This is a genomic window from Umezawaea sp. (assembly GCF_057122925.1).
Genome location: NZ_DBNGPQ010000099.1, coordinates 1 through 51,796 on the forward strand (window position 1 = coordinate 1; position 51,796 = coordinate 51,796).

A 51,796-nucleotide genomic window follows, 5' to 3' on the forward strand; every position below is an offset into this window, starting at 1 on the left:
TGGTGATGAGTGAGTGCTAGTCGGCGGATCAACCCCTAGACCCGAAACCCCAAAACCCCGAAACCCCGTGCGTCGTGGCAGGAGTGCCCTGATTCCTAGCGGTTTCGTGCGGCTCGGTTTCGGGTCAAGGCTCTTACCCGAAACCGGGTTTCGGGTCGCCATGCCTATCAACGCAAGCGGAAACGCCGGGTCGGTCGCCCGCCCTTCTCACCGGCCGGCACCTCTTCCCACGCGCCCAGCCCGGCCGCGGCTACGGCGTCCAGTGGCGTCCCCGGACCCCGGACCGGCCCGGTGCCCCCGTTCCCCGCGCGGCTCCCGCTCCCGGCAGGAGCGGCGCGGGGAGCGCGGTGCGCGACTAGACGACCGGGGTGGACGTGGTGGCGATGAAGTGCGGCTCCATGACGGCACCTCCTTTCCCGCTTTCGGAGAACCGCACGGACCAACGGTGTTCCCAGCGGAAGAGGGCATGCCGAATAAACGTGGGTAAACGATTGTTTCCCCGTTGTCCGTTCATCGCGTCGTCCGCCGGCTGAAACCCGATTTCGGGATCCGCGGGCCCGGCTCTCGTTCTCGCCGATGGGACAACGATGAACCGGCCTGACGGACGTGAGAATGGGTTTCCTGTTTCCGGAGGCGAGCGGAGACAGGAAACGGGCGCCGACCAGGCGGTCAGCCCGGTGCGACGCCCGTGGGATCAGGCACCCGTGCGGCGCAGCGCCTCCGCGAGCACGGCGTGGGCGCTGCCCGCGTGCGGGAGCCGTCCCAGGCGCACGAGGTCGACCGCGTCGGTGAAGGGCACGCGGCGCATCCGCTGGGTGCGGCGGCGGAGCCGGTCGCCCAGCGCCACGCCGTCCGCGCGGAACAGGTGCTCGACGTGGTCGCACACCAGGTCCGCCCCGTGGACGCGGCCGATCCTCGTCCACGCCGCCGCGCACAACCCGGTGCTGTCGGCGAGTTCCCGCTTGGCCGCCGCGGCCGGGTCGACGTCGGCGGTGCGGACCCGGCCGCCGGGCAGGCGCCACTCGGTGCCGCCGTGGGTGTAGACCCACTGGCGGGTGAGGACCACGCGGTCCTGGTCGTCGACGGCCAGGACGGTGACCGACGCGGGCACCACGACGCGCGTGCGCGCCTCGTGCCCCCCGTCCGGTCCGACGACCTCGTCCCGCCGGACCTGGAACGCGGGCGAGGAATGCACCACCACCGACGACAACCGCTGCCACACCGCCACGGCGTCGACGGGACCACTCGGGAGTTCCGCTGTCATGCGATCAATCGAACCACCGCGGAGTTCTCGAAAAGTTCGCGGAAAGCGGCCAATTGATAGACACCGCGCCGCGGGGGCGAAGGCGTTCCGACCGCCCGGTCGGGCGGTCCGCCGCGCCATTCGCACCGCGCTCACGCCCTCTCGGGCGCGTTCTGGTCGGCCTGGCCGACCAACGGGCGTCCACCCGGCCGAACCGCTCCTGCGCCGACCACCCGCACCTCGGGTCCGCGGTGCCGAACCCCCGATCTCAGGCCAAAAACACGCCAAAGTGCGGACATCCGGCCGCGCCGGCGGCGGGCCGTGGAATTCTGGCCGCACTCGTCCGGCACACCGGACGCGCAGCTCGACGGGAGGCGGCGAGCCGGCTTCCCCGCGTCGTGAGGGGTACGCGAGGAGGTCGGCCCGAACCGCTCCCGGATCCGCACCGCGCGGCCCGGCACCAACCACCACGGGAGCCGATCACGGTGAACACCTGCCACGCCGCCGCGGTCGTCGACCGCCTGCGCGCCCGCCTCGGCCTGGCCGAGACCGGATCCTGGACGGACGAGCACCTGACCGCGTTCGTGCGCTACGAGGACAACCCCGCCGTCCACCGCGGACTCCGCGAAGCCGTGTACCGCAGGCGGTTGGCGCTGCTCGCCGACCTGCTCACGCTCCACCTCGACGCCGCCGACCCCGCCGTGCGCCGGGACTGCCTCGACCAGCTCGACCTCCTCGCGCACGCGCCGCGGCACCTGCTCCAGGACGTGCTCTCCGTGCCCGCCTTCGAGGAGTGGCTCGGCGGGCCGCCGGACCCGACCTCGGCCGCGGGCCTCGGCGGGCTGCTCGCCGCCGCCCAGTGCGGTCGGACGGAGCCGGTGGTCCCGTGGTCGGGCCTGGTGGCTCCGCTGCACCTGGGCAGGCTCGTGGTGAGCGGCGCGGGCGGACGGGTCTCGGTGGCCGAGGACGGCACCACGCGGGTCACGACCAGCGGCGGCACGGTGGAGTTCGACCCGCTGCTGGTGCGGCGGCCGCTGCCGGCGGGCACGACGCCCACCTACGTCCTGCCCCAGACCCGGCACAGCGGCTTCGTGCTGGACGGGTTCGACCCCCGCCTCACCGACGGCGTCCTGCCCGCCGAACGCCTCGACGCCGGTCTGCCCAGGGCCCGCGCGTGGATCGACGTGGTCGACTCCGGGTCCTGCCTGCTGTCGTTCCTCGACCCGGCGGCCGGGAACCAGGTGGACCGCACCCTGCGGGTCATGGTCCCCCACCACCAGCCGGACGGCCGGAGGTTCGGCCTGCCCGCCCGCGAGATGATCAGCACCTCGTCCGACTCGACGTCGGGCGCGTTCGGCATCAGCCTCGGCGAGGAGGACCCGCTGAGGATCGCCGAGGCGCTGGTCCACGAGCACGCCCGCACCCGGCTGCGCGTCCTGCGGTGGGAGGTGCCCCTGCACCGGCCGGACCGCCGCCGCTACCCCACGTCGTGGCGCCGCGACGCCGCGCCCATCAGCGACCTGGTGCCGAGGATCGCGGCGACCACCCTGGTCGTCGCACTGCACCACGCCGCGCTGACCGCCGTCGCGGACCACCGGTGGCCCGTCGGGCGCCTCGGTGTCGAGGCGCCCGACGAGGCCGTCCTCGCCCGCACCGCGGCCCGCCGGAGCGACGAGCTGCTGCGCGAGATCAGCCGGGCGCTCATGGCCGACGAGGTGCTGCCGTTCGGCAGGCGGTTCCTGGTGGCGGCCTACGACACGGTCTCGGCGCTGCGCGCTGACCACGCCTGAGCGGGGCGGGACCGGTCAGCGCCGGGTCCACTTCTGGTTGGTCTGGCCGTTGCAGGGCCACGGGGCGGTGCGGGTGCCGTTGGCGGTGCCCTGGCCCACGGCGTCCAGGCAGAGGCCGGACTGGGCGTTGGTGAGCGAGCCGTCCGCGTTGGCGGTCCACCGCTGGTTCGCGGCGCCGGTGCACGGGCGGGCCAGGGTGGTGGTGCCAGGGGTCGTGCCCTCCAGGCAGGTCGACGCCGCCGTGCGCAGTTCCCGCACCGCGGTGGCGGTCCACCGCTGGCTCGCGGCGCCGGTGCAGTCCCACAGCCGGGTCGTGCCCTCGGCGCCGACGTCGAGGCAGCGGCCGGACTGCGTGCCCACCAGCGCGGTGCCCGTGGTGGGGGCGCCGGACAGGACGGCGGCCAGCGGCGGGTACCAGCGGCTCTCGATCTTGCGGATCCCGGTGCCGTCGTTGGGGTGCACGCCGTCGTAGGTGTCGGTCGCCGTGCTGAAGCCGGTCCACTGGTCGACCACGGTGATCGGCGAGCGGGCCGTGGTGTTGGCGGCGGCCCAGCCGGGGATGGCGCTGTTGAGGTCCACCACCCGCTGCGCGCAGGCGGAGCAGCCGGTCGGGTTCATCGGGATGATCTGGGCGACCAGGAGCTTCGTGTCCGGGTTGCTCGCGCGCATCTGGCCGAGGAGCTTGGTGTAGGCGGTGAGGATCGTGGTGGCGGGGATGCCGTTCCACACGTCGTTGGTGCCCAGGTGCATGAGGACGACGTCGGGCAGCGTGGCCGACAGCCAGCCGGGCAGCTGGTTCTCGTCGGCGATCCTGCTGGCCAGGAAACCGCCGTGGCCCTCGTTCTCGCCGTCGTGGGGGAATCCGCAGCCCTGCGCTGGCAGGGTGCCGACGAAGTCGGTGCCGGTCAGCCCGGTGTCCTGGAGGTGCTGCCACAGCAGGGCGCGCCAGCAGCCGGGTGAGCCGGTGATCGAGTCGCCGAGGGCCATGATCCGGACGGGGGCGGCGGCCGAGGCGGGGAGCGACGGGGTCAGGCACGCCGCGAGTGCCAGCAGGACGGCGAAGAGCGCTTTCATGGAAGAGCCTTCCATCGCAGGGACGCGATTCCTCGCCACTGGGGAGTGGTGAGCCGGCAGGCAGTTCCAGGTTAAGCGGTTAACGACGGGGCGACAAGGCCTGGTCGGAAACGGGGCCGGTGCTGGACCTCGGGACCAGCTCGGGGTCGGAGGTCTTGACGTGGCGGGGCTCGCCGCCGCCGATCACGTCGAGCAGCAGGCGCACGGCGGTCGCCCCGCGTTCGGCTATCGGCCTGCGCACGGCGGTCAGCGCGGGCCGCACCAGCCTGCACAGGGCGGAGTCGTCCCAGGCGACGATCGACAGCCGGTCGGGCACGGGGATGCCGAGCTCGTGGGCCACGGCGAGCGCCGACACGGCCATCACGTCGTTGTCGAACACCATCGCGGTCGGCGGTTCCGCACCGGTCAGCACCCGGCGCGTGACGCGGGCCGCGGCCTCGTCGGAGTAGTCGGCGTGCACGGCGCGCGCGTCCCGCAGGCCGAGCCGGGCGGCGGCCTCGGTGAAGGCCTTCGACCTGATCCTGGTGTGCACGAACGTGTCCGGGCCCGCCACGCGGACGATCCGGCGGTGGCCGAGCGCCACCAGGTACTCGACGACCTCGGCCACGGCGGACTCGTCGTCGGTCCACACGCACGGCAGGTCGGGCAGCACGGGTTCGGCGAGGACCACGGTCGGCAGGCCGAGTTCGCGCACGAGGTCGACGCGCGGGTCGTCGGCGCGCAGGTCGGCCAGCAGCACCCCGTCGACGCGCCTGCCCGCCCACCAGCGGCGGTAGGCCTCCAGCTCGGCGGTGGCGTCGTCGGTGACCTGGAGCAGCAGCGCGGTCGGACCGTCGGCGAGCGCGTCCTGGATCCCGGCGATCAGCTGCACGAAGAAGGGTTCGACGCCGAGTTCGCGGGCGGGCCGGTCGACCACGAGCCCGATCGCGTTGGCGCGGCCGTCCGACAGCGAGCGGGCGGCGCTGCTGGGCACCCAGCCGAGCCGGTCGGCGATGTCCATGACCCGTCTTCGGGTCGTCTCCGAGACGCCCGGCCTGCCGTTGAGCGCGTACGACACCGCGCCGGTCGACACACCGGCCGCCTTCGCGATGTCCGAGATGGTCGGACGCTTGTCCCGCACCGACGCCCCCTACCGCTTGTTGATCACGGAAGTCTAGCCCCGGACGACCGGTCCGCACGCCACCCGCGCGAGAGTAGTCTTCGGACGGTCAATCGGTTAAGCACCCTGGGGGTCTCCCGTGCCGTGGTTCGACATGCCCGCCGACCAGCTGGTCTCCTACCGCACGCCCACCGTCGAGCCGGACGGCCTGGACGAGTGGTGGAAGGCCCGGCTGGACGAGGCGCGGGCGGCGGCCAGGCCACCGGTCGTGACACCGCACGAGCCCGAGGCGTACGGCGCGCTGCCGGTCGCGGACGTGGAGTTCTCCGGCGCGGACGGCGACCCGATCCGCGCCTGGTACATCCGCCCGCCCGGCAGCGGCGACGCCCCCCTGCCGACCGTGGTCACGTTCATCGGCTACGGCGGCGGGCGCGGCCTGCCGGTCGAGCACACCCTGCTGCCCAGCACGGGTTTCGCGGTGTTCGTGATGGACACCAGGGGCCAGGGCGGGCGCTGGTCGGTCGGCGCGACCGGCGACCCCGGCGCGGCGCTGGCGGGCCCGGCGCACCCCGGCGTGATGACCAGGGGCATCGAGAGGCCGGAGTCCTACTACTACACGCGGCTGATGGTGGACGCGGCCAGGGCCGTGGAGGTCGTGGCCGGGCTGGACGGCGTCGACCGCGACCGGATCGCGGTCAGCGGCGTGAGCCAGGGCGGCGGGCTGGCGCTCGCCGCCGCCGCGCTCAGCGGCGACCTGGTGAAGCTGTGCCACGCGGACGTGCCGTTCCTGTGCGACTTCCAGCGCGCGATCACGCTCACCGGCAAGGCGCCGTACAGCGAGGTGGCCGACTTCCTGGCCCAGAACGTGCAGCTGGTGACCGCGGCGCTGGACACCCTGCGGTACGTCGACTGCGCGCTGCTGGCCCGCCGGATCACCGCGGAGTGCCTGCTCACGGCCGGGCTGATGGACGACGTCTGCCCGCCGTCGACGGTGTACGCGGCCTACAACGAGATCACGGCCCCCAAGGACATCGCGGTGTTCCCGTTCACCGGGCACTCCCTGCCGCGGGCTCACGTGGAGCGCCAGCTTCGCCACCTGCGGACGGTGCTGGCTCCCTGACGAGCGCGGCGGCCCCGACCAGCCCGGCGTCCACGCCGAGCTGGGCCGGGTGCACGTCGACGTGCCGGATGAAGTCCAGGCCGGGCCACCCCGCGAGCGATCCGGTGACGGCCGGGCCGAGCAGGTCCCACGCCTGCGCCACCCCGCCGCCGATCACCACCCGGTCGACCTCGCACAGCGCGGTGGCGACGGTGATCACCCGCGCCACGGCCTCCCCGGACCGGCGGAACGCGGCCCGCGCGATCGGGTCGCCCGCCCGCGCGGACGCGGCCAGCGACCGGCCGTCCGCGACGCCCGCGGCGAGCCAGCCCCGGTCGGAGGCCCAGCGCACGATGGACGGCCCGCTCGCGATGGCCTCCGAGCAGCCGCGGGCACCGCACGCGCAGAGCGGGCCGCCGGGTTCGAGCACGAAGTGGCCGACGTGCCCGGCGTTGCCGAGCGCGCCGAGGTGGGCCCGGCCGTCGAACACGAACCCGCCGCCGACACCGGTCGACACGACCATGCCCAGCAGCGCGCGGCTCCCCCGGCCCGCGCCGTGGTGGTACTCGGCCAGCGCCATGCAGACCGCGTCCCCGGCCAGCCGCACCGGCACGCCGGGCACCAGCGCGGAGACCCGGTCGACGAGCGGGAACCCGCGCCAGCCGCGGATGTTGACCGGGCTGACGGTGCCCGCGCGGACGTCCATCGGCGCCGCGCTGGCGATGCCCACGCCGACCACGTCGTGACCGGCGGTCAACCCGACCAGCACGACCTCCAGCGCCCGCCACACCTCGTCGCCGTCACCGGGCGGGGTGGCGGCGGACCTGCGGTCCACCACCGTCCCGTCCGGCGCGACGAGCGCGGCGGCCAGCTTCGTGCCGCCCACGTCCACGGCGAGTGCGAGATCGAACGTCAGCGCCATGCGGCTCACCTCGTCGGGTGGAGGGCTCCGGCGAAGTCACCCGGTGAGCACCACCGGATCAACGCCGCGTTTCGGGGGACGTCAGAGCAGGCGCTCGACCTCGGCCAGCTCGTCGGGGTCGAACTCCAGGTTCGCGGTCGCCGCGACCGTGTCCTCCAGCTGCGCCACGCTGCTCGCGCCCACGAGGGCCGAGGTGACCCGGCCGCCCCTCAGCACCCACGCGATGGCCATCTGGGCCAGCGTCTGCCCGCGCCGCTTCGCGATGTCGTTCAGCGCCCTGACCTTGCCGAGGGTCTCCTCGGTGAGCCGGTCGGAGGTGAGGAACGGGCTGTCGGACGCCGCGCGGGAGTCGGCCGGGACGCCGTTGAGGTACCGGTCGGTCAGCAGGCCCTGCGCCAGCGGCGAGAACACGACCGACCCGGCGCCGACGGTGTCCAGCACGTCCTGGAGGCCGTCCTCGATCCACCGGTTCACCATGGAGTACGACGGCTGGTGGACCAGCAGGGGCGTGCCCAGCTCGCGCAGCACCCGCGCCGCCTCGGCGGTCTGCTCCGGTGAGTAGTTGGAGATGCCGACGTAGAGCGCCTTCCCCTGCCGCACGGCCGAGTCGAGCGCGCCCATCGTCTCCTCGATCGGCGTCTCCGGGTCGGGCCGGTGGCTGTAGAAGATGTCCACGTGCTCCAGGCCGAGGCGGCCGAGCGACTGGTCCAGCGAGGACAGCAGCGACTTGCGCGAGCCCCACTCGCCGTACGGACCGGCCCACATCCCGTAGCCCGCCTTGGTGGAGATCACCAGTTCGTCGCGGTAGGGCCGCAGGTCGCGGCGGAAGTGCCTGCCGAAGTTCTCCTCGGCCGAACCGGGCGGCGGGCCGTAGTTGTTCGCCAGGTCGAAGTGCGTCACACCGAGGTCGAACGCCCGGCGCAGCACGGCCCGCTGGACGTCGGTGGTCCGGTCTCCGTCGCCGAAGTTGTGCCACAGACCGAGCGACACCGCGGGCAGCTTGAGCCCGCTGCGGCCGACTCGGCGGTAGGGCATGTCGTCGTAGCGCGTGTCCGCGGCGGCGTGGGTCACGGTTCTCCTCAGGGGGTGGGCGCGGGAGCACTGCTGCCCCGCTGGACGAGCACGGCGGCCGGTGACCACCGCTGCGCGACGGGCGCGCCGTCGATCAGCTCCAGCACCGACTCGGCGACCGAGGTGCCGAACTGGTGCACGTCGACGCTCATCGTGGTCAGCGCGGGCGAGGCCAGCCTGCACAGCGTCGAGTCGTCCCAGGCGAGCAGGCTCAGCTCGGTGGGGACGGCGACGCCGAACTCCTTGGCCGCGTTCAGCCCGGCCACGGCCATCACGTCGTTGTCGTAGAGGATCGCCGTCGGCCGCCGCTCGCGGGTGAGCAGCGCGGCCGTGAGCTTCGCGCCGGACTCCTCCGAGTAGTCGCCCTCCAGCACCACCGGCTCGACGCCCGCCGCGTGGCAGCCCGCGAGCAGCGCCGCCGAGCGGGCACGGGTGTGCAGCAGCTCCCCCGGTCCGCTGATCCGCGCGATGTGCCGGTGCCCCAGCTCCAGCAGGTGCGCCAGCGCCTCCTCCATCGCCCCGGCGTCGTCGGAGCGCACAGCGGGCACCGGGAGGTCCGGCGACGGCTCGCCGACGACGATCGTGGGCAGCCCGACCTCGCGCAGCACCGCCAGCCGGGGGTCGTCGACCGTCCGGTTGACCAGCAGGACGGCGTCCACCAGGTGCTGCGCGGCCCACCGGCGGTACGCGGCGGTCTCGGCGTCGTGCGCCGCCACCACGTGCAGCAGCACGGACAGCCCGCGCTCGGACAGGCGCTCCTCGATGCCCGCGATGAACTCCATGAAGAAGGGTTCGGCGCCGAGCAGCCGGGCCGGGCGGGCGAGCACCAGCCCGACCGCGCCGACCGACTCCGTCGGGGTGGCTCCCATTCAGGACCTGACCGCGGGGGTCACGAGGCCGTTGGCGCAGCGCAGGACGTGCGGCGCGGCGAGCACGGCCGGGTCGGCCAGCACGGCGGCCGTGCGCACCAGGAACGAGCGGGTCTCCCCCGCGAGCATCGGCACCAGCATCTCCTCGACGACGGCGTCCGGGGCCACCCGGTCGGCCAGCAGGGCGACGTCCCGCGCGAACGACGTGGCGCGCACGTCGACGCGGTAGCCGCCGGTCACGGCCTCGACCCGCGCGCTGAGCGGGGCCGGGGCGTAGGACAGGTCGCGGTCCTCGGCGAAGAGGTGGACGGCGCGCACGTCGGCCGTGGTGGCCACCAGCACCTCTCCTTCCGGGTCGTTCGGGGTGACCAGTGGCTCGGTCGGCTCGATCAGGGCCGCGGTCCGGGCCCGCACCGCGAACGCGAGCCTAGTCGCCTCCAGCACGTCGCCGCCGAAGGTCAGCCGTTCCAGCGCCACCTCGCCGGACCACTCCTCGTCGTGGTCGTTCACCGCGACCAGCACCAGCCGCCCGTCCCTCGGCTGGAACGTCAGCAGCCGGGGCGCGAAGGCGTGCCGCAGCGAGTACCAGAGCGGCTTGGGCCGCTCGTCGCCGTCGACCGCCGCCCACGACGTCGCGGGCCAGCAGTCGTTGAGCTGCCACACGACCGCGCCCGCCGTGCGCGGCCACCAGGACCGGAAGTGCTCGACGCCGAACGCGACCGCGCGGGCCTGGTTGAGCTGGGTCGCCCAGTGCCAGTCGGAGAAGTCCTCGGGCACGGGCAGGTGGGCGGCCAGGCCGCGGTCGAGCTTGCCGTTGCCGTCCTCGGCCTTCTGGTGCAGCAGGAACGTCGGTGAGGTCGACGTCAGCGGCTCGTCGTGCACCCAGTTCGTGAGCGTGGCCCACGTCGGCGGCCCCTGGAAGCCGAACTCGGAGCAGAAGCGCGGTACGTGGTCGAGGTAGTGGGTGTAGTCGAGCCGGTTCCACACCTCCCACTCGTGCCGCGTGCCGTGGTCGGGGTCGTTGGGGTGCACGTCGCCGGGGCTGTACGGGCTGCCCGGCGAGTAGTGCCGGGTCGGGTCCAGCTCGGCCACGATCGCGGGCAGCAGCTCGGTGTAGTACCCCAGCCCCCAGGTGCGGCCCGCGAGCTGCTCGGCCCAGCCCCAGTCGGCGAAGCCCCACAGGTTCTCGTTGTTGCCGTTCCACAGCGCCAGCGACGGGCGGCCGACGAGCCGGGCGACGTTCTCGCGCGCCTCGGCCTCGACCTCGCCGCGCAGCGGCTCCTCCTCGGGGTAGGAGGCGCAGGCGAACGGGAAGTCCTGCCACACCAGCACACCGCGCTCGTCGCACACGTCGTAGAAGTCGTCGGTCTCGTAGATCCCGCCGCCCCAGATCCGCAGCAGGTTCAGGTTCGCGCCCACGGCCTGGTCGACCCGGCGGGCCAGCCGGTCGCGGGTGATCCGGGTGAGGAAGTGGTCGTCCGGGATCCAGTTGGCGCCCTTGGCGAACACGCGCTTCCCGTTGACCACGAAGGTGAACGGGGTGCCGATCTCGTCGGGCTCGGTGTCGACGGTGATGGTGCGGAAGCCGATCCGCTGCTCGGCGGAGTCGACGACCTCGCCGTCCGCGAGCAGCTCGACCTCCAGGTCGTAGAGGGGCTGCGGGCCGTACCCGACCGGCCACCACAGCTCCGGGTCCGGCACGACGACGGTGACCGCGGCGGCACCGCCGTCCACCCGCACGCGCTCCGAACGACCGGCCACGGTGGCCACCAGCACGAGGTCTTCCCCGCCCTCGACGTCCACCCGCACCTCGACGCGGCCCTCGCCGTCGACCGTCACCAGCGGGCGCACGGACGCGAGCCTGGCCGTCGACCACCGCTCCAGCCGGACGGGCTTCCAGATGCCCGCCGTCTGGAGGTCGGGCCCCCAGTCCCAGCCGAACGAGCAGGCCATCTTGCGGACCATGTTGAACGGGTGCGGGTACGCGTGGTCGCGCCAGCCCAGCTCCGCCTCGACCTCCTCGGCGTGGGCCAGCGCGGACCGGAAGGTGACCACCAGGTCGTTCGAGCCCGCCCGCAGCACGTCCCGCACGTCGAACCGGTAGCCGCGGTGCATGTTCCGCACCGATCCGAGCGGCACGCCGTTCAGCTCGACCTCCGCCACCGTGTCGAGACCGTCGAAGACCAGGTCGACCCGCTCGCCGTCGGCGGGGGCGTCCGCGTCGAACGCCAGCGCGTAGCGCCAGTCGGCGCGGTGCACCCAGGCCAGCTCCTCCTCGGCGCGGTCGAGGTAGGGATCGGGGATCAACCCGGCGGCCAGCAGGTCGAGGTGGGTGCTGCCGGGCACCTCGGCGGGCACGCTCACACCCCGGACGGCCTCGGGCACGTCGCCCGACACCGCGCTCAGGTGCCACCCGTCGTGCAAGGTCTGGTGGATCATGGGGTCCCCGCTCCACGAAGTGACTCGAAACCAGGTCGATTCTTACGTCGGCAACTAAAGTAAGTCAATGATGGTGCTCCGACGACCGACAGGGATGTAGCTCACCGTGCCTTCCGCACCCTTCGCCTCGAACCCCGACCACGCACACCTGCGCGCGGCGGGGGTGAGCCTCGCCCTGGACCTGTCCGGCGACACCCTGCCCAGGGTGCTGCACTGGGGTGCCGACCTCGGCGAGAACGCCTCGTTCGCCGCGCTGCGCACCACGACGCAACGGCAGCCGATCGGCAACTCGATCGGCGGCCCCGTCGACGTCGCCGTGCTGCCCGAGCAGTCCGCAGGCTGGCTCGGCACGCCCGGCCTGGTCGGCAACCGCGCGGGCCGCGACTTCTCCACCGCCTTCCGCGTCACCGCCACGTCGGTGTCCGACGGCGGCGTGGTCGTGCGCGCCGAGGACACCGCCGCGGCGCTCGCACTGGAGCTGACCGTCGAGCTGACCGCCGCGGGCCTGGTCCGCCAGCGGGCGGTGCTGACCAACACCGGCGGCTCGCCGTTCGCGGTGGACGCGGTGAACCTGACCCTCCCGGTGCCGCCGGAGGCCGTGGAACTGCTCGACTTCACCGGTCGCCACCTGCGGGAGCGCGCACCGCTGCGCACCGCGTTCACGCAGGGCCTGCGGATGAGGGAGAACCGCACGGGCCGCACCGGCTACGACTCGGCGTACCTGCTCGCCGCGGGCACGGAGGCGTTCGGCCACCGCACCGGCGAGGTCTGGGCCGTCCACACGGCGTGGTCCGGCAACCACCGCACGTTCGCCGAGCGGACCTTCCACGCCGTCTCCCTGCTCGGCTCCGGCGAACTGCTGCTGTCCGGCGAGGTCGAACTGGCGCCCGGCGAGTCCTACACGTCGCCGTGGCAGTACGGCTCCTACGGGGCGGGCCTGGACGAGGTCTCCGCCCGCTTCCACGACGACCTCCGCGCCCGCCCCCAGCACCCGTCCAGCCCCCGCCCGGTGGTCGTGAACACCTGGGAGGCCGTCTACTTCGACCACGACCTGACCCGGCTGAAGGACCTGGCCGACGCCGCGGCGGCCGTCGGCGGCGAGCGCTTCGTCCTCGACGACGGCTGGTTCGGCTCCCGCCGCGACGACCGGCGCGGTCTCGGCGACTGGTACGTCTCCGACGAGGTGTGGCCGGACGGCCTGGGCCCGATCATCGACCACGTCACCGGCCTCGGCCTCCAGTTCGGCCTCTGGGTCGAACCGGAGATGATCAACGAGGACTCGGACCTCGCCAGGGCCCACCCGGACTGGATCATGGCCCCCGGCGACCGCCTCCCCGGCGCGGCCCGCAACCAGCAGGTGCTGGACCTCGCCCGCCCGGAGGCGTTCCGGTACGTCTTCGACCGCCTCGACGACCTGCTGTCCACCTACGACATCTCCTACCTCAAGTGGGACCACAACAGGGACCTGGTGGAGGCGGGCCACCGCCCGACGGGCCGCGCGGGCGTCCACGGCCAGACCCTCGCGACCTACCGCCTGCTGGACGAACTGCGCGCCCAGCACCCCACCGTGGAGATCGAGTCGTGCTCCTCCGGCGGCGGTCGCGTGGACCTCGCCATCCTCCAGCGCACCGACCGGGTCTGGGTCTCCGACTGCATCGACGCCCTGGAACGGCAGAGCATCCAGCGCTGGACCAACACCCTCGTCCCGCTGGAGCTGATGGGCACCCACGTGGGCTCGGGCACCTCCCACACCACCCACCGCAGGCACCCGCTCGACTTCCGCGCGGGCACCGCCCTCTTCGGCCACTTCGGCATCGAGTGGGACCTCACCAAGGCATCGGAGGAGGACCGCACCCGCCTGGCGGAATGGGTGGCCCTGTACAAGGAGGTGCGCGGCCTCCTGCACACCGGCACGGCCGTGCACGCGGACCACCCGGACCCGGCGTACCACGTCCACGGCGTGGTCGCGAAGGACGGCACGGACGCCCTCTACGCCATCGTCGCCACGGACACCTCCGCCTACTACCCCACCGGCCCGGTGCGCCTCCCCGGCCTGGACCCGGAGAGGACCTACCACGTGCGCCCGCAGGCACCGGGCGACGTCCCGGACGGCAACGCCGTCCGGTGGGGCGTGCGGCTCCCGTGGTGGACCGACGAGGGCATCACCACGACCGGCCGCGCGCTGGCGGTGGCGGGGGTCCAGGCTCCGGTCCTGTTCCCGGAGCGGTTGGTGCTCGTCCGAGCCACGGCTCGTTAGGGAGCCGCGGCTCGTCAGGGAGAGGTGCGAGTTCCAGCGTGGTGTGGCCGAGGTGACGTGGGGCCCCTCGATTCGACCCTTTGCCGGGCCAAGAAGGGCAGGTGGGAAGCCCTCAGCCCGACAAAGGGTCGAATCCCCCGAGTAAAACCGGCCACGCTTCCAGGCACCACGTGCCGGTTCGCAGGTCGCAAGGCCTACCACCCGCCTTGCCTGCCCTTCCTCACCCAGAGGACCACGTCCCGGCGAAGTGATCGTACGAAGCAGCGGCCCCCGCGGCCTCCACCACCTCCCGCCCAACGGAGAACTCCCTCCCCCTGGCAGAGGGATCGGGGGAGGCAGCGGCCAGCAGCTTCGTGTACGGGTGCCGGGGCTCCAGGATCACCTGGTCGGCAGGCCCCCGCTCCACCACCCGCCCCCGGTACAGCACCAGGATCTCATCGGAGAAGTGCCGAGCCGTGGCGAGATCGTGGGTGATGTACAGGACCGCCAGGTCCTCCTCCCGCTGCAACCGCGCCAGCAGCGTCAACACCCCCAACCGGATCGACACGTCCAACATGGACACCGGCTCGTCCGCCACCACGATCTCCGCCCCTGGAGCCAACGCCCGTGCGATGGCCACCCGCTGCCGCTGCCCACCGGACAGCTCGTGGGGCCGCCGCGACGCGAACTCCGGCGGCAGCGCCACCCGCTCCAGCAGCTCCCGCACGAGAGCCGCCGTCTCCGCACCCCCTCGGGCCCTCCCGTGCAGGGCCAGCGGCCGGGCCAGGTGGTGCTCCACGGTGTGGAACGGGTTCAACGAGGCGAACGGGTCCTGGAACACCATCTGCACGCGGTGCCGGTACTCGCGGTCCGCCAGCACGGCCCCGTCCCCGACCACGATCTCCCCGGACGACGGCTTCTCCAACCGGGCGATCATGCGGGCGATGGTCGACTTCCCCGACCCGGACTCGCCCACCAGCGCGACCGTCCGCCCTGCCGACAGCGTGAACGACACCCGGTCCACCGCCCGCAGGACCGAGCGCCGCAACCCGTTCCGGACCGAGAAGTCCTTCACCAGCTCCCGAGCTTCCAGCGCGCTCATCGCACCCCTCCGTCCAGCGCGGGCGTCCCGCGCACGAACGACCCGCGGTCCCCGGTGAGGCTCGGGAACGAGTCGAGCAGCTCGCGCGTGTACGGGTGCCGGGGCCGGAGGTTCAGCTCCTCGGCCGTGTCCAGCTCCACGACCTCCCCGTCCCGCATCACCGCGATCCGGTCCGCGATCTCCAGCAGCAGCGGCAGGTCGTGCGTGATGAACACGACCGCGAACCCCAGCGAGTCGCGGAACTTCAGGATCTCCAGCAGGATCCCCCGCTGCACCACCACGTCCAACGCCGTCGTCGGCTCATCCATGATCATCACCTGCGGGTCGAGCAGCAGCGCCATCGCGATCATCACGCGCTGCCGCATCCCGCCGGACAGCTCGTGCGGGTAGGCCCCCAGCCGGGCCGGGTCGACCCCGACCAGCCTGAACACCTCGACGCACCGCGCCCGCCGCTCCTCCCGCGACATCTCCGGCCGGTGCGTCAGCAGCACGTCGTCGAGCTGGGCCGCCACCGACGTGACCGGGTTCAGCGCGTTCATCGCCCCCTGGAACACCATCGACAGCTTCGACCACCGGAACGCCCGCAGCTCCTCCACGCCGAGCCCGAGCACGTCCACGTCGGTCCCGTCGCGGTCGTGGAACGTCACCGCCCCGGACGTCACCTCCGCGGGCGGCTCGTGCAGCCGGCTGACCGCGTACGCCAGGGTCGTCTTCCCGCACCCGGACTCGCCCGCCAACCCCAGGACCTCCCCGCGCCGCAACGTCAACGACACGTCCCGCACGGCGTGCACGGGCTTCTCCCCCTGGTACACCACGGACAACCCCGACACCGTCAGCACCGCGTCGTCCTCCCCGCGCGAAGCGGGGGCGGCGGCCACCGTCGAGGCCACCTTCCCCGGCTTCCGCGGCACGTCCCGCAGCTTCGGGTTGATGATCTCGTCGATCGAGAAGTTCACCAGCGACAGCCCGCACCCGAACAGCGCGATCACCAGGCCCGGCGGCACGAACCACCACCAGGCCTCGCGCTGGAGCGCGAACCCGTTCTGCGCGTAGTACAGCATCGTCCCGAGCGTCGACGAGTTCGAGGCGCCGAGCCCGAGGAACGACAGCCCCGCCTCGCTCAGGATCGCCAGCACCACCGCGAACACGAACTGCGACGCCAGCACCGGCAGCAGGTTCGGCAGGATCTCGACGGTGATCACCCGCCAGGCCCTCTCCCCCGCCACCCGCGCCGCGGCCACGTAGTCACGGTTCCGCAGCGACAGCGTCTGCGCCCGCAGCACACGGGCCGACGCCGCCCACCCGGTGATGGCCAGCACGATCGCGATCGTCCACGACCCGCGCTGCGCGGCGGGGACGAACCCGGCGATCACGATCACCAGCGGCAGGCCGGGGATCACCAGCATCACGTTGGAGAACAGCGAGAACGCCTCGTCGACGATCCCGCCCGCGTAGCTGCCGACGATCCCGAAGATCGCGGACAGCACCGTGGCCAGCACCCCGACGACCAGGCCGATCTGCAACGACCCCCTGGTGGCGTAGGCGATCTGCGCCACCACGTCCTGCCCGGTCTGGGTGGTGCCGAGCCAGTGCTCGGCACCGGGCGGGGTGAGGCCGGCGTCCCGCACGGTGTTCGGGTCGCCGACCACGAGCGGCCCGACGAGCCCGAGGAGCACGACGCCCCCGATGAGTCCCAACCCGACCGCCAGCTTGGGCGACCAGCGCGGCAGCACCCGCCGCTTCACGTCCGCCGTGGACATAGTCAGCCGCTCCTCATCCACCGCTGACGCGGGTTCGGGGGTCGATCAGGGTGTAGAGCAGGTCCACCACGAGGTTCGCGCCGAGCACGGCGACGGTGATGACCAGGAAGATCCCCTGCATCAGGGCGTAGTCGTTGTTCTGCACGGCCTGGAGCAGCTTCGAGCCGATGCCGGGGTAGGAGAAGACCTGCTCGGTGATGATCGAGCCGGACACCACGAACCCGAGGGAGGTGGCGAACCCGGCCACCGACGGGAGCACGGCGTTGCGGGTGGCGTACCGGATCATGATCCTGCTGTCCCGCAGCCCCTTGGCCCGCGCGGTGAGCACGTAGTCCTCGGACATCGCCGACACCATCATGTTGCGCATCCCGAGCAGCCAGCCGCCGACCGACGACACGACGATCGTCAGCGCGGGCAGCGTCCCGTGGTAGACCGCCGACGACAGGAACTCCGCGTCCCACGAGGGCGTGAGCACCACGTCGTAGCCGCCGGTGAGCGGGAACCAGCCGAGCGCGGACGCGAACACCGCCACCAGGATCAGCGCGAGCCAGAAGTACGGCACCGCCGACAGCACGGTCGTCGCGGGCACGAGCGAGTCGAGCCACGTGCCGCGCTTCCAGCCGACCAGCGCGCCGAGCGCGATGCCGACCAGGAACGACAGCAGCGTCGCGATCCCGACCAGCACCACCGTCCACGGCAGCGAGGACGCGATGACCTCGGACACCGGCGCCGGGAACGCGCTCACCGAGACGCCGAGGTCACCGCGGACGATGTTGCCCAGGTAGGCGAGGTACTGGCTCACGACCGACTCGTCACCGCCGGTGCCGAGCAGCAGCTCGAACGACCTCCGCGCCGCCGGGTCGATCGACCCGCCGCGCTGCTGGAGCTTCGCCAGCAGGATGTCGACCGGGTTGCCCGGCATCAGCCTGGGGATGACGAAGTTCAGCGTGAGCGCCGCCCACAGGGCGACCAGGTAGAACGCGAACTTCCGCGCGTAGTACCTCATCGGTGCGCTTCCCCCGGTCCCGCGCGCCTCACCTGCCCGCGGGCTTGAGCTTGAGGAAGACCTCGGAGTTCTCCGGCCGCGACCACACGGCGGGGAAGGCGTAGAGGTCGTCCTCGGTGGGCCAGCCGGTGAACTTCTCGGCGTTGTACTCGCTGGCCGTGCCGCCGGTGAGGATCGGGATGTAGGGCATGACCTCCTCGATGCGCGTCTGGATCACGTCGAAGTGCGGCTGCCGGGCGGCGGCGTCCTTCGGGTCGATCCTCTTCAACGACGCCAGCGCGGCGTCGAGCGCGGCGTCCTTCATCCGGCCGAAGTTCGGGTTCGCGATCTCGCCCGCGGGCGCGGTGGTCGCGCTGCTGAAGAAGTAGCTGTAGGTGTAGAACGGGTCGGGCGCGGGGCCCTGCTGGACGGCGTCGATCAGCAGCTCGTACTGGCCTCGACCGCGGGCGTCGGACCACTCGTTCCAGGACAGCTGCTGCGGGGTGATCTTGATCCCGACCTGCTGGAGCTGCTGGCCCATCGTGTCCACGGCGGTGATGTAGTCGGTCCACCCCGCGACGACCTTGACCGTCAGCTCCAGCGGCTCGCCGTCCTTCGCGTAGATCCCGTCGCCGCCCCTGGTGTACCCGGCGCCCTCCAGCAGCCCGGTCGCCCTGGCCACGTCCGGGCTCATCGGCGCGGTCCTCTCCTTCAGCTTGGCCGAGACGACGCCCTCGTCCCGCCGCACCAGCGCGAAACCGGGCGAGACCTCGCTGGCGGTGCCCTCGAACGCCAGCGCGTTCACCTGGGAGCGGTTGACGCCGTAGTAGATCGCCTTGCGCACGGCGGGGTCGGTCTGCGCGCCCGTGCAGCCCAGCTCGGCGTTGGAGCAGGTGAACAGCGCGGCCTGGTTCATCGGCGTGATGATCGCCTTGTAGCCGGGGTAGTTCTTCTCCACGTTCTCGATGTCCGGCACCGGCCCGGTCTGCCAGTCGACCTGCCCGGCCTTCAGCGCGTCGGCACCGGCCTGGTTGCCCGACAGCGACAGGTAGCGGATCTTCTTCACGGCCGGCTCGCCCGCGTAGTAGCCGGGGTTGGCCTTGAGCGTGAACGCCTGCGGCTTGAACTCGTCGAGCAGGAACGGCCCGGTGCCGACGGGCGACTTCACCGGGTCGGTCGCGGGTGTCGCGATGTCCTTCCACAGGTGCTCGGGGACGATGAAGATCTTGCCGAGCACCTGCGGGCCCTCCATGAAGGCGGGCTCGTCGAACGCCACCACCACGTGGGTGTCGTCGACCGCGGTCGCCCGGCCCTGGTAGCCGGTGGAGTTCATCGTCTTGTTCTTGGTGATCATGTCGAGCGTGAACACCACGTCCTTCGCGGTGAACCTCTGCCCGTCGGACCACGTGGCGTCGTCGCGGAGCTCGATCGACAGCTCGGTGCCCTCGGCGTTCCAGGAGAAGGACTTGCCGAGCCTGGGCCGGGGCTCGACGTCCTTGATGACGTTGAAGAAGAACAGCGGTTCGAAGATCGTGCCCGGTCCGTCGATGAGCGTCGGCGAGAACGGGTTGAAGTTGACCTGGTAGTCACCCGACTGGCCGGTGTAGACGACGAGGGTGTCCGCGTCGGCCGAGCGACCGCTGCCGGAGGACCCGCACCCGGCGGCGATCAGGGCGACCACGGCCAATCCCGCCGCCGCGACGCGGGAGCGCTGTGCCTTCAGGAACATCGTTGATCCTCTCCTGGCTGGGTGGCAGCGACCGGCCGTCGACGCGCGAGTCGCTGCGGTGGGAAGATTGTTAAGTCAGTGAAGAAACGAAGTCAATACCTCTGGCCCGCTCCGGTGCTACCGCCGATCGGTCCTGTCGCCGCCGGCCGCTTGCTACCCTTCGACCGTTGAACGAAGTAAGTGCTGGCCACACCACGGAGGACCAGTGACCGGTCAGGCCCGGACGACGCTGCACGCGAGCAGCAAGGCGGCGGTGCTCGACGTCATCCGCGCGGCGGGCACGATCAGCCGGGTGGGCCTGATCAACGCCACCGGCTTCACCGGCGCCACGATCTCCACGGTCGTCCGCAGGCTCATCGACGAGGGCCTGGTCCTGGAGACGGGGCGGGCCGAGTCGACGGGCGGCAAGCGCCGGGTGCTCCTCCAGCTCAACCACGCCTCGCGCTACGCCATCGGCGTCCACCTCGACCACGCGGGCATCACCTACGTGCTCACGAACCTGGGCGGCGCCGTCGTCGCCCGCATCACCAGGCCCGGCGCGGGGGCCCAGGAGCCGCCCGAGGTGGTCGCCAGGATGGCAGCCGAGGTCACCGCCCTGGTGGCCCGCGTCGGCGTCGACCAGGACCGGGTGCTGGGCATCGGCCTCGTCTCCCCCGGTCCCCTCTCGGCGGCCACCGGCATGGCGCGGACCCCACCGCCGATGCGCCGGTGGGAGGACTTCCCCCTCGACCAGGCGCTCGCGGGCGCGACCGGCCTGCCGGTCCTGCTGGACAACGACGCCACGGCGGCGGCGCTGGGCGAGCACTGGTCGGGCGGCATCGGCGGCACGTCGACGTCCGCCGCCCTCTACATGGGCTCCGGCATCGGAGCGGGCCTGGTCATCGGCGGCATCACCTACCGCGGCACCAGCGGCAACGCGGGCGAGATCGGCCACACCTGCGTGGACGCCCTCGGCCCCGAGTGCTGGTGCGGCGCGCGGGGGTGCGTGGAGAGCCTGGCGGGCCCGGCGGCGGTGGTGGCCGCGGCGCGGGCGGACCAGGTCCTGGCCCGCATGGTGGGCCTCACCGGCACGAAGCGCTCCCGTCCCTCGGTGGCGGCGGACTTCGCGGCGGTCAGCCGCGCGGCCAGGCGCGGCGAACCGCAGGCGCTGGCGATCCTGGAGCGCTCGGCGCGGTACATCGCCGTCGCGGCGCGGACGCTCGCCAACCTCGTGGACCTGGACGTCCTGGTCCTCACCGGTCCCGGTTTCGCCGTCGCGGGCTCGGTGTACCTGCCGATCGTCGAGGAGGAACTGGACCGGGCCTTCTTCGCCAGGGCGACCCACCGGGTGGACGTGCGCCTGTCCCGCTCGGCGGCGACGGCACCGGCCATCGGCGCGGCGGCGATGGTCCTCCAGTCGGAGCTGGTGCCGCTGCACGAGGGCATGCGCCTGCCGGAGAACCTCTCGGCGGCCGAACCGGCGTTCCTCACCCCGCCCAGCGCCTGACCACCGGTTCAGTGGTGGTGGTGGCCGGGCACCATCGCCGTGTACACGCACCCGTCGGCCTCGGCAGGCTCCGGTGACAGGGCCGTGGCGTCCACCGGCGTGCAGTGCAGGTACCGCAGGCCCAGCCGCTCCAACCCCGTCGTGGCGCTCAGCGCGAACCCGTCGCCGAACGCGAAGTCGGGGTTGTCGGTGACCTGCCCGGACGCCAGCGCCGCCTTCCACGACTCCTGGAAGTCCTTCATGCGCCCGGCCTGGAACACCACCAGCCCCAGCTTCTCGTAGGGAGCGACGGAACAGGTCCCCCACTCGGCCACGAACGGCGCGTACAGCTCCGCCCGCAACGGCCCCACGAACTCGGCGAACTCCTCGACGGACGCGGTGCGCACCGGCGCGCACTCCCCCGTCCTGGCGTGCACCCACGTCCCGACCCCGGCGGCCGACCCGGTGTCGGGGTCGACGGCGGAGCACGCCGCCGACCCCGACACCAGAGCCGCGATCACCAGGGTCACACCGAGCCGCACGACGCCCCGTTGAGGGTGAACGCGCCGGGGCTCGCCGGGGTGCCGGACGCGGCCCCGTTGAACCCGAAGCTGATCGAGCCGCCCGCCGGGATGGAGGTGTTCCAGCTGACGCCCTTGGCCGTGGCCGTCCCACCGGACACCGCGACGTCGGCCGACCAGGCGCTGCTGATCGTCTGCCCGCTGGGCACGTCCCACACCAGCGACCACGGGCTCACCGGGCTCGTCCCGGTGTTCTTGACGACCACGTTCGCCGTGAACCCGCCCGACCACACGCTCGGCGTCGTGTACGTGACCGCGCACGTCCCCGGCGAGGAGCCCGGCAGGGTCGTCACCGACACCGCGGACGACGGCGGTGACGTGTTGCCCGCGGCGTCCTTCGCCACCACGTAGAACGAGTACGCCGTCGCACCGGTCAACCCGGTCACCGACGCCGACGGCGAGGTGGTCGACGCGACCAGCACGTCGGTCGCCCCGGCCTCCCGGTACACCTGGTACCCCGTGACGCCGACGTCGTCCGTGGCGGCGGGCCAGGACAGCGCCACCGAGTTGGCGGCGGCCGTGGCCGTGGGGGTGCCGGGGGCGCTGGGCGCCGTGGTGTCGCCGGGGTTCCCGCCGCCACCGTTGAACACCACGTCCGAGCAGCTGTAGAACGCCTCCGGGCTGTCCGACCGCTGCCAGATCGAGTAGATCACGTGCCTGCCGGACTTGTTCGGCAGCGTGGCGTTCCAGGAGTACTCGCCGTTGCCCAGGGGCGGGTTCACCACCGTGTTGAACGGCGCGGCCTCCAGGTCCGACCACCGGAGCGGCTGGTTGGGGTTGTAGCCGTCCTTCGTGACGTACTGCTCCCACGTGCCGGGGTGCGGGGCCCACGCGTTGTACTTGATCGTGATCGTGGAACCCGCCCGCAACGACGTGGTGGGCCAGTCGCTGCGGCCGAGGTTGTAGGCGTCGAACTTGGTGGTGGGGCCGCACAGCTTGCCGTCACCGATGATCTCCCGGTGCTTGCCCGCCGCCTGGCTGATCAGGTTGCCGAACCAGTCCCACAGCGGTTGCTTCCCACCGGCCGCCACCGCCGCGACGCACGCGGGGTTCGTCGGGTTGAGGTCGCCGCCCCCGCTGCCCGCCCGTCCGTCCTCGTAGCACGCGTAGGTCCGGCTGGCCGGGAAGGTCATCGACCCGTGGGCCAGCGCGACCCCGTTGGGCATCAGCACGGTGGTGACGGCGGCGACGCCGACGACCACCGCACCCGATGCGATCATTCGCCTGAAGCGCAACGACTTCTCCTTTCGATCACGAGCCGGTGCACGCGGCACCGTTGAGGGTGAAGGCGGTGGGGACCGCGTTGGTGCCGGTCCAGGACGCGTTGAAGCCGAAGCCCACCGAGCCGCCCGCCGCGATGGCGGCGTTGTACGGCACGTTGACCGCCGACACCTGCGTGCCGGACTGGCCGGCGGTGGCGTTCCACATCTGCGTCACGGTCTGGCCGTTGGCGAAGGTCCAGCGCAGGGTCCAGCCGTTGACGGCGGCCGTCCCGGTGTTGCGGATCGTCACGTCCGCGCCGAACCCGCCCTGCCACTGGCTCGCGACCTTGTAGCTGACGGCGCACGCGCCGGTGCCGCCCGCCTGCGTGGTGAACGTGGCGGTGCCGGAGCGGGCCGACCGGTTGCCCGCCGCGTCGCGGGCGTAGACCGCGACGGTGTAGGCGGTGGAGGCGGTCAGCCCGGTGAGCGTCGCGGACGCCGAGGCCGTCGACGCGAGGGCCGATTCCGTGCTCCCGCTGACCCGCACCACGTCGTAGCCGGTGACGCCGACGGCGTCGGTGGAGGCGGTCCAGGAGAGCGCGGCGCCGCTGGAGGTGACGCCGGACGCGGACGGGGTGCCCGGCGTGGTCGGCGGCGTCGTGTCGGTGGGGCCACCGCCGCCGAAGACGGCGGCTTCCCGCGAGGTCTGCTTGATCCCGTTGGCGCCGTTGAAGATGCGCTGCCCCCACGAGGTGAGCTGGGAGGCGTCGAAGCCGGTGGCCATGTCGAGGTACTCGACGCCGCCGCCGTTGCCGCTCCACGACCAGCCGAGGTAGCCGATGCCCCGCGACTGCGTGTAGGAGAAGATCGTGTCCTCGTCCGGGTCGCCGTCGGAGTGGTTGTGGCCGAACTCCCCCACCAGGATCGGCAGTCCGGCGGTCCGGAACCGGCCGAGGTAGTCGGTGATCTCGGCGGCGGTGTCGAACACGCCGTACATGTGGACGGAGAACATCGTGTTGCGCAGCGGGTCGCTCGCGAACACCGAGGCGGCGTTGTCGCGCATGGTGAAGGACCAGTCCTGGCCCCAGTTCGGGGCGTCGACCACGAGCGTGTGGGTGAACCCCGCTGAGCGCAGCCTGCCGATGGCGGTCCTGGTGTCGGCGGTCCACGCGGAGGTGTTCGTGTTGCCCCACGGCTCGTTGCCGATGTTGAGGATGACGTAGGCCTCCTGGCCGGTCATCGCGCTCTGCACGCTGATCCAGTAGTCGACGGCCTTCGCCAGCGACACCGCCGCGGCCTGCTCGCCGTAGCCGGTGGTGTCGTGCACCTCCAGCACGCAGATGAGCTTGTTCGCCTTGCACTGGGAGATCACGTTCGCCACGTCGGCGGCGTCGTTGCGCGTCCACTGGTCACCGCTCGACAGCACGACGCGGACCGTGTTGGACCCCAGCCTCTTCACGTCCGCGAGCGCTTGCGCGGTGCGGGACGTGTACCAGGTGTGGGCGTGGTTGACGCCGCGCATGATGAACTCGGCGCCCGTCGCGTCGTACAGCTTGCCGCCGGAGATGGAGAACCCGGTGGCGGCGGCGTTCGACGCGGACGCGGGCTGCGCCGTGGTGAGCGACGGTGTCACGAAGAACAGGGTGGCGAGCAGCGCGCTCGCCAGTGCGATCGACTTCCTCATCGGCAGGGACCTCTCCTGAGGCTGTGGAACCGGCGCGGGGCGCCTGAGCGCGCAGTACGCCCCGCACCGGAATCAGGGCTGGGGCTCGACGCCCCAGGTGAGCACGCCGCCCGTGTAGGCGGTCACGCGGTCGTGGTCCGCCGGGGTGGCGGAGACCCGGTAGCTGTGGTCGTCGGACTGGTCGAACGCGGACCAGTCCGACTTGGCGAAGCGGAGCTGGACGTCACCGCTGGTGGCACCCGGCGCGACGCTGCCACCCGTGAAGGTGACCTGGAGGTAGGCGTCGGCCCCGGTCCTGGCGGTCGGGAGCCGGACCACCTCGGCCCTCACCTGGGCGCAGCCGACCACGGCCCAGTCGCAGAACGCCTGGTAGGTGGGCGAAGGAGCGTCGCCGGTGAACCAGTACCGCAGCGTCACGCCGGTCAGCGGCAGAGCGGTGGTGCCCCGGTTGGCGACCTGGAGGACGGCGCGGACCTGGCTGTCCCGCGGTCCGCCGTCACCGCGCTGGAGCACCGCGACCGAGCCGCCACCGCCACCGGACGTGGTGGTCACGTCCAGCGGGGTGGTCGCCGCCGAGGTGTTGCCCGCCGCGTCGCGGGCGCGCACGGCGAACCGGTACGCGGTCGAGGGCGTCAGACCCGTCGCGGTGTAGGAGGTCCCGCTCGGCGTGCCGACGACGGTCGACGTCGACCCGTCGACCCGCAGCACGTCGTAGCCCGCCACGCCGACGTCGTCGGTCGACGCCGTCCAGCCCAGCGTGAGGCTCGTCCCGCCGACCGCGGACGACGTCAGTCCACCCGGGACGGTCGGGGCCTGCGTGTCCGGCGTGCTCGTGCCGTCCGGCGCGGTGCCCCACACGGTCCGGCCGTCCTGCACGAGGACCATCCGGGACGTGGTCGTCGGCGTGACGTTGCCGACCGGCAACCCCTGGTAGGACCAGTCGTTCGTCGGGTCCCAGGTGCCGGAGCTGGTCAGCCGGAACTGGACCTCCTTGCGGTGCGCCGACTGCCCCGCCGGGGCGACCCCGGTGCACGGGACCTCGACGTAGTAGACGTTCCCGCTGTGCCGCAGCGGCTTCGACGCCGCACCGCACTGGTTGTAGTTGGTGGTCACGGTGATCTGGTCGGCCGTGGTCGTGCCGTCCAGGGTGAAGTAGTAGCGCAGGGAGCCGGTGAACGTCCTGGCTGGCCACGCCGACCTGTTGAGCACGTAGGACTTGATCTCGGTGAACAGGGTGCTGCTCTGGCTCACCGCGGCCTGCGTGGTCAGCTCGGGCCCGTCCGCGGTCTCCGCGACCGGGAAGTTCGCGAGCGGGGTGCCGCCGTACTCGCCGTAGAGGCGGGCCAGCGCGCCGGTGAAGGCCGCGTTGTAGTCCAGCGCCACCTCGTTGGCCACGTAGTCCTGCCTGCTGTCCACGTAGGCGTCGTTGTTCGTGCTCGGACCGCCGACCAGCGCCCCGTACAGGACGTGCCTGCTCGTGACGGGGTCGGCGATGCTGTCCGACCACGACCCGTGCGCGGTGCGGTGGTGCGGGTTGCGCGGCGGGTTCACCCCGAAGCCGACGACGTAGCTGGAGTTGCGGGGGTTGTCGCCGAGCGCGTAGTTCACCTGCCGCACCGCGAAGTCGTGGTAGGTGGTGGCCCGCGCGGCGTCCCTCGTCCTGAGCCAGTCGCCGTGGACCAGCGCGACGAACGCGGTGTTCGCCGCGTACCGCAGCGAGCCCCACGTGTCGAGCACGGCCTGGCCGCCGGGCGAGTACCGCACCCGGTTGCCGTTGTAGCCGGTGGTCCAGAAGTCCAGCCAGCGGTTGGCGTCGGTGAGGTAGGTCTGCTCACCGGTCAGGTGCGCCATGAGCACGTAGGCGCCGTAGGACTTGTCGTCCCAGGCGATCGTCCACCTGTAGGACCGCTCGGTGCTCTGCGGCTCGGTGCCGAGCTTCGGGTACTCGGCCTTCGCCTTGGCCAGGTAGGCCGCGTCGCCCGTGGCGCGGTAGAGCCAGATCGCGCCCCACGCCAGCTCGTCCTGGTAGCCGCTCCAGGAGTTGTAGTAGTTGGCGGCGTCGGTGATGCAGGAGCTGTACTTGCCGCGGTAGGTGTCCGCGAACGAGTAGAGCTGCTTGGCGTGGGTGATCAGCGTGGCCGCGTAGGCGGGGTCGGTCGGGGCGAACACCATCGAGCTCGACGCGAGCGCCGCCGCGTACTCCCCCGCCAGGTCCGAGCCCGGGCAGGACGCGTCGACCTTGTAGGCGGGCCGGGCCATCGGCATGACCTCGGCGGGCCCCCACCAGGCGTGGTCGGGGTTGCCCGACCCCACCTGGCCGTAGACCACGTTCGGCGACGGGTGCGCCTCGATGATCCAGTCGGTGCCCCACTTCAGGTTCGACCGCAGCGCGGCGAGCTGCCCGGAACCCGTGTAGGCCTGCCGGTTCTCGACCGCCCCCCACGCCAGCATCGACACGCTGGACGCGAAGGGCAGGCCGAACTTGACGTGGTCACCCGCGTCGAAGAACCCGCCCGACAGGTCGAGGCCGACGTCCGCGCCGTCGGTCAGCGCGGAGTCCCCGCGCCACGACACCCGGTTGTCGGCGGGCAGGTCGCCCGCCCGCTGGGCGTCGTAGAACCAGACGGACTTCTGCAGGGCTTCGCCGTAGTTGAACGCGGGCGCGGCGGACGCGTCCGGCGGTGCGGGCGCCACCAGCCCCACCGCCGCGAGTACCGCGGCGGTGAGCCAGGTGAGCGATCTCGTCGTGCGTCGGTGCACGGGAGCCTCCGGGGGTGCGGGTAACGGTGGTCGGGCCTACGTGCACGCCTTGTCGTTGACCGTGAAGGCGGTCGGTCTGGTGTTCGTGCCGGTCCAGCTCGCCGTGAAGCCCACCTCGGCGGTGGCGCCCGCGGCGATCGTGCGGTTGTAGGGGGCGTTGGCCACCGAGACCGCCGCACCGGACTGCGTCACCACGCCGCCCCACAGGCTGCTGATCACCTGGCCGCTGGCGAACGACCACTTGGCCGTCCAGCCGTCGATCGGCGTCGTGGAGCCGTTGGTGATCTCGACCTTGCCCTGGAACCCGCCCTGCCACTCGCCCGTCACGGTGTACCTCACCGCGCAGCCGGTCGACGGCTGCGGGGTCGTGGTCGTGGTTGTCGTGGTGGTGGTGGTCGTGGTGGTCGTCGTCGTGGGTGTGCCGGACGCCTCGCCCAGGACCACGCCGCGCCCGTTGGTGCCCAGGTAGACCCGGCCGTGGACGCGCGGGTCGCCGGTGATGGCGTCGCCGATGTTGCCGTACTGGTGCTTGTCGTCGTTGATCCGCGTCCACGTGCCGCCGGTGTCGTCGGACCGGAAGACCCCGCGCACGCCGCCGACCGTCGCGATGGCGTACAGCGCCGGGTAGGTCCGGCCGGGGGCGGCCTTGCCGAAGCCGATGTTGCTCGACTCCGCCACGGACGTGGACCTGGTGAAGGTCGCGCCGGAGTCCGTGGAGCGCCACAGCCCCGCGCCACCGGCCAGCCACACGTCGCCCTCGCGGCCCGCGACGGCCTTGAAGTGCGCGCTGTCGGGCAGACCGGTCGCCGGGGACGCGGTGAACGTGGCCCCGCCGTCGACGCTGACGTAGAACCTGTTCGCGGCGAACCCGTAGAACTTGCGCGGGTTGACCCGGTCCGACTCCACGACAGCGCCCGCCGGGATGCCGGACGACGGCTGCCAGGAGTTGCCGAAGCCGGTGGAGTGGTGCACCCCGGTGCCTGCCGGGCTCCAGACGAACCGGCTCCCGTCGGCCGCGGCGGCGACCGTGCCGCCACCCGTCACACCGCCCGGTTCGGTGCCCTGGAACCAGTTCGAGCCGCCGTCGGTGGAGAACGCGACCCGGTTGTCGTTGGGGCGGCTCGACTTGTCGAACTGCCCGACCCGCACCACCGTCGCGGGCGTCAGCTCGGCGTGGTCCAGGCTCGTGGTGGAGGTGAAGGTGGGCTGGGTGAACACCCTGGCGGGCACGGCGTCCAGCCGGTCGTGCCGGAAGCCGCCGATGTCGCCGAGCCCGCTGATGAGCGGTGCGCCGGAGGGTGGGCTGATCAGGTCCAGCACCGCGGTCTCCTCCAGACCCGCGACCATCGGCGTGATGGTGATCTTGCCGCCCGTGTCCCAGGTGGTGAGGTTCCTGGTGCCGTAGACGGTGGCACCGGTGCCGTACATCATCCGGTTCGAGTCGAACGGGTCGATCTCCATCGACTCGGTCATCCACCCGAGCTTCGGCGTGACCTCGGGCGGCTGCGGGTTCATGCCGAGCGACAGCCACGGCACCGCCGAGATGTCGTGCGTGTAGCGGGTGGAGCGCTCGGGGTAGTTGGTCCAGTCCCAGATCCGCGTCCAGGTCGCGCCGGAGTCGGTGCTGCGGAAGAAGACGACGTCCGGCCACCAGGCGATCTGGGTGGCGACCATCAGCGTGCCGGGGCGCGAGCGGTCGACGGTCAGGCCGCTGTAGCCGAAGGAGTTGTCCGTGCTGCTCGACGGGATCGGACTGATCTGCGTCCACGCGCCGGTGGCCGTGTTCAGCCTCCACACGTCGCCCTTGGCGCCGTCGTACGGGCCGCCGGTGTCGCTGGTGGCGAGGAAGAGCTGCCCCGCGCCGTCCAGCACACCCTTGTGCGGCAGGAAGCCCGTCGGCTGCCCGGCCACGCGCGCCCACGTCGTGCCGCCGTCCGTGCTGCGGTAGACGTTGTTCTGCTTGTCGGCCACGCCGACGTAGATGGTCTTGGTGGTTTGCCCCGCGCTGCCGGTCCGCGGGTCGAACGTCACCCAGAGCACGCCCTGGTTGTCGTTGAGGTAGCCGTTGGGGTCGTTCGGGTCCTGGGCGTAGTCGCCCGCGTTCGGGAACGCGGTCACCCTGCTCCAGGTGACGCCCGAGTCCGTGCTGCGCCACAGGCCGTTGCCGCTCGGCGCTCCCAGGTACAGGACGCTGTTGCGGTTCGGGTCGATGGCCAGCCGCTCGCCCATGCCGCGACCGGGCATGTTGCCGCCGAGCTTGAACGGCAGCGCGGTCTTCTGCCACGTCGCACCGCGGTCGGACGACCGCAGGACCGCGCCGTTGTTGGGGTCCCAGCTGTTGGTGTACATGCCCGCCGCCACGTACACGCGGTTCGGGTCGACCGGGTCGGTGGCGAGGCTCGCGACGCCGTTGAGACCCCAGTCGGTCAGGCCGACGTGGTCGAGCAGGGGGATCCACCGGCTCGTGGACTGGTTCCAGCGGTACGCGCCGCCGATGTCGGTGCGGGCGTAGACGAGGTTGCGCTCGGTCTGGTTGAACACGATGCCGGGGACGAAGCCCCCACCGGCGATCTCGACGTTGCTCCACGTGTAGCCGGCCTGCGCCTCGGCCGGAGCGGACCCGCCGACGTGCGCGACGACCGCCAGCGCGGCCGTCGTGACCGCGGCCAGCAGGCCGGCGAGCGCCCTCCGCCCGACGCGGGCGGTACGGGTCCCGGTGGAGCGCGGTGACGCGGTGGCGCCGGTGGCGTCGGCGCCGGGGCCAGGGCTCCGCCGGTGCTCCACCGTGGACCGGACCGGGTGGTCCGCCGCGGTGTCGCGCGGGGTCCTCGCTCTGTGCAGGGGGTATCGCACGAGTGCTCCTTCTCGAATGCGACGGCCCCATCATGGGAGCACCGCGAACTGGCGCGCGTCAAGGACTGAACCGGTTAATCGGTCAGCCACGAAGATGTTCTGAAGTCATTGCGGCACAACACTTATCGAATCTTTCGAACGCCATGTTCGACAATGTCCACACAGGACTGCGCGCGTCTTCGACAACGCTGTCGAGGACGTGCGGACGAGCCCGGACCACCGCCCCCCGCCTGCCGGGTTCGGGGGGCGGCGTCCGTCCGGGTGTTACCCGAACAGCTCGGTGTGCAGGGAGAACGCCGTAGCGATCTCGGCCTGCGCCCAGAACCTGTGGTACGTGAACGTCGGGGCGGCCCCGCCGTCCAGGTAGGCCTGGACCTTCGGCCACTCCGGGTCGGTCTTGAACTTCGAGCGGATCGACAGGAACGTGGAGTTCTGGTCGATCGCGTCGCCGTTCGGCATCTTCCCGGTCCAGCCCGGCGGGACGTAGGTGCCCTCACCGGTCGTGGCGTTGTACTTGTCGTCGAACCGGTTGTAGTCGGCCCGCGTCTCGGGCACCGCGATGCCCTTGTCGTCCTGGTGGGCCAGCAGCGCCGTCAGCAGCCCCTCGCCGACCGACTTGGCCTGCGCGTTGCCGGACTTGGCGGCGTAGTTGAGCAGCGTCTTGGCGTACGACGCCGCGATGCCCACGTCCTGGCTGAAGTTGAGCACCCTGGCCCGCAGGTTGGCGTTGGAGCCGGGCGTCGTCGGGTTCCAGGTGTCCGGCGCGCCGGTCCACTCGATGTCCGAGGGGATCTGGAAGTTCCCGTTCGCGCCGATCGTCGTGTTGGCGATGGCCCACGGCACCCACTTGTCGAGGATCTTCTTGGCCCGCGCGTCACCGGTCATCTGGTACAGCGAGGCCGTGCGCTCGATCCCCCACGCCTGGAAGCCGAACCACCGGTTGCTCGGCGGGTCGCGCCACACCGGGTGGGCGTCGTAGTACATGCCGTAGAACGTCGGCGTGCCCGAGGGGGGCGTGCCGTAGTTGCCCTCCCAGCTGTTCGTCACACCACCGGCGATGGCGCCGTCGGCGGACTGGAGCCACTGGAGCATCTCCAGCTGGCGGTCCAGGCTCTTGGCCCAGTCGGCCTGGCCGGTCGCGGACAGCGGCTTGAGCGACGGCGTGTTCGCCAGCGCGTAGGCCGCGAGCGGGTTCTGGTAGCCCTGGTGCGAGGCACCGTCGCCGATCCGCCACGCCCAGCCCGCGGACGTGTCGGTGGCACCGCCCCACGCGTAGTACCAGGACATCAGGTAGTGCGAGCTGTCCTTGCCGGTGCCCGCGGCGCAGCTCGTGGCCCCGACGCAGCCGCCGATCTTCTTGAAGTACTTGTCGAACATCGCGTACCGGAGGTAGTCGCCCATCTTGGACGCCTTCTTGATCTCCGACGCGATGTCGCCCGCCTTGCCCTGGGCGGTCGCCCACCGCTCGGCGAGCAGCGCCACCTGCACGGCGCGCGCGTCCGCGTCGGGGGCGTTGGTGTACTTCCACTGCTTGGCGTAGGACGCGTCCTTGGTGAACAGGTCCAGGTAGCCGTTGGGGCCGCCGTGCTTGAACGTGTCGCAGGACGGCTGCGGGATGGTCTCCCACACCGACTCCGACGACCCGCGCTGGTAGGTGTTGATGTAGGCGGGCGCGGTGGTGCCGTCGCCGCAGCGGCCGAAGCCGAGCGTGTTGTCCACGTCGAGCAGCCAGTGCATGCCGTAGACGTCCGAGGTGCCGTACGCGGTCTTCAGCTCGTTCGCGATCGGGTCGACACCCGGCTTCGCGTTCGAGTCGAGCACGGACGGGTACTGGTCCATCCTCGGGTGCTCGGGCGCGTAGGTGGCGGGCTTGGACGGGTCGTACTTGGAGTTGGTCGGCTGGTCCGCGGTGGCGGGGATGATGAACTTCTCCATCGACGCCCACGCCGACTTGAACGGGGCCCAGTCACCGGCGATCCGGCCGTAGCTGGCCTCCAGCCACAGGTAGTAGCTGAACGCCTCCGACGTCGTCTGGTGACCGTGGTCCGGGGCCTCCACCATCAGCGTCTCGATGGAGTGGTAGGGCACCAGCAGGTCGCCGAACTTGCGGAAGTAGCCGCTCGCCGGGTCCTTGATCTTGTTGTACTGGTCGAGGAAGGCCTGGTTGAAGTCCGATGTGGACGACGAGATCTCCTTGACCACCACGGACGCCGCGGTCTGGCCGGTGGCCGACGCCGAGAAGGTCGCGGTGCCGAGGTCGCCGCCGTTGGCCGCCGAGGTCACCGTGACGTTCTGCTTGGTGCTCCAGTTGGCGGTGGTGAACGTCAGCGTCGTCGGCGACGCCGTCAGGTCGGTGCTGCCGGAGTCCCGTGCGATCGTCACCGTGACCGGTGCCGACGGCTGGATCGCCAGCGAGACGCCGAACGTGCCGGTCGCGCCCTGCTTGACGCTCACGGCGTTGGGCGAGGCGAGGACGGCGGGTCCGGACAGGACCTTCACCGCGCTGGGGGTGGAGCTCGTGGTGGCGCCGCGGTTGTCGTAGGCGCGGGCGCTGATCGAGTAGTCACCGACCGGGACACCGCTCCACGACCCGGCGAACGGCGCGGCCGTGTCCGTGGCGAGCAGCTGGTCGCCCGCGTAGAACTCGACCTTGGCGATCGTGCCGTCGGCGTCCTCCGCCGACGCGGCGAGCGGGATCGTGCCCGGCGCGGTGTAGGTGGAGCCGACCGCGGGGCTGGTCAGCGAGATCGACGGGGCCCTGTTCGCCCCCGTGCAGGGGACGCCGTTGAGCGCGAAGTCCGTCGGCGCGGTGTTCGTCGCGCCCTTGCTGCCGTTGAAGCCGACCGACGTGGTGCCGCCGACGGGAATGGTGCGCGCCCAGTCGGGCGGGGTGACGGTGACCTTGGTGCCGGACTGGGTGAACGTGCCGTTCCAGCCCTGGGTGACCTTCTGGCCGTCGGCGAAGTTCCAGGTCAGGTTCCAGCCGGTGACGGCGTCGCCCTCGTTGCGGATGGTGACGTTCGCGCCGAAGCCGTTGTTCCACTCGTTGCTGATCTGGTAGTTCACCGTGCAGGCCACCGCCGCTTGCGCGACCCCGCTGGTCGCGGGCAGCACCGACGCGACGATCAGCGCCACGACGGTCAGGCCCGGTAACGGTCGCCTGAGGAGCGGACGTGCTCTGCCCCTGATCCTCATTCGGTCCTCCTCGATCTCGGGTCGCCGTCGACCCGTGCAGGGGTGCGCGCCGAAGGAGCGGGCGGAGGCGCCCACTTCGGTCCGCGGGGTGGTGCGGTCGGTCTAGCGGGTGCGGTGGGCCGTGTCGGGGGACGCGGCACCACCGCTTCCGGTGAGGGCGACGGTGGCGCCCGGCCCGGCGGAGGCGTTCCAGTCGAGGTCGTCGACCGACGTGCTGGTGGAGGTCTGGCCGGGGGCCCCGTTCCGGAGGCCGCCGATCGGCTGGTCGTCGGGTCTGCTCCACCCGACCGTCCAGCCGGACAGGGGGGTGGCACCGGGGTTCGCGACGGTGGTCCCGGCCTGGAGGCCGCCGGACCGCTCGTCCACGACCCGGCTGGTCGCCGTGCCGCCTTCGGGGGTGCTGGTCGGAGGGTGGGTCAGCCCGAACCCCGGCGGTGTGCCGTCCCCGTCGTCGATCGGCTGCCGGGCGTTGCCGGACGTCCACGCCACCGGCGGCGTCCCGGTGGGAACGTGGTCTCCGGGGCGGTCTCCTCCTTCCGCGTGGGGGGTCTCGCCCGCTCGGGCGACCGCGTCGGCGCCGTCACCCGCCCGCTGGTGGCGGACGTCCGAGGTGGTGGCGGAGGTCCGGCCCGACCCGTCGTCACGGGCGGGGCGGAGCACCGGGATGCCGAGCGGGCCTGCCGTCGCGGCGCGCTGGGAGCCGTCGTACCCGTCGGCCCACGTGGTGGGCCCGGTGGGCTCCGGAGCTGAACCACCGCCCGACAGCACGGACCCGGTGCGGTGGGTGACGAGGCCGGACACCGGGCTCGGCGCGGCGCGCTCGGCCCGCGTCATCCCCCCGACCTCGCCGTCGGGGCTCATCCGCGCGAGCAGGTCGTCCACCCGACCGGCGACGGCGGGTGCCGCGACCGCCGTCGGCCGTGAGGGCGGGACCAGCACCAGAGCGCCGATCACCGCGACCGCGAGCAGCACCGCGGCAACGGCGCCGGGCACGCGGGCTGACGGAGTGCGCGTCATTGCGGAACCTCCGGAAAATTCTGGGAGCGCTCCCAAGTTAGGGCGTAACCGCCCGGAAACGCAATGCACGACTTGTTTCCTGCGCCGACTGGAGTCGCACCCCGGCAGCCGATCGGCGCAATTCGGGAAAGCCGCAACATCAACAACGGCGATCCCTCGCACCACACCCCGCGTATCCCCAATGGCCTAACAGGCAGGCTCCCGACCACGCGACGTAATCCCGGTGGCCCACCCGGCGTCTCAATTGCCGCAGAAACCACGGCGGAACAAGGACTTTCGCGACAGCGCGTGTCTGAACAGGAAAATATAGATCGATATTCAACAACTTTCGGGTCTTTTCGGGCACGTTTCCCTCTGGTTAAAGTCGTTCCCACCTGGGAGCGCTCCCAGTCCTTCACTCCCGCAGTCGAACAGATGCCGCGAGGAATTCGGGCGAACCACTCCCCCACGTCCCTGACGACCGGGGTCCGGTTTCGCGCTCTCCCGGCCTACCCAGCACGACCCGGAGTACCGGGGTGACGGCCAGGCCGACGGCGGAGGTCTGGCCGTCACCCCGGGCAACGCGCCGCACGCGGACCGCGGGCTCCCGACCCGGTGGTGACCACCGGGTCGGGACGCCCGTCCCGCGACGCGGCGCGGACGCCGGTCCCGTCGCACTGCCCTGCGGCGGGACCGGCGCCACCACCCACCGCCGCCCTGAAACGTGGTGCCGGGGGGAGCAACGTCGCTCCCCCCGGCACCCGACCCACCGGGAGAGCCATGTCCGCACCGAAGCACGTCCTCGCGCTGGGAGCGCTGTCCACCGCGCTCGCCGTGGGGGGCGCCCTGCTGCTGCACGCCCCGAGCACCGCGCTGGCGGCCGATTCGGCGTTCTACACCGATCCCACGACCAACGCGGCCAAGTGGGTCGCGGCGAACCCCGGCGACTCCCGCACGGCGCTGATCCGCGACCGGATCGCGTCCGTCCCGCAGGCGAAGTGGTTCACCACCACCAACACCTCGACCGTCCGCGCGGAGGTCGACGCCCACGTGGGCGCGGCGGCGAGCGCGGGCAAGATCCCGATCCTGGTCGTCTACGACATCCCGAACCGCGACTGCGGTGGCGCGAGCGGTGGCGGAGCCCCGTCCCACAGCGCGTACCGCCAGTGGGTCGACCAGGTGGCCGCCGGGCTCGCGGGCCGACCGGCGTCGATCATCCTCGAACCCGACGTCCTGCCCCTGATGTCCACCTGCCAGAACGCGGACCAGCAGAACGAGACCAAGGCGTCGATGGCCTACGCGGGCAAGAAGCTCAAGGCGGGCTCGGCGCAGGCGAAGGTGTACTTCGACATCGGCCACTCGGCGTGGCTCGGCGCGGGCGAGGCCGCCAACCGCCTGCGGGGCGCGGACATCTCGAACAGCGCGGACGGCATCTCCACCAACGTGTCGAACTACCGCGCCACCGGCAACGAGGTGGCCTTCGCGAAGTCGGTGCTCGACGCCGTCGGCGACCAGCGGCTGAAGGCCGTGGTCGACACCAGCCGCAACGGCAACGGCCCGCTCGGCAGCGAGTGGTGCGACCCGGCGGGCCGCGCGATCGGCACACCCAGCACCACGGCGACCGGCGACTCCAGGATCGACGCGTTCCTCTGGGTGAAGCTGCCGGGCGAGTCGGACGGCTGCATCGCCCCGGCGGGCCAGTTCGTGCCGCAGCGCGCGTACGACCTGGCCGCGGCGGCCGGTCCGATCCAGACGACGACCACGACCACCACGACCACCACGACGACGACGCCCGGCACCCCGTCCGGCGGCTGCCAGGCCACGCAGAAGGTCACCAGCAGCTGGTCGGGCGGCTACAGCGGCGAGGTCGTGATCACCAACCGCGGTGCGGCGATCAGCTCGTGGACGCTGGAGTTCTCCGCGCCCGGTGTCACGCTCTCGCAGGGCTGGAACGGCAACTGGACCGACACCGGTGACGTCATCGCGGTGACCAACGTGGCCTGGAACGGCCCGCTGGCGACCGGAGCCTCGGTGACCATCGGCTACAACGCCTCGTTCTCCGGCGGCACCCCGCCGTTCGCGAGCCCGAGGCTGAACGGCGCGGCCTGCGCCTGATCCCCACCGGACCGGAGTGGCGCTTCGCGGGAGGCGCCACTCCGCCGCGCGTGGGGCGCGACGAGGAAACGGACCATTCCGGAACCCCTGGGGCACAACGGGTGTCAGACTTCGGACATCTCGCACCCAGGGGGAGGACTCCATGACGAAGAGGAGCGCGGTCGCGGCGCTGCTGGCGGTGGCGGTGCTCGGCACCGCGGGCTGCACGGCGACCGAGATCGAGCCGGACGCGATCGGTCTGCACTACACGTCGGGCAGCATCGACGGCAAGGCGTTCTCCAGCGTCGTCCGGCCGGGCGAGGTCGAGTGGACCTGGAACGACGACGTCTACCGGCTCACCACCTCCCAGCGCAGCTACATCGTCCGCCGCGACGAGCGGGCCGACGTCGACGGCGTGATCAGCGTGCCCGCCGGCGGTGACGCCGACACCAACGGCATGCTCGTCGACTTCGAGATCAGCGTGGCCTTCAAGACGAACACGCGCGACGACGACATCCCCGGCTACGAGGGCGGGACGCTGCGCAAGTTCTTCGAGGACCTGTGCAAGCACTACGAGTGCCAGCTCGACGACGACGGCAACGAGCCGGAGGGCTGGCGCAAGCTGCTGCGGGAGAAGTTCTACCCGCAGCTCGAATCCGCTTTCAAGGACGAGGCGCGCAAGTACTTCGGCGACGCGATCGTCAACAACGTCCAGGTGCCCAACACCGACACGGGCACGCTCACGCTGCTCCAGGCCGACGTCGGCAAGCGCTTCCAGGAGTACCTGGAGCGGCAGACCGGCAAGCAGTTCTTCTGCGGCCCGTCGTTCGACCGCGAGCTGCCGGGCGACCCGAACGCGAAGGACGCGCGGCTGCTGCCGTGCCCGCCGGTCGAGCTGCTGATCATCGGGGCGGACTACAACGACCCGGAGATCCGCAAGGGCCGCAGCGCCAAGAAGGTGGCCATCGACCAGTCCGCCGCGCAGGCCCAGCTCTCGAAGTCGCTGGCCGACCCGAACTACCTGGAGTACCTGCGGATCGAGGCGTCCAAGGAGTGCGCGCGGTCCAACCAGGCCGTGTGCGTCTTCTCCTCCGGCGCCGTCAACCCGTCGCTGAACCTGCCCGCGAAGTAGGCGTGACCGCCCGCCGCACGGTCGGGACACGTGCGGCGGGCGACGTTCTCAGGCGCTGGCCCTGATCACCAGCGAGGTGGGCAGCAGCAGGGACGGGGGCAGCCCCTCCTCCCCGTCGAGCTGGCCGAGCAGGCACCACGTCATGGTGCGGCCGAGCTGCTCCACGTCCTGCCGCACGGTGGTGAGCGGCGGCAGGGCCGTGGAGGCGATCATCAGGTCGTCGAACCCGACGACGGCGACGTCGCGCGGGATGCGGCGGTTCTGCGCGTGCAGCACCCGCAGCGCGCCCATCGCCATGATGTCCGCGGCGACGAACACCGCGTCGATCTCGGGCTCGCGGGACAGCAGGTCCTCCATCGCCGCCGCCCCGCCGTCCGGAGTGAACACGCTGTGCGCCACCAGGTCCGACGGCTGCCCGGCCTCGGCCATGCCCCGGCGCCACCCGTTGAGCCGGTCCATCCCCACGGCCATGTCCCTCGGCCCGGCGATGGTCGCGATCCGGCGGCGGCCGGTGGCCACCAGGTACCTGGCCGCCTCCAGCGCGCCGTTGAAGTTGTCCGAGTCCACGTACTGGATGCCGTCGCCGACCAGCGGCCTGCCGCCGACCACGATCGGCACCCCGGCGTCGGCCAGCTTCAGCGGCAGCGGGTCCTGGCCGTGCAGGCTGACCATCAGCACGCCGTCGACGTGCCCGCCGGACAGGTAGCCGACGACGTCCTTCTCGTCGTCCTGCTGGGTCATCATCAGCACGAGCTGGACCCGTCGACCGGACAGCTCGGCGTGCACCCCGCGCAGCACGCCCGCGAAGAACGGGTCGGACAGCACGCGGCTGCCCTGCTCCGACACCACGAGCGCGATGGCGTTCGCCCGGTTGCCCGCGAGGGTGCGGGCCGCCTGGTTGGGGCTGTACCCCAGGTCGAGGATGGCCTGGTGGACCGCGTCACGCGCCTTGGCGCTGACGTAGGGCTCCTCGTTGATCACCCTGGAAACGGTGGAACGCGACACCCCGGCCGCACGGGCCACTTCCTCCAGCCGGGGGCCGGGGCGTCTGTTCCTGGCTACGTCGGTCACAGGCCACCCGTGGCGACCAGTGCGTTCTCCCTGGTCACCTTGGCGTACCAGCGGGCGCTGGCCTTCGGCGTGCGGACCTGGGTGTCGTAGTCCACGTGCACGATGCCGAACCTCTTCGCGTACCCCTCGGCCCACTCGAAGTTGTCCAGCAGCGACCAGCAGAAGTAGCCGCGCAGGTCCACCCCCGCGGCGATGGCGTTGTGCGCCGCCCGGAGGTGGGACTCGATGAAGCCCAACCGGTCCGGGTCGTGCACGCCGCCGTCGCCGTTGACCGCGTCGGGGTAGGCCGCGCCGTTCTCGGTGATGTACAGCGGCAGCCGCGGGTACTCGTCGTGCAGGCGCCGCAGCACCTTGGTGAGGCCGTCCGGCTGCACCTCCCAGTCCATGTCGGTGCGCGGCAGGTTCCGGGTGGGGAACGAGAGCTGGTCGAGGCCGACCCACGGCGACCCGCTCTGCCGCCTGCCGTTGCGCAGCGGGACGAGGCCGTCGGACACGGTGCTCACGTTGTGCTCGGAGTAGTAGTTCACGCCGAGCATGTCCAGCGGCGTGGAGATGATCTCCAGGTCGCCGTCCCGCACGTTCTCGATGAACTTGTACGGCGTGAAGTCCTCGACGACGTCGGCCGGGTACTCGCCGCGCAGCACCGGGTCGAGGAACATCCGGTTCTGCATGCCGTCCAGCCGCCGCGCGGCGTCCACGTCGGCCGCGCTCTCCGGGTCCGCGGGGAACACCGGGTAGAGGTTGAGCGTGATGCCCACCTCGGCGTCGGACTGGACGGCCCGGATCGCGGACGTCGCCAGGCCGTGGCCGAGCAGCAGGTGGTGCACCGCGGCCACGGCGGCCTCGGGCTCGCGGCGGCCGGGCGCGTGCACGCCCGCCGCGTAGCCGAGGAACGACGAGCACCACGGCTCGTTGAGCGTCGTCCACGAGGTGACGCGGTCGCCGAGCGACTCGACCACGGTCGTCGCGTAGTCCGCGAAGCGGTACGCGGTGTCGCGCTCGGCCCAGCCGCCCTTGTCCTCCAGCGCCTGCGGCAGGTCCCAGTGGTACAGCGTCACCCACGGCTTGATGCCGTTGGCCAGCAGCGTGTCCACGAGCCTGCCGTAGAAGTCGAGGCCCGCCTGGTTGGCCGCGCCGCCGTCCGGGCGGACCCTCGGCCACGCGATGGAGAACCGGTAGGCCTGGAGGCCCAGGTCCACCATCAGCTTCACGTCCTGCTCGACCCTGTTGTAGTGGTCGGCCGCGGGCTCACCGGTGTGGCCGCCGACGATCGCGCCGGGCAACCTGCAGAAGGCGTCCCAGATGGAGTCCGTGCGACCGTCCGCGGTCGTCGAGCCCTCCACCTGGAAAGCGGCCGTCGCCGCGCCCCACACGAAGCCGTCGGGAAACGAAATCTGGTCCACAACTACCCCTTCACAGCGCCCTGCATGATCCCGGCGACGATCTGCCGCCCGAGTACGATGAAGACCAACAGCACCGGGACCGTGGCCATGGTGGTTCCGGCGAGCACCAGCGAGTAGTCGACGTAGTAGCCGGACTGGAGCTTCTCCAGCGCGACCTGGATGGTCGGGTCCTCGGGGTTGAGCACGATCAGCGGCCACAGGAAGTCGTTCCAGGACTGCATGAACGTGAACACGCCCAGCATCGCCGCGGCGGGTCGCACCGCGGGGAGGCACACGTGCCAGAAGGTGCGCAGCATGCTGCACCCGTCCATGCGGGCGGCCTCGATCAGCTCGTCCGGGACGGCGTCGACGATGTACTGCCGCATCCAGAAGACGCCGAACGCGGTGACCAGGTTCGGCGCGATGACCGCGCCGAGGGTGCCCGACCAGCCGAACTCGGCCATCGCCATGAACAGCGGCACGACGCCGAGCTGCGTCGGCACGGCGAGCGTGGCGACGACGAACAGCATCAGGCCCTTGCTGCCGCGGAAGCGGAGCTTGGCGAAGGCGAACCCGGCCAGGCTGGACAGCAGGACGACCGACAGCGTGACCGTGCCGGACACGATGACGCTGTTGCCCAGCGCCTTCCAGAACGGGATGGCGTCGAGCACCCTGGAGGCGTTGGTGAGGAAGTTCCCGCCGGGGATCAGCGGCACGTCGCCGGTGAACACGTTGGCGTCGTAGCTGGCGACGAGGAACGACCAGTAGAACGGGAACGCCGAACCGAGGATGAACGCGATGAGGATCCCGTACACCGCGAAGTTGGGGCGCTCCAGCAGGGCGGAGGCGCGCAGCCTCTTGCCCGGCCGGGCGACCGGGGGCTGCCTGGTGGTCAGCGTGGTCATTCGTTCTCCCCCGTTGACGCGATCCGCCTGGTGAGGAAGAAGTTCCCGGCGGCGATGACGAGGACGACCAGGAACAGGATCCAGGCCATCGCCGAGGCGTAGCCGAGGTTGAAGTCCTGGAAGCCCGATTGGTACAGGTAGAGCACGACGGTCTGGTACTGGTTGGAGAACCCGCCGCCGCTGCCGCCCGCCGGGTCGAACAGCTTGGGCTCGGTGAAGATCTGCAAGCCGCCGATGGTCGACGTGATGACCACGAAGATGATCGTCGGGCGCAGCAGGGGCAGCGTGATGCTGACGAACCTGCGGACCGCGCCCGCGCCGTCGACCAGCGCGGCCTCGTGCACCTCGCGCGGGATGGCCTGCATGGCCGCCAGCACGATGAGCGCGTTGTAGCCGGTCCAGCGCCAGTTCACCATCGTCGCGATGGCGACGTGGCTGGCGAACCAGTTGCCCTGCCAGTCGACCGGGCTCAGCCCGACCGAGTTCAGGAACGTGTTGATCAGGCCGTACTGCTTGCCGAACAGGTTGCTGAAGATGATCGCCAGCGCGACCAGGCTCGCCACGTACGGCAGCAGGACGCCCATGCGCCACGCGGTCCGCGCCCGCAGCGCGGTGTTGAGCAGCGCGGCCAGCAGGACCGCGATGATCATCTGCGGGACGCTGGACAACACGAAGATGCTGATCGTGTTGAACATGGCGTTCCAGAACTGGTCGTCCGCGAGCAGCGTCGCGTAGTTCTCCAGCCCGATGAACGGGTGCTCGTCGGCACCCAGCTCCCAGTCGAACAGCGACACGTATGCCGTGTAGAGCAACGGGAAGAGGCCGATCAGCGCGAACAGGATGAAGAACGGCGCGATGAAGGCGTACGGGGTGTACTTGACGTCGAGCCGGGTGAGCCGGTCGCGCCAGGGCAGCTTCGGGTGCCCGTTCGGGGGCTCACGCAGGACGGGCGGGCGGGGCTCGACGCCCCGCCCGCTCGGCACCTCCGTGAGGTCAGCCGTCACTTGGCGGCCTTCTGGGAGCCCTCGACCGCCTGCTTCCACGCGTCGTCGACGCTCGTGCCCTGCTCGACCGCCTGGAGCGCCGAGTTGAACACCTTGTCCTGGATCTGGCCGGAGGCCGGGCCCTTGTGCTGCGCGGCCGGGACCTTCTTGGCCTGCTCGGCGAACAGCGCGCCGACCTTGGCGCCGCCGAAGTACGCGCTCGTCTGCTCCAGCAGCGCCGGGGCGGTCAGCGCCTCGACCTGGCTGGGGAACGTGCCCTTCGAGGTGAAGGCCTTGATCTGCTGCTCGGGCGCGGTCAGCCACGCGGCCAGCTCAGCGGCTTCCTTCGGGTGCTTGCTCTGCTTGGGCACGGTCAGGAAGGACCCGCCCCAGTTGCCGCCGCCCTCGGGGAAGGCGTCGGTGACGGCCCACTTGCCCGAGTTCTCCGGACCGGCCTGCTTCTCGACGACGCCGAGCATCCAGGACGGGCAGGTCTTCGTGGCGAAGGCCGAGGTCTTGAAGCCGGTGTTCCACTCGTTGCCGAACGCGACGAGCTTCGCGGACTGGCCCTTGGCGACCGCGGCGGTCACCTTGTCCCAGTCGGCCTTGATGTCGGGGTTGGAGTCGACGACGAGCTTGTCGTCGACGTCGTAGTAGCCGACCTTGTTCTGGTTGACCATGGCGTTGAAGACCTGCGCGGCGCTGTCGAACCACGCCTTGTCGCCGGTCTTGGCCTTGAACTGGTCACCCGCGGCGAAGTAGCTGTCCCACGTGGCGAAGATGGCCTTCACGGCCTCGGGCTCGGTCGGGAGACCGGCGGCGGCGAAGAGGTCCTTGTTGTAGCACATGGCCAGCGGACCGATGTCGGTCCCGTAGCCGATGAGCGCGCCGTCCTTGGTGGTGGCGGAGTCGGACTTCCACTTCAGCCAGCGGTCCGGCTTCACGTCGGCCGGGCCGATCTTGGTGAGGTCGTTGAACTGGTTGGACTTCGCCATGACCTGCGCGAGCCAGCCCTCCTCGACGGCCTCGATGTCGGACAGGCCGGAGCCCGCGCCGATCTTGGTGAACATGTTCTGGTGGTGGTCGTCCGACTTGCCGGTCTTGCGGTGGGTGACCTTGATGTTCGGGTGGCTCGCCTCGTACTCCTTCAACAAGTCCTCGTAGCCGAACTCGTTGAACGTGGCGACGGTCAGTTCGACCTTGCCGTCTGCGGTGGTACCGGCGTCGCTCGAACCGCAGGCGGCGGTAGCGGCGAGCGCGGCGGTACAGGCCAGCGCCATGACCCATCGGTTTGAGCGGTACGGCACGTAAGGACTCCTCTGCTGAGGGCGGCGGATCTCGGCAGCCTCCGGATGAGGCGAACGAGTCTGGGAGCGCTCCCAGGTGCCGAAGTGTGGTCGGCACCACTAATGGGTGTCAAGGACTTGTGTCCAGCCTGTTACCAATGGGGGTCAAATAGGTGGACAACACCCGTGAACTGCGGATATTTGGTTGATGGCACTTCCGGTCCCTCGTGGACCGATCGGGCCGGTTACTGAACTCCGAGAGCGCTCCCAGTGCCTTCACCTGCACGGATGCGGTTTTGGAACCAGGCCAGACCAACCATCGAGGAGCGCGACGGGCCGATGATCAGCACCCGCTAGGCCGATCGGGACCGGGGTGACCCGCTTGGCGGATCGGGACTGGCCACATGGCACACACCCGCCATCACCGAACGAGACGGCGGGGCGTCGCGATGGCCGTTCGCGGACCGTCCGGGTGGCACCGGCGACCGGACGGCGACCCGCGCGGACGCGGCGGCGGTGATCGGCACCGCGCTCGCGGCCCGCCGGCCCGCGCCGGGCAGCGCGCCGACCACAGTGGACTCGAACACGCCCGCGCGCGATCCGGCACGGCCGCGCGACACCGACTCGGACGCGCGGGCGTTCGCCCCACCACCGGGGGACAAATCACCCAACCCGGACACCGCGCGGCGACGGGGCGCCGTGGCCGCGATCGACACCCACGGCTCGCGGTCCGCCGAGAGGCACGCGTCTGCACCCGTTGGCACTACTCGGTTCCCTCTCATGGCCCACCTCGTCGTGGATGTTCTGGGAGCGCTCCCAGCGACCGTATCGCGACCTCGCGCCGAGGGACAAGGACCATGGCGGCTTCTCGCCGCGCGCACGGGCGCGGGGCTACTCTCCGCCACGTCCGACGCTCGTCCACCCGCCCCGTCCACCGGAGGTCCCCCGCACCCCCGTCCGCCCCGCTCCACCGGCCCCTTCCGCCCGCCGCGGTCCGTTGTGGACGGCGTCCGGCCTTCCACTGTGGATCCTGCCCGCGGCTGTTTCCGCGCCCGGTGCAACCGGATCGGCTCCCGTGAGCGTGACTAGCCCGGTACCGCACGGTAGGGAGAAACGGATGAGTGATCGGGACGCCGAGTTCGCCGAGTACTTCGCGGCGCGCTCCGGCGCCATGCGCGGCACGGCGTACCTGTTGTGCGGTGACTGGCACCGGGCGGAGGACCTGGTGCAGGTCACCTTCACCAAGCTCTACCTGGCGTGGCGGAGGATCGCCCGGCACGAGGTGGTCGACGCCTACACCAGGCAGATCCTGGTGCGCACGTTCGTCTCGGACACGAGACGCGGGCAGTACCGCCGCGAGCGGTTCTCCGACGGCGCTCCCGAGGCCGCGAGCCCGACGGGCGGGTCCGCCGAGGACCGGCTCGTGGTGCTGGCGGCGCTCGAACACGTCCCGCCCCGGCAGCGGGCCGTGCTCGTCCTGCGGTACTGGGAGGACCTGTCGGTCGAGGAGACCGCCAGGGCGTTGAAGTGCACGACGGGAACGGTGAAGAGCCAGGCCGCGCGGGGGCTGCAGACGCTGCGCGGCAGGCTCGCCGACGACTACCAGGAGTGGGTCCGATGAACGAGGACGAGGTCAGGAGCGCCCTGCGCGGCGTGATGGTGGCGAGCAGCCCGCCGCCACCGATGGACACGAGGACGGCGGTGGAGGCGGGCCGGAAGGCCCAGCGGCGCCGTCGCGCGACCTGGGCGGGTGCGGTCGCCGGGGTGGCGGTCGTGGGGATCGCGGCGGGTGCGGCGCTGCTGCCCGGCGCGATGTCCGGCGGTGGGCTGGAGGCCGCGAACGGGGGGGCGGCGCCGGGGAGCGCCTCGACGGGCGCGGCGCCGAGCACGACGGGGGGCCCGGACGTGGAGGCGTCCGAGACCGCGTGGCCGGACGGCCAGTCCGACCGCACGGCGACCAGCGGCCCCCGTGCGGCCAAGAGCGTCGGGATGGTGCCCGTCCTCACGGGCGCCGTTCCCCCCGGCCTCACCCTCCAGGGCGGGGCCGGGACCGCGGCCGTGAGGACGCAGTCGCAGTTCCTGGACTACGCGGCCGACGGCGGCCAGGTGTGGGAGTACCTGCTGGACGCCCCCCTCGTGAAGACCGACGGCAGCGGTGCCGTGGGCACCCTGCACGTGCAGGTCACGACGGCGGGCAACACCTACCCGACCGGCCCGTGCGAGGTGACCGGGCAGTCGTGGGGCATCAAGGGGCCGTGCCGGGTGGTCGACGTCGGCGGCGAGCAGGTCGGCCTGCTCACCTCCGACGGCTCCGGTGACCAGAAGCGGTTCGACCAGCTCGCCGCCTACCGCCACGACGACGGCACGGTGGTCTTCGTCTACCAGGCCAAGCAGCACGGGGAGAGCGTCCCCGCTCTGGCCGCCCTCCCGCTCACCGAGGTCCAGCTGACCGAGCTGGCGACCAGTCCGGGCTTCCACGTGGACTAGGTCACGACGGTGCCGCCGCCCCCTGGCGGCGGCACCCCGGCTCAGGCGTGGAAGGCCTCCACCGCCTCCTGGACCCGGTGCGCGACGTCGAAGCCTGCCAGGTTCGGCGAGGTGGGCCCCCCGCGCACCGCCTCGGCGAACAGCCCGAGGCGCGAGGCGTCCGACCCCCGGCCGCGGCTCGGGACGGGCGTCCAGGCGCCGTCCTCGAAGACCTCCAGGTTCGCCCACTCCAGCAGCCGGTACGACCGGCGCGTCCCCCACAGGACCCACTCGTAGTGCTCGGGTCCGGCCACGCCCGCGACACCGGAGAAGTGCACCGGCACGTCACCGGCCCGCAGCAGGCCGCGCGCGGCCACCTCGCTGCCCCTCGCGGGGAAGTCGGCGCTCACGTCGACCGCCCGCAACGGCCCCACCAGCCGGTCGGTCAGGTACGCGAAGTGGGAGAACACCTCCCGCACGAACCCGCCCTGCTCCCGGCCGTCCAGCCACAGCGCGTCCGCCTGGAACTCGCGGGGCCACTTCGGGAACTGGAGCCGCACGTCGACGCCGAGCACGTCGCCGACCTCACCGGCCGCCAGCGCCCGTTCCACCTCCAGCACCACGTCGCGGTCCGAGAGCGCGAAGTTCACCGCCGTCACCAGGCCGCCGGCCGCCGCGGCGTCCCGCATCCTCCGCCCGTCCTCGGCGCTCACCGAGAGCGGCTTCTCGCAGAACACCGCCTTGCCCGCGGCGAGCGCGGCCACGGTCATCCCGGCGTGGAACGCGGGCGGCGTGGCGAGGTAGACCGCGTCCACGTCCGACGCGCCCAGCACGTCGGCCGGGTCGCGGCTGACCGCGACGTCCGGGTGCGCCGCCGAGACCCGGTCCAGCGTCGCCCGGTCCAGGTCGCAGGCGCGCACGACCACCAGGTCAGCGTGCGCCGCGGCGACGTCCAACACCCGTCCACCCATGGCGCCGAGTCCGATGATGCCCAGCCTTACCGGCGTGTCGACCATGGGCACCACCCTGCCACCTCGCGCCTCGACCGTCCTCCCCGGCTCGACCACGCCCGCGACCACCCGGCAGGGCGGTCCGGTGGTGTCGCCGTGGACGGCGGACACGGCGACACCACCGGTCGGCCCCCGGCTACGGGGCCCAGGGGTTGGACACGGCCCAGCTGACGTCCTGGTCGTAGGACGCCGGGTTGTCGTACACGTGGGCGCCGCCGCTGGACGCCACGTACACGGCCTCCGCGTAGTGCCTCATGTTCGTCCCCAGCTCGTTGGCCGAGGCGAACCGGACGCCGCCGGTTCCCGGTTGGGCGCAGAAGGTCGCGTCCAGCCGGAACAGGTCGGTGTTCTCGCTCGCCGCCAGGCGGACGCGGAAGTCCGCGTGGCGCAGGAAGCGGCCGGGGTGGTTGCGGGACTCGAAGGAGTAGCAGGTCGAGTTCGCCAGGCCCCGGCGGACGATGAACGTGGCGTCGGACTTGAGCACCGCGGCGCTCGCGTCGTTCACCACGTCGGTGCGCGCCAGGTCGGCCTGGTGGCGCAGGTACCGGTCGGTGTAGCCCGGCGTGGTCACCCGGAACGACCTGGCCTGGTCCAGCGGCAGGTCGGCGCCGCTGCGCCAGGTGCCGGTGGTCGCGGCCCACGTGCTGTCCGCCGAGAAGCTCCCGCCGCCGTCCCACGGGTTCGTGCCGCTGGAGCGGGCGAGGTGGACGGCCTCGTTGTGGTGCCGGAGGAAGGCGCCGGGGAGGTTGGCCGATTCCAGCCGCGTGCCCCCCGCCCCCTCGCGGGCGCAGAACGTGGCGTCGCCCGCGAACGTCGCGGACCCGTCGTTCGGGTCGTTGCGGACCCGGAGGTTCGAGTGCCGCAGGAACCTGCCGGGGTGGTTGCGGGACTCGAACGACAGGCACGCGGAGTTCGACAGGCCGGGGCGTGCCCAGAACGTGGCGTCCTGCTTGGCCACGTCGGAGCTGCCGCCGTTGATCACGTCCGTGCGGGCCAGCGCGTCGGAGTGGCGCAGGAACCGGTCGGTGTACCCGGTCGTGGTCACCCGCAGCGACACCAGCTCGCCGCGGCCGACCTCGGTGCCGCGCGCCAGGGCCAGCACCCGCTGGTTCACCTCGCGCACCCGCGCCTCGGTCATCTTCAGCACCCGGCGGTCGTAGGTGTAGAAGCCGTTGACCTCGTTCTCGACGTCGTAGGGCTCGGTGTAGACCGACGCCGACAGCCCGCGCTCGTGCACGAACCTGCCGACCTCCCTGGTGATGTCGACGTACCGGTTCGTCAGCGACGACTCGTCCGGGTGGAGAGCGCCGTAGGCGAACCCGGCTCCCGGCTGCCACTCGCTGCCGGGGATCGCCCTGCCGAGGCCGCCGTACTCGCCCAGCACCGCGACCCGCGTGGCCGTGGGGAGCCTGGTGCCGGTGGAGATCTGGTACGCGTGGTCGTCGATCACGTCACCGTTGGACGGCTCCGGGTCGGACACGCAGCAGTTCGAGCCGGAGTTGTGGTTGATGAGCCTGGTGCTGTCGATCGAGCGGACCAGGTCGACGATGCGGCCGTTGTCGTACTCGCCCCAGCCCTCGTTGAACGGGACCCACTGGACGATCGAGGTGATCCCCTTGAGCTGCTCGACCATCCGGCGCAGCTCGGACTCGTAGTTGGCGTGGCTGGCGACCGGGGTGTCGTCGACCGCGTCCAGCGCGGGCATGTCCTGCCACACCATCAGCCCGAGCCGGTCGGCGTGGTAGAACCACCGGGCCGGTTCGACCTTGATGTGCTTGCGGACCACGTTGAAGCCCAGCGCCTTCTGGCGCTCCAGGTCGAACCTCAGCGCCGCGTCCGTGGGCGCGGTGTAGATGCCGTCCGGCCAGTAGCCCTGGTCGAGCGTGCCGAGCTGGAACACGAACTCGCCGTTCAGCGTCGGCCGCAGCACGCCGCCGATCATCGCCTTGCCGACCGACCTCATGCCGAAGTAGCCGGTGACGACGTCCCCTCCCCCGGTGCCCAGCAGGGTCACCCGCAGGTCGTAGAGGAACGGGTCGTCCGGCGACCACAGCCGCGCGCTGGGCACCGGGACGCGCAGGTGCGACCCGACCGCGCCGGTCGCGGTGCCCACGACCTGGCCGCCGCTCAGCACCTCGGCGCGCGCCTGCATCCCCGCGGTGCCCCGCACCACGAGGTCGAGGACGCCCGCCGGGACGTCGGGCGTGGTGTCGAGCCGGGTGATGCTCGCCGCGTTCACCGGCTCCAGCCACACGGTCTGCCAGATGCCGGACGCGGCGGTGTAGAAGATGCCGCTGGGGTTGCGGCGCTGCTTGCCGATCGGGTGGAGGCTGCCGTCGACCGTCGAGCGGGCGCCGACGACGATCTCGTTCTCACCCGCCTTGAGCGCGGACGTGATGTCGATGGAGAACGCGTCGAAGCCGCCGGTGTGCGTCGCGCCGACGCGGACCCCGTTGACCCACACGCGGGTCTCCCAGGTGACCGCGCCGAAGTTCAGGTTGACCCGACGACCGCTCCAGGCCGTCGGGACGGTGACCGTGCGGCGGTAGAACATGTTGTCCTCGTGCCGCTTGATCCCCGACAGCGCGGACTCGATCGGGTACGGCACCAGCACGCCCTCGGCGAGCGGCCTGCCGATGGGCGGCGAGTCGAGGTTGGGTGCTCCGGCGAACTCCCAGACCCCGTTGAGGTTCAGCCACTCCGAGCGCACCAGTTGCGGGCGCGGGTACTCGGGGAGGGCGTTGGTGGGCGACACCTGGCTCGTCCAGGGTGTCGTGAGCTGGAACGGCTTCGGCTGCCAGACGGCAGCCGAAGCCGGTGGTGCGACGGCGACCGCGGTCGTCGTCGCGACGAGTAAGGCGGTGACGACGCTCAGGACGCGTCGGGAGGAGGGCATCGTTGGCTCCAAGACTTCGCGGGGGAACGCAGCCGGGCCGTGCTCGTGGAGCGGAACCTCCTATCGTCGTGGTTTTGTTCTGGCGAGGGACCGTTGCAGGATCACGACGACGAGCAGGAACGCGCCGCTGACCACTGACTGGTAGTTGCTGTCGAGGGTGCCGATCTGGTTGATGATGTTCTGGATGACGTTGCGCAGACCCACGCCGATGACGGTGCCGAGCACGGTGCCCGCTCCGCCGGTCAGCAGGGTGCCGCCGATGACGACGACCGAGATGGCGTCCAGCTCGGTGCCGACGCCGATGACCGTGACGCCGGACTGGAGGTAGGCGGCGGTCAGCGCGCCCGCCAGCCCGGACAGCACGCCGCTCATCGTGTAGACGGTGATCTTGGTGCGGGCGACCGGCAGACCCATCAGCAGCGCGGACTGCTCCGCGCCGCCGGTCGCGAACACCGACTGGCCGAACCTGGTGCGCCGCAGCACGATCCCGCCGACCACGCACAGGGCCGCCGCGATGAACACCGGGTACCCGAAGCCGCCGATCGTGCCGCGGCCCAGCTCGATGAACGCCGAGTCGGCCGGGACGCGGTAGGTGGTCGAGCCCTCGTCGGTGATCGCGAGCAGCAGGCCCCTGGCGAACAGCAGCGACGCCAGCGTGACGATGAACGGCGCCATCTTCGTCCTGGCCACCAGCACGCCGTTGACGAACCCGATCAGCCCGCACACCACGAGCGGCAGCGCCAGCGCCACCAGGAACCCGTGCTGGGAGCCGTAGGCGGCCAGCACGCCGCCGAGCGCGTACACCGACCCGACGGACAGGTCGATGCCCCCGGTGATGATCACGAACGTCATGCCGAGCGCGATCACCGCCAGGAACGAGCTCTGGAGCGCCAGGTCGCGGAGGTTGTCCAGGCTGCCGAAGCGCGGGAACGAGAACCACGCCACGACCACCACGAGCACGAGCGCGATGGCCGCGCCCTGCCGTTGCAGGACGCCGGTCATCAGCTCGCGCCGGGTCGTGGAGGCGGTGGTGTCCGGAGGATCGGTGATCACGGCGGTCAACGGGTGCTCCGTTCACGGGCGACGTACACCGCGACGACGATGATCGCGGCCTGGACCATCTGCGCGGTCGAGTCGGGCAGGTTGTGCTTGATGAGCGTGGCGCGCACCAGCTGCATGAGGATCACGCCGAACACCGTGCCGAGGATCCGCACCCGACCGCCGGTGAGCGCCGTGCCGCCGACCACCACCGCGGTGATGGCGGACAGCTCCATCAGCAGCCCGATGTCGGCCGGGTCGCTGGCGCTGAGCCGGGCGGTCGCGAGCACGCCCGCCACGGCCGCGAGCAGGCCGCAGATCGCGTAGACGCCGACCAGCACGGACTTCACCGGCAGACCGGCCAGCCCGCTCGCCGTGCGGTTGCCGCCGATCGCGACCAGCCTGCGGCCGAACGTGGTGCGTCCGACCAGCAGCGCCACCACGACCGACAGCAGGCCCGCGATCCACACGCTGATCGGGATGCCCGCGAGGTCGCCGGTGCCCAGTTCGAGGAACGACTTGTCGTGCAGCTGCACGAGCTGGCCCTCGGCTATCACGAGCGCGAGCCCGCGCCCGCCGACCAGCAGCGCCAGTGTCGCCACGATCGGCTGGATGCCGAGGTGGGCGACCAGGAAGCCGTTGAACATCCCGGCCGCGAGCCCGACCGCCAGCGCGATGAGGACGGCCGGGACCGGGCCCGCGCCCAGGTACAGCGGGATGAGCGACGCGGCGAGCGCCATCACGGCGCCGACCGACAGGTCGACGCCCTCGGTGCCGATCACCAGCGCCATGCCCAGCGCCACGATGCAGACCGGCGCGGCCTGCACGAGCTGCGTGCGGAAGTTGCCCAGCGTCAGGAAGTTCGCGGTGAAGAACACGTTGAACAGCAGCAGCGCCACGACGGCCACGTAGACGCCGTACTCCTGGAGCCACCGGGCCACGCGGGCGCGGTCGATCCCGCCCGCCGTCGCCGTCGCCGCGGTCACGGCGCCTCCCCCGCGATGGCGGCGAGCACCTTGTCCTGGGTGAGGTCGTCTCCCGACAGCTCACCCACCACGGCCCCGTCCTTGAGCACGACCAGCCGGTCGGCCCCGTCGATCAGTTCCTCCATCTCCGAGGAGATCAGCAGCACGGCCAAGCCTTCCTGGGCGAGTTCGTCGATCAGCGCCTGCACCTCGGCCTTGGCGCCGACGTCGATGCCGCGGGTGGGCTCGTCGAGCAGCAGGACCTTCGGCCTGGTGCACAGCCAGCGGGCCAGCAGCACCTTCTGCTGGTTGCCGCCGGACAGCTCCGACACGAGCTGGTCGGGGTTGGACACCTTGATGCGCAGCCGCTTCACGAAGGTGTCGACGATCCGGTCCTGCTTCTCCCTGCTGACC

Annotated in this window: 36 protein-coding genes; 8 read left to right on the top strand and 28 right to left on the bottom strand. The window is 71.7% G+C overall.

What is annotated here, in order from left to right:
- Positions 1-694: 694 nt before the first annotated feature.
- The gene (locus AC156L_RS22780; RefSeq protein WP_330878326.1) at positions 695-1,264 is read right to left on the bottom strand and encodes an NUDIX hydrolase; all 570 of its coding nucleotides are present in this window, start codon (positions 1,262-1,264) and stop codon (positions 695-697) included.
- Positions 1,265-1,728: 464 nt separating this feature from the next.
- On the opposite strand from AC156L_RS22780, the gene AC156L_RS22785 reads away from it, so the two are divergent.
- The gene (locus AC156L_RS22785; RefSeq protein ID WP_484407244.1) at positions 1,729-3,033 is read left to right on the top strand and encodes an aKG-HExxH-type peptide beta-hydroxylase; all 1,305 of its coding nucleotides are present in this window, start codon (positions 1,729-1,731) and stop codon (positions 3,031-3,033) included.
- 15 nt (positions 3,034-3,048) lie between these two features.
- Here AC156L_RS22785 and AC156L_RS22790 read toward each other — a convergent pair whose 3' ends face one another.
- Entirely contained in the window at positions 3,049-4,107 is a 1,059-nt protein-coding gene (locus tag AC156L_RS22790) for a ricin-type beta-trefoil lectin domain protein (protein ID WP_330878324.1), read from the bottom strand.
- A gap of 79 nt (positions 4,108-4,186) precedes the next feature.
- Positions 4,187-5,227, bottom strand: coding sequence for a LacI family DNA-binding transcriptional regulator (locus AC156L_RS22795; protein WP_330878323.1), 1,041 nt, complete (start codon positions 5,225-5,227; stop codon positions 4,187-4,189).
- 133 nt (positions 5,228-5,360) lie between these two features.
- Between AC156L_RS22795 and AC156L_RS22800 the strand changes: the two genes are divergently transcribed.
- The gene (locus AC156L_RS22800) at positions 5,361-6,326 is read left to right on the top strand and encodes an acetylxylan esterase (RefSeq protein WP_484407245.1); all 966 of its coding nucleotides are present in this window, start codon (positions 5,361-5,363) and stop codon (positions 6,324-6,326) included.
- Here the strand turns inward: AC156L_RS22800 and AC156L_RS22805 are convergent.
- From AC156L_RS22805 to AC156L_RS22820, 4 genes are all read right to left on the bottom strand, one after another.
- Entirely contained in the window at positions 6,253-7,227 is a 975-nt protein-coding gene (locus AC156L_RS22805) for an ROK family protein (RefSeq protein WP_330878321.1), read from the bottom strand. The two genes, AC156L_RS22800 and AC156L_RS22805, sit on opposite strands and share 74 nt — an antisense overlap.
- Positions 7,228-7,308: 81 nt before the next feature.
- Positions 7,309-8,262: an aldo/keto reductase gene (locus AC156L_RS22810; protein ID WP_484407252.1), complete on the bottom strand. Its 954-nt coding sequence runs from the start codon at positions 8,260-8,262 to the stop codon at positions 7,309-7,311.
- Between the two features lie 44 nt (positions 8,263-8,306).
- Positions 8,307-9,167 (bottom strand): LacI family DNA-binding transcriptional regulator, encoded by an 861-nt coding sequence (locus AC156L_RS22815; RefSeq protein WP_330878319.1) that lies wholly within the window; start codon positions 9,165-9,167, stop codon positions 8,307-8,309.
- Entirely contained in the window at positions 9,168-11,606 is a 2,439-nt protein-coding gene (locus AC156L_RS22820; RefSeq protein WP_330878318.1) for a glycoside hydrolase family 2 protein, read from the bottom strand.
- Positions 11,607-11,712: 106 nt separating this feature from the next.
- Here AC156L_RS22820 and AC156L_RS22825 point away from each other — a divergent pair, with 106 nt between their 5' ends.
- Entirely contained in the window at positions 11,713-13,863 is a 2,151-nt protein-coding gene (locus AC156L_RS22825) for an alpha-galactosidase (protein ID WP_330878317.1), read from the top strand.
- A 220-nt stretch (positions 13,864-14,083) separates the two neighbouring features.
- On the opposite strand, the gene AC156L_RS22830 is transcribed toward AC156L_RS22825, so the two are convergent.
- From AC156L_RS22830 to AC156L_RS22845, 4 genes are read right to left on the bottom strand one after another with little or no spacing between them, the layout of a single operon-like run.
- Positions 14,084-14,944 carry an ATP-binding cassette domain-containing protein gene (locus AC156L_RS22830; protein WP_330878316.1) on the bottom strand — a complete coding sequence of 287 codons (861 nt, stop codon included), beginning with the start codon at positions 14,942-14,944 and terminating at the stop codon, positions 14,084-14,086.
- Entirely contained in the window at positions 14,941-16,704 is a 1,764-nt protein-coding gene (locus tag AC156L_RS22835) for a dipeptide/oligopeptide/nickel ABC transporter permease/ATP-binding protein (RefSeq protein ID WP_330878315.1), read from the bottom strand. Before AC156L_RS22835 ends, AC156L_RS22830 begins: the two co-directional genes overlap by 4 nt.
- 13 nt (positions 16,705-16,717) lie before the next feature.
- Complete coding sequence (locus AC156L_RS22840) at positions 16,718-17,710, bottom strand: ABC transporter permease (protein WP_330878314.1); 993 nt, start codon at positions 17,708-17,710, stop codon at positions 16,718-16,720.
- Positions 17,711-17,738: 28 nt separating this feature from the next.
- Positions 17,739-19,418: an ABC transporter substrate-binding protein gene (locus tag AC156L_RS22845; RefSeq protein WP_330878313.1), complete on the bottom strand. Its 1,680-nt coding sequence runs from the start codon at positions 19,416-19,418 to the stop codon at positions 17,739-17,741.
- 205 nt (positions 19,419-19,623) lie between these two features.
- Here AC156L_RS22845 and AC156L_RS22850 point away from each other — a divergent pair, with 205 nt between their 5' ends.
- The gene (locus tag AC156L_RS22850; RefSeq protein WP_330878312.1) at positions 19,624-20,904 is read left to right on the top strand and encodes an ROK family transcriptional regulator; all 1,281 of its coding nucleotides are present in this window, start codon (positions 19,624-19,626) and stop codon (positions 20,902-20,904) included.
- Positions 20,905-20,912: 8 nt separating this feature from the next.
- Here the strand turns inward: AC156L_RS22850 and AC156L_RS22855 are convergent, their stop codons facing one another.
- The 7 genes from AC156L_RS22855 to AC156L_RS22885 form a co-directional block, all read right to left on the bottom strand.
- Positions 20,913-21,425, bottom strand: a complete 513-nt coding sequence (locus AC156L_RS22855; RefSeq protein ID WP_330878311.1) for a hypothetical protein — start codon at positions 21,423-21,425, stop codon at positions 20,913-20,915.
- Complete coding sequence (locus tag AC156L_RS22860) at positions 21,410-22,699, bottom strand: lytic polysaccharide monooxygenase (protein ID WP_330878310.1); 1,290 nt, start codon at positions 22,697-22,699, stop codon at positions 21,410-21,412. The genes AC156L_RS22855 and AC156L_RS22860 overlap by 16 nt, the downstream gene beginning before the upstream one ends.
- 16 nt (positions 22,700-22,715) lie before the next feature.
- A complete protein-coding gene (locus AC156L_RS22865) occupies positions 22,716-24,350 on the bottom strand; it encodes a cellulase family glycosylhydrolase (RefSeq protein ID WP_330878309.1) in 1,635 nt (544 codons plus the stop codon).
- Positions 24,351-24,422: 72 nt separating this feature from the next.
- Positions 24,423-27,110: a glycoside hydrolase family 9 protein gene (locus AC156L_RS22870; protein WP_484407247.1), complete on the bottom strand. Its 2,688-nt coding sequence runs from the start codon at positions 27,108-27,110 to the stop codon at positions 24,423-24,425.
- Between the two features lie 36 nt (positions 27,111-27,146).
- On the bottom strand, positions 27,147-29,963 hold the full coding sequence (locus AC156L_RS22875; RefSeq protein WP_330878307.1) for a cellulose binding domain-containing protein: 2,817 nt from the start codon (positions 29,961-29,963) through the stop codon (positions 27,147-27,149).
- A gap of 264 nt (positions 29,964-30,227) precedes the next feature.
- Positions 30,228-33,158 carry a glycoside hydrolase family 48 protein gene (locus tag AC156L_RS22880; protein ID WP_330878306.1) on the bottom strand — a complete coding sequence of 977 codons (2,931 nt, stop codon included), beginning with the start codon at positions 33,156-33,158 and terminating at the stop codon, positions 30,228-30,230.
- 102 nt (positions 33,159-33,260) lie between these two features.
- Positions 33,261-34,175 carry a cellulose binding domain-containing protein gene (locus tag AC156L_RS22885; RefSeq protein WP_330878304.1) on the bottom strand — a complete coding sequence of 305 codons (915 nt, stop codon included), beginning with the start codon at positions 34,173-34,175 and terminating at the stop codon, positions 33,261-33,263.
- Between the two features lie 759 nt (positions 34,176-34,934).
- On the opposite strand from AC156L_RS22885, the gene AC156L_RS22890 reads away from it, so the two are divergent.
- Complete coding sequence (locus tag AC156L_RS22890) at positions 34,935-36,269, top strand: glycoside hydrolase family 6 protein (protein ID WP_330878303.1); 1,335 nt, start codon at positions 34,935-34,937, stop codon at positions 36,267-36,269.
- Between the two features lie 142 nt (positions 36,270-36,411).
- Positions 36,412-37,380: a hypothetical protein gene (locus AC156L_RS22895; RefSeq protein ID WP_330878302.1), complete on the top strand. Its 969-nt coding sequence runs from the start codon at positions 36,412-36,414 to the stop codon at positions 37,378-37,380.
- Between the two features lie 48 nt (positions 37,381-37,428).
- On the opposite strand, the gene AC156L_RS22900 is transcribed toward AC156L_RS22895, so the two are convergent.
- From AC156L_RS22900 to AC156L_RS22920, 5 genes are read right to left on the bottom strand one after another with little or no spacing between them, the layout of a single operon-like run.
- Positions 37,429-38,451 (bottom strand): LacI family DNA-binding transcriptional regulator, encoded by a 1,023-nt coding sequence (locus AC156L_RS22900; protein WP_330878301.1) that lies wholly within the window; start codon positions 38,449-38,451, stop codon positions 37,429-37,431.
- Positions 38,448-39,854 carry a GH1 family beta-glucosidase gene (locus AC156L_RS22905; RefSeq protein ID WP_330878300.1) on the bottom strand — a complete coding sequence of 469 codons (1,407 nt, stop codon included), beginning with the start codon at positions 39,852-39,854 and terminating at the stop codon, positions 38,448-38,450. Before AC156L_RS22905 ends, AC156L_RS22900 begins: the two co-directional genes overlap by 4 nt.
- A gap of 2 nt (positions 39,855-39,856) precedes the next feature.
- The gene (locus AC156L_RS22910; protein WP_330878299.1) at positions 39,857-40,738 is read right to left on the bottom strand and encodes a carbohydrate ABC transporter permease; all 882 of its coding nucleotides are present in this window, start codon (positions 40,736-40,738) and stop codon (positions 39,857-39,859) included.
- The gene (locus AC156L_RS22915) at positions 40,735-41,682 is read right to left on the bottom strand and encodes a carbohydrate ABC transporter permease (protein ID WP_330878328.1); all 948 of its coding nucleotides are present in this window, start codon (positions 41,680-41,682) and stop codon (positions 40,735-40,737) included. Before AC156L_RS22915 ends, AC156L_RS22910 begins: the two co-directional genes overlap by 4 nt.
- A 56-nt stretch (positions 41,683-41,738) precedes the next feature.
- Positions 41,739-43,001, bottom strand: coding sequence for an ABC transporter substrate-binding protein (locus tag AC156L_RS22920; protein WP_330878327.1), 1,263 nt, complete (start codon positions 42,999-43,001; stop codon positions 41,739-41,741).
- Positions 43,002-44,124: 1,123 nt separating this feature from the next.
- On the opposite strand from AC156L_RS22920, the gene AC156L_RS22925 reads away from it, so the two are divergent.
- Together AC156L_RS22925 and AC156L_RS22930 are read left to right on the top strand one after the other, a co-directional pair.
- Positions 44,125-44,628: a SigE family RNA polymerase sigma factor gene (locus tag AC156L_RS22925; protein WP_330878298.1), complete on the top strand. Its 504-nt coding sequence runs from the start codon at positions 44,125-44,127 to the stop codon at positions 44,626-44,628.
- Positions 44,625-45,494, top strand: coding sequence for a hypothetical protein (locus AC156L_RS22930; RefSeq protein WP_484407249.1), 870 nt, complete (start codon positions 44,625-44,627; stop codon positions 45,492-45,494). Before AC156L_RS22925 ends, AC156L_RS22930 begins: the two co-directional genes overlap by 4 nt.
- Before the next feature lie 41 nt (positions 45,495-45,535).
- Here the strand turns inward: AC156L_RS22930 and AC156L_RS22935 are convergent, their stop codons facing one another.
- The 5 genes from AC156L_RS22935 to AC156L_RS22955 all read right to left on the bottom strand — a co-directional run.
- Complete coding sequence (locus tag AC156L_RS22935) at positions 45,536-46,594, bottom strand: Gfo/Idh/MocA family protein (protein ID WP_330878296.1); 1,059 nt, start codon at positions 46,592-46,594, stop codon at positions 45,536-45,538.
- Positions 46,595-46,619: 25 nt separating this feature from the next.
- Positions 46,620-49,379 (bottom strand): AbfB domain-containing protein, encoded by a 2,760-nt coding sequence (locus tag AC156L_RS22940; protein ID WP_330878295.1) that lies wholly within the window; start codon positions 49,377-49,379, stop codon positions 46,620-46,622.
- Positions 49,380-49,439: 60 nt separating this feature from the next.
- Positions 49,440-50,381 (bottom strand): ABC transporter permease, encoded by a 942-nt coding sequence (locus AC156L_RS22945; RefSeq protein ID WP_484407253.1) that lies wholly within the window; start codon positions 50,379-50,381, stop codon positions 49,440-49,442.
- A gap of 56 nt (positions 50,382-50,437) precedes the next feature.
- Positions 50,438-51,403: an ABC transporter permease gene (locus AC156L_RS22950; RefSeq protein WP_330881277.1), complete on the bottom strand. Its 966-nt coding sequence runs from the start codon at positions 51,401-51,403 to the stop codon at positions 50,438-50,440.
- Positions 51,400-51,796: ATP-binding cassette domain-containing protein (locus AC156L_RS22955; RefSeq protein WP_484407251.1), on the bottom strand; the 397-nt coding region annotated here is incomplete at its 5' end. The genes AC156L_RS22950 and AC156L_RS22955, both read right to left, overlap by 4 nt.

Coding starts and splice junctions, on each gene's coding strand:
- AC156L_RS22780 (WP_330878326.1), bottom strand. CDS start 1,264: ATGACAGCGGAACTCCCGAGTGGTCCCGTCGACGCCGTGGCGGTGTGG.
- AC156L_RS22790 (WP_330878324.1), bottom strand. CDS start 4,107: ATGAAAGCGCTCTTCGCCGTCCTGCTGGCACTCGCGGCGTGCCTGACC.
- AC156L_RS22800 (WP_484407245.1), top strand. CDS start 5,361: ATGCCCGCCGACCAGCTGGTCTCCTACCGCACGCCCACCGTCGAGCCG.
- AC156L_RS22805 (WP_330878321.1), bottom strand. CDS start 7,227: ATGGCGCTGACGTTCGATCTCGCACTCGCCGTGGACGTGGGCGGCACG.
- AC156L_RS22810 (WP_484407252.1), bottom strand. CDS start 8,262: ATGCCCTACCGCCGAGTCGGCCGCAGCGGGCTCAAGCTGCCCGCGGTG.
- AC156L_RS22815 (WP_330878319.1), bottom strand. CDS start 9,167: ATGGGAGCCACCCCGACGGAGTCGGTCGGCGCGGTCGGGCTGGTGCTC.
- AC156L_RS22820 (WP_330878318.1), bottom strand. CDS start 11,606: ATGATCCACCAGACCTTGCACGACGGGTGGCACCTGAGCGCGGTGTCG.
- AC156L_RS22830 (WP_330878316.1), bottom strand. CDS start 14,944: ATGAGCGCGCTGGAAGCTCGGGAGCTGGTGAAGGACTTCTCGGTCCGG.
- AC156L_RS22835 (WP_330878315.1), bottom strand. CDS start 16,704: ATGTCCACGGCGGACGTGAAGCGGCGGGTGCTGCCGCGCTGGTCGCCC.
- AC156L_RS22840 (WP_330878314.1), bottom strand. CDS start 17,710: ATGAGGTACTACGCGCGGAAGTTCGCGTTCTACCTGGTCGCCCTGTGG.
- AC156L_RS22845 (WP_330878313.1), bottom strand. CDS start 19,418: ATGTTCCTGAAGGCACAGCGCTCCCGCGTCGCGGCGGCGGGATTGGCC.
- AC156L_RS22865 (WP_330878309.1), bottom strand. CDS start 24,350: ATGAGGAAGTCGATCGCACTGGCGAGCGCGCTGCTCGCCACCCTGTTC.
- AC156L_RS22880 (WP_330878306.1), bottom strand. CDS start 33,158: ATGAGGATCAGGGGCAGAGCACGTCCGCTCCTCAGGCGACCGTTACCG.
- AC156L_RS22885 (WP_330878304.1), bottom strand. CDS start 34,175: ATGACGCGCACTCCGTCAGCCCGCGTGCCCGGCGCCGTTGCCGCGGTG.
- AC156L_RS22890 (WP_330878303.1), top strand. CDS start 34,935: ATGTCCGCACCGAAGCACGTCCTCGCGCTGGGAGCGCTGTCCACCGCG.
- AC156L_RS22895 (WP_330878302.1), top strand. CDS start 36,412: ATGACGAAGAGGAGCGCGGTCGCGGCGCTGCTGGCGGTGGCGGTGCTC.
- AC156L_RS22910 (WP_330878299.1), bottom strand. CDS start 40,738: ATGACCACGCTGACCACCAGGCAGCCCCCGGTCGCCCGGCCGGGCAAG.
- AC156L_RS22920 (WP_330878327.1), bottom strand. CDS start 43,001: ATGGCGCTGGCCTGTACCGCCGCGCTCGCCGCTACCGCCGCCTGCGGT.
- AC156L_RS22925 (WP_330878298.1), top strand. CDS start 44,125: ATGAGTGATCGGGACGCCGAGTTCGCCGAGTACTTCGCGGCGCGCTCC.
- AC156L_RS22930 (WP_484407249.1), top strand. CDS start 44,625: ATGAACGAGGACGAGGTCAGGAGCGCCCTGCGCGGCGTGATGGTGGCG.
- AC156L_RS22940 (WP_330878295.1), bottom strand. CDS start 49,379: ATGCCCTCCTCCCGACGCGTCCTGAGCGTCGTCACCGCCTTACTCGTC.
- AC156L_RS22945 (WP_484407253.1), bottom strand. CDS start 50,381: ATGACCGGCGTCCTGCAACGGCAGGGCGCGGCCATCGCGCTCGTGCTC.